Below are 57671 nucleotides of genomic sequence, written 5' to 3' on the forward strand. Positions count from 1 at the left end.
AAATATACTGCGTTTGAACCGATGACCTATAGTTTTATAGACGACAGAGTTCGTAGCAGTGTAGCGCTAAATTTTGGTGAAACAGTAAGCAATTTAGGTATTTTTGTGTCGAAAATATCAAAAATCAATAATCAAGTAATGACGATTGAAAACCAAACGGCAATCAGAGGATTAAATCCTGGATATGCATATGGTGAATTGGTGGTTGTAGATGGAAATCCTGATGAAGTTGAAGTACAAACAAACAAAATATACATATTTGAAAAACCGCCGCACGATCTAAAACCTGTTGCAGGAATTATGACGGTTTCGGAAGGTAATTTAGTGTCGCATGTACAATTATTAGCACGTAATTTAGGAATTCCAAATGCTGTTTTATCCTATGATAATTTAAAAGCATTACTAAAATATAACGGCAAAAAAGTATTCTATGCAGTTACGAGCAAAGGAAATGTGGTATTGAAACTTGAAGAAGAAATGTTGTCTAATGAAACAGCACTTTTTAGCACAAAAGAACGCAGTAAAAATGTAATTGAAGTTCCTATAAAAGACATTCGATTAGATGTTTCCAAAGTAATCAACATGCGTGATGTAAATGCTACAGATTCTGGAAAATTATGCGGACCGAAAGCAGCTAATTTAGGTGAATTGAAACAATTATTTCCCGATCAAGTTGTGGAAGGATTGATTCTACCTTTCGGTGTGTTTAAATCGCACATGAATCAAATGATGCCAAATTATAATATGAGTTATTGGACGTATTTGAACAGTACTTTTGCCGAAGCTGACCGAATGCGAAGAGAAAATATCTCAGAAGAAAAAGTAGAAGCATTTCAATTGGCTAATTTGAAAAAATTACATGACGCCATTATAAAAATGCCTTTAGATACTGCTTTTAAAGATGATTTATATGCAAGTTTTAAATCCATTTTTGGAAATACAATCGGAAATGTTCCTGTGTTTTTAAGAAGTGACACCAACATGGAAGATTTGAAAGAATTTACGGGAGCTGGTTTAAATTTGACGCTTTTCAATATCAAAGATGAAGACGAAATCATCAAAGGAATCAAGCGCGTTTGGGCGTCTGCGTATACAGAACGTAGTTTTAAATGGCGACAAAAATATTTATCAAACCCTGAAAATGTTTTTCCTTCTATTTTAATTATTCCAAGTGTGGATGTTGATTATTCTGGTGTGATGATTACGAAAGGAATCAACTCAGGAAATGACGACGATTTAACAGTTGCGTTCAGTCGTGGTGCTGGTGGCGCTGTTGATGGACAATCTGCGGAAACGCGTTTAATCACAACCACAGGAAACACATTATTAGCACCTGCAAGACAACCAGATTATATTAGATTACCAGATACTGGAGGAACAAAACACCACTACACATCTTTTGAATCTCCAATTTTAAACGAAAAAAACATAGAAGACATTAGAACAATTGCGGAAAGAGTCCGCGCAAAAATGACCGAACATACTGCATCTAGCAATCAAGCATATGATGTAGAATTTGGATTCAAAGACAACAAATTATGGTTGTTTCAAATCCGTCCATTTGTGGAAAACAAAAAAGCGAAAAGTTCTGAATATTTAGTATCCATAACTCCAAAAATAGACACCAATAAAACAATCTCTATAACAACACCTTTGTAAGATGAAAAAAATAATTTATGTAACCATAGGACTTTGCATTTTGGTATGCTACGGTTTTATTTCCTATCCCATTGACGGTTACGAACGTACAGGAATCAAGCGTTTGTATCAAATCAGACAAATGCAATTAGACAGTGTAAAATACACTCGTATTCCCGCTGGAGCGTATAAAATGTTAGATGAAATAAAGCTCAATTTAGCAGACAGAATGGAAGATAGTATCAACGATTTATTAGTTGATAATGATGAATTTATGCGCGAACTAAAACGTCTCATTCCAGGTGGCGCTTATTCTGTTGCTGTGATGGATATGACAGATTCTAAGAATTTAAAATATGCTTCACACCGAGAAAATGTTGGTTATCAACCAGGAAGTGTTGGAAAAATTGCCGTTTTAAATGCTGTTTTTACACAAATGGCAAAAGTGTGTCCTGATTCTTTTCAAGATCGTATTGATTATTTAAAAGGAATTCGTGTTTCTTCACGTTATTGGGGAACTGGCGATCATCATACTGTACCGATTTATGATATTGAAAACGATAAATTATCGAAAAGACAAGTACGCGCAAGTGATACTTTTTCTTTGTTCGAATGGCTAGATCACATGGTTTCTGTGAGTAACAATGGCGCGGCAAGCGTTATGTACAGAGAAGCAATGTTAATGGCGGCTTTTAAAGAAGAATATGTAAATTTAACGGAAGAAGAAGGTGAACTTTATTTTAAAGAAACGCCAAGAGATTCACTGACAAATTTAGCAAATATGGTGGTAAATCAGCCATTGCGAGATTTAGGAATTACGGAAGACGATTGGCGATTAGGCGGAATGTTTACACGACCTGCTGGAAAATATGTTGGTCGTAAAGGTGGAAGTATTGGAACGCCAAGAGGTTTAATGAAGTTCTTAGTGAAACTTGAACAAGGTAAAGTTATTGATAAAGAATCAAGTTTGGAAATGAAACGCTTGTTATATCTTACAGATAGACGCATACGCTATGCAAGATCGAGAAAATTAGATAGCGCGGCGGTGTATTTTAAATCTGGAAGTTATTATAAATGTGACCGAGAAAAGAACCCTGATTGTCGTAGTTATGCAGGAAATGTGTTTAATTACATGAATTCTGTGATTATTGTAGAACATCCAAATGGTATTAAATATATTGTGTGTCTGATGAGTAATGTATTGAATAAAAATTCAGCCGGCGCACATATGTACATGGCGAGTAAGATTGACAATTTAATTACGAAGAATAATGATGATAACGAAGTTTTGAATGAAAATTATAAAGATCCTGATGATGAAGGCGACGGAAATTGATTTTTAGTCTTCTAAACTCAACTGAAAATATATAGAAACAGCTAGTTAAAATCTCGATTTGACTAGCTGTTTTTAATTTGTGTTGTTTCTAGTTTTCTAGCACTTTTTTTGTTCCAAGATATGTGATGACAATTCCCATTAAAAATAAAATCCAATAGAAACTATTAAAGTGTAAACTTAATAACCATTTATCGAAAATAGAATCATATCCGTGTTGTAACGTGATCACCAGCAAATTGAATAAGAAGTGTAAAAAAATTGAGTACCCTATCTTTTTTGTTTTTATAAAAATTAAACTACTTACAATTCCAAATACAAAAGTCGGAATTAAGTTGTATGGTGTTTCAATATGAATGATGGCAAAGCATACACTTGAAATTATGATACTAACTTTTTGACTGTTTTTCTCTAATAATTTTTGCAATAAAAATTTTCGAAAGAATAATTCTTCTAAGATAGGAGCAATAATTAGCGTAATTATTAAATGATAAATAAAAGCAGCGTTGAACCCCGTAAATGAATTAAAATTAGTTTCAAATTTGCCAACACTGTAATAATCCCAAAGTCTTCCCAAGTACAAAAGAGGTCTATTTAGAAGATAAAGTCCAGAAACAATTAAAATTAAATACGGTAAAAACTTCAGTTTATATGCTTTCAAATTAAGCACCTTTTTGATATCAAAATTTAGTTTCCAAAATAACCTGAACAGTACTATGTAGGTGATAAGAAATGATACTATGATGATCATTCCTCCATGCATTTTTAGATATTCGGGTATTGCTTCAATTTTAAAGAAGAAACTTAAACCAAGTTGAACTAAAGTAAATGTGAAGATATAAAGTACTGTTAGTAAGATCGCTTTTAAAATTGTCATCTTTCAGATTGTTATAACAACTATAAATAAACGAATTATTTTAAAGCAACATTATTTAAATGTTTCAACGTTTGTGTAGCCGCGTATTTTACTTCTACACTTTTATGATTTTTCAATGTATTTACAATAGTACTGTAACGTCTGTCATTTAAGACTTTGATCAGCGCTAAGACTTCTAATTTGATGCGTTTTCCTCTGTATTTTATAAGTGAAGTTAGGCATATTTTTTCATCTGTTATTTTAGATTTCAAAAGCACATTGTGTACCGAGTCATCTTCAATAACATAATGTTCCAATAATGGAATTAGCTTAAATTTTAATTGCCCTTTTAGCAGATTATCCAAAAATTCCAACGCGTTTATTCTAGCTTCTTTTACATCACTTAACAAACCAGCATAAGCAATTTTAATGTCATCTTCGTCATAAATAATCGCTAATAACTTAAAAACTGTTCTAAGACTTATGTCCAATTGTTCTTCTAAAACCTCTACAATATTTTGTCGGGCAAGTGTTAATTCGGGCACTACAACTGTATCAATCGCTTCATCGGCATCTAGTGTGATTAGTTGATTCAGAAAAGTTTGCGCTTCCAAAGCTTGCTTGTAATGTTTGGTTTCTTTCAAGATTAAACTTTTTAATAATCTTGTATTAAAAACCAATCTTGCTTGTTTGTTGTTTAATTTTAAGAGTGAACGAGACGCTTCTAATCGAATTGTAAAATCGCGACTTTTCATTAAACCCATTAATACATTTACTGCATTTTGAGTTTTGAAAGATTCTATAATTCTTGGTACAAAACGTTTGTTTTTTGCTTTTAACGCTTCCGACTTGTCTAAATTCAGAATTGTAGTCGTAATTCCTGGACCATAATTTTTTAATGCTTTGATGGTTTTCTTTCGGTATTTTTTTTCTGAAAGACATTCAAACAACGGTTCAATGAATCGTTCTTCTTTTAAAATACCTGCGGCTTTTATAGCGTTAGATTTTATAGTATTGTTGTAACTTTTTAAGTGTTTTTCAATGAAATAGTAATGTTCTGGTAATTCGGCATACGCAACAGCAATCAATAAATCGGCAACAGCTGCAACTCGCGTGTCAACTTCTGCGCCATTAATGGCGTTTATTTTTTCTGTAATTCTATTATTCAATTCAAATTTTGAAGCCAATTCTTCGTTGCTAGAAGCTTCTTTGGCCAAACACAGCAAAGCGGCATTTGCTATGTAATCGTTTTCATTGTTTAAATATTTTTCAAAAAATTGTGTTTCTGAAGCCGAATGATGCAGTACATAATCGAGCGCGGCAACAACAAGATCATCGTCTTTTTGATGAATTAATTTGGTTACATTTTTAAGTTCAATTGCTTCATCATATATGTATAATTGTTTGATGGCTTCCGTTTTTACCTTATTGGAAGAATGATGCAATAGCTTTACCATACTATTTTTGAGCGATTTTACTTTGTAATTACTCAATCTATCTAATAAATTCAAAATGGCAACTTCATCATTTCCATTTAGAATACGGCGTGCGGCAGTAATGGTTGTTTCTGGCTTTCGTCCACCTTCTAACGAATCATCATTTTTAAGAATTGTACTTTCAATATTTTTCCTGAAAGAACTGTAATACGCTTCTCGAAGTTTGTATATGAGAAGAATCCAAACAAATACAAAAAGCAATACAATGATGGTGATATAGGAAGTATCTAAATCTAGTTTTCTAATTAAAAAAATCAACATGAAACCTGATAATCCTGTCGCAATACTATCAACTACGACATCTATGTATGATTTTGCTTGATTTTTGATATTGAGTGGAATTGGCATGATTGACAACTCAAAAGCCGCTTTGTTTACCGATTGTTTAAAACTTCCGTCAATTCCTTTAATAAGCACTAAAACCCACAATTCTGGAAACGTTAAGAAGAGTAAACATCCTAATGCAATTCCTAATGGTAAGATTAGTAATGTACTGGAAACGCCTAATTTACTCAACACACGATTGGTGAAAAAGAGTTGTAATATTAATGCCAATACATTGAATGTGGAAAACCAAAACCCAAAAAAGGCGGCTAATTCTTCAGGATTGTTGATTGCTTTGTTGGCAAAATCGCTAAACTGAAAATCGACCAATTTGGCAACAATAACACTGATTCCTGTAATGAGCGCTAAATAGGTTAAATGTTTAGATTTTGATATGATTTTTATGGAAGTTTCTTCCGTATTTGTTTCATTAAATTTACGCTGATTCCGAACATACGTATTCATTACTTTTAAACGAAGTTTCCAAACTTTTTGAAGAATAGGAATACAACATAATATGAGAATTGCGGCTAGTAATACTACCGTTTTGTTTCCAAAGGCAGAAACAACCAAACTCGTTAAATATCCTCCAAAAACACCACCTGCTATTGCTCCTGCACCAATGAAACCGAATAATCGTTTGGCTTCTCTGGAATTGTACACCATATTGGCTAATATCCAAAATTGTGAGGTTGCAATGACGGCAAATAATGAAACGCCTAGGTAGTAAACATATAAAACCCAGTCGTTAATCATTGAAAACTGCAGTAAAACGCTTAGTATAATAAACCCTAAACTGAAGAAAATTAAAGAGGAGACTGTCACTTTTATGAGTGAAAATCTCCTAATGGCTTTGTTGTAAAAATAAGAGGTAAATACTGCTACTAAGGCAACTAATAAATATCCATAAGGTAAATGCTCTGCGCCAAGTTGTGATAGAAATATTGCATTTACGGTTGGCTTTACAATTAGTAAAACCGTTATAATTAAAAAGATATATAATTGCATTAAAAAAGAGATGTATATTTCACCATCTCTTAGCCCAAATGTTTTATTCAGAAAGCCTTTCAGCATTATATTTTTCTTTTAATTTTTATCTTTTGCTGTCTTTTTAGTAAAGCATCTAAAGGTTTAACAAGTTTTCTCATAATCTGTTCTCCGGCACCATCTTCGATTAAAGCTACAATAATATAGCGACGATTTGGTCCCCAAACCATAGCTGAATCTGAATGATAATTTTTCCAAGAACCCGATTTTCTGTATACCGTTGCTTTTGGTGCAATTTGGTCTAATACGTTTACAAATTTGTGATGTAATGCAGGATCTTTCATAATGTCTAACATTTCTTTAGAACGCTGTGTAGACACCAAATTACCCATGGCTAATTGGTAGTAAAAGCTACATACTTGCCGTGTAGTTGCCGCATGACTTAAGCCTTTCATTGGATCTGGATTTCTTTTTCCGCCAGCTGCATATCGTTTTCCTACCCAAAGTCCACCTCCAACTTCTTCATCATATAGTTTGTTTTTGGGTGCACGTAAAACGGCTTCTATTTTTGCATAACCAACACGATCAATCATTCTGGTAGATGCCTGGTTATTGGATTTGCTAATCATTAAACGCATATCCTTTCTAACTTCTTTTGTGTCTTCCAGTTCGCCTTTATCAATTGCGTCCATAGCCGCTAATAGTATAGCGATCTTTGGTAAACTTGCGGCATACATCATTTCATCATCATTGATACCTGCATATTTAATGTTTGAAATATTACTCAAATCTACAATACCAATGGATAACCTTTTATTTCTTACTAAAGCTTTCCATTTTGGATTGCTATTGATTTGTGATTCTAATAATAATTGAAGTGTAGTGTCTTTTAGCTCACCTATTGGTTCTATTTCATCAATAGAGTTTATTGGTAATTTTTGTTGTTGAGAGAAAACGACAAAACTCACCAAAAAGAGTGCTACTGTTAGGAATTTAGTTATTTTAATATCCATAAAGTTGTTATATGTTTTCATACTATATATAGTGCAATTAACATACCACAATGTACTAAACTCAAACAAATTAATACCTAATTTCTATATAAATTATATTATTAAAAATAGGTGTTTTTTTACTGCTTTTTAGGCAGACATTCGTAATGAAGTTTTGCTATCTTGGTATTCTTTTGGACTACAATTGTATTTTTCTTTAAATATTTTTGAAAAGTAACTTCTACTACTAAAACCTATAGTATATACTATTTCTGAAATACTTAAATCTGATGTTTTTATTAATTTTTCTGCCAACTCTACACGTACATTTTTTATAAAGTTTGAAACAGTTCTTCCAAAGAGTGCTTTGAAACCTTCTTGTAGTTTTGCTGGCGTTATTCCTGATTTTTTACTTAAATAGTTTAAATCAAATTGGTAATCTGGATAGTTTTTAATGAATTCGCTAATGTCCTTAATTGATTCCATTTCAGTTTTGCTTAAGCCGTGTTTACGATTGGCTTCATTTTTTACGTCTTCAAAATATTGATTTACAATCATTGATAATGATACTTGCAACATTCCTTTTTTGAGTAATGCATCCGCAATACTATCGTTTGAAACAGTTTCTATTTGATCTAATCGTTCTTGTATTTTTAGGTTGTATGAGCTTGTATACGCAAATTTCCCTTGTACTTCTTTAGATTTAAATAGTTCCATTAACTGAGTTGTAAAACCATCCGTAGTTTCAGTGATTGGCTTACTTGCCAGAAAACTAATCATTGTAAATTTTTGATAACTATTTTTTTGAATATATATGTGATTTGCTTTTGTTATAGAGTTTGAAAATATTGCTGTTTGCATTTCTGAGAAAGCTGTCTTTTTTCCTGTTGCTCCGAAGCTTTGACGTAATTCTCCTTGTGAACAATAAAGATAATTGAGCGATTGCTCATTTTTTTCTTGATCGAAAACCAACACCGTGTCTTCACTAAATTTTACATCATACGTGATATATGATATATTACTATTAAAATTAAACCCTGTTATGTTTCCTGAACCGATAGTATTTTTAAATTCTAATGATCTTTCGGTTTGTGTTTCTATTAAATTACCTTGACATTCTCTTTCTAAACTATTAAAAGTAGCTTTAATGTTACTGATGTTGATTTGTATAGTTTTCATCTTTAAAGGTTTTAGAATTAATATTTGGTTTATACCTGTTTCTAAGTACATTACAAAGATGCGACGAAGAATGCCTTTACGTGTTATACAATTTTTTAAAACTGTTATATAATTTTCAAATAACGTTAAACAAAAAAGCTATTTGATACATCAAATAGCTTTAAATCAACAAATTAAACAACACTATATTACTCGTTGTCTTCTTTTACTTTAATTTTTGTTTCTCCGTCGTCTTTCTTAATCTTTACTTTCTTGTCTTCCGTCTCCATTTTCACTTTCGTTCCGTCTTCATTCGTTTTGATTTCCGCTCCGTCTTCCTTCATTTCTTCGATTAATTTTTCTTCTTTTGTCTTCTCTTCACAAGAAGTAAAAGTAGATACAGTAAACATCGATGCTACGGCAAATATTAGTAATTTTTTCATAATGCTAGTTATTGTTTATTATTCGTTATTATTGTGTTTGATATTAATTTAGTTGCTCCTATTTGTACAAGGTATCCTAAAACTGACTTAAAAAAGGAATTTGATTTCCCTATTAATATACGTTTCGAGACGTAACCTGCAGCAAGACTTATTACGGATTCTAAAACATTGTCCTTTATTTTTGGTTCTTCCTTTAAGTCTGTAAATATGCGTTTTACAACTCTTGACGGTCTTAGTTCTTGATACGAATGTGACATTTGTGATTTTAAAGCCACAAAATCATTTTCTTTTTGAGCTTTTAATTTCAATATCGATTGTTCTAATTCGTTAATATTACTTATTTCCTTCTTCATTTTTTTCTTTATTTAGAATTAGAACTTCTTCTTTATTTTTTCTAAGTAATTTTGAAATTACAAGGTTTGTAACTGGTTTTGTAATAAGTGATCCGTTAAATATGTAAAGGCATGCGCCAAGTAACAAATAAAACATAGACACGATTAAAAAACCTAAGTATGACGATTCTAATAAATCACCTATGTACAAACTAATTCCAATATTGATAAATAATAGGAATACTGCTACAGTAGAACCTAAGGCTATCCATAACACGATAGATGATACAACATCAGCTGTTTTATCTATGGCATTGAGCTTGTAAAGCGCTATACTTGTTTCCGTGTATGCTTTCGCCTTTTCGTAAATTGATTCTATGTGTGATGCAGTAGATTCCATTTATTTAGTTAATTAGTATTACTTAGTTAATTCTTCTTTCAACTCGTTTTTAGCATCTTGTGCTACACGTGCAGTTGTGTTTATTTTTTCTTTTCCTTTTGCAATCAATTCTTCCCCATCTCTTTTGAGTTCATTGAACTTCTGTGATACTTCACTCATCACTTTTTCTACGCTTTCTTTAGTAGAATTTACCAAGTCTTTCGTTCCGTCTGCAATTTCTTTTCTCGTTTCAGTTCCTTTTTTAGGTGCAAATAATACTCCTAATGCTGCTCCTACTGCTACGCTTCCTAATAATAATACTGTGTTGTTAATTTTCATCTTTTTTGTTTTTTTAAATTAATATTTATTTTATCTCAATCCTTTAGAGTGGATTAGACTCCTTTACCTCCAATTAACCTTAATAATATTGCAATTACTGCAATTACTAAAAGAATGTGGATTAATCCGCCTGCGCTGTACACAAAGAATCCGAAAACCCATCCTATGACTAATATTACGGCTATGATGTATAATAAACTTCTCATGGTTATTGTTGTTTTTATTGATTATTATTTATAGCTTTTTTAGCTATCTGTATGTATAATTTTAATTGTTTCTTCTGTTTTGTCTAAACTCTTTTCTAGAGTTGTATTTGCTGATTCTGCTAATGATTTGAAAGATCTGTTATTAGTTGTATCAGATAATTTATCTAGCAACTCTTTTTGATTCTGTATTTTAGAACTTAAAAGCTTTAAATGAATTTCTAAGGATACCGAATCATTTAGTTTTGATATTTCCTCTTGTTTAAGATTCGAATATCTTGGTATAGAAATTACATTTTCAGAAGCAACTTCATTGTATTTTTCGAGAACTGCTAATTGTTCATTTTTTATTTCTTCAACTAAATCCTTCACATCTTCATCAACCTTCTCTTCTTCGATAATATTACATAATTCGATAACATCTAAATTATATTTTGAAGCTTCTACTAATAATTTTGCTTCATCTTTTTGTAGTGATATAACTTGGTTCGATTCGGTTGCTCTTGTCGCATCTCCTTTGCTACTTTCTACAAGATATTCACAAGAATTAAGACTTGTGGCTACTAGTATTAGTATGACTAAGCTTGTCGTAATAAATATGTATCTGTTGAGTTTCATAATCTTTTCATTTTCGTCTCTGCAAAGATGCGACAGGTTCTAACTTTTTCTGTTACATCATTTTCATTGTTTGTTACACGATTCTCATTTGTGGAATTTTACTGTGTAATTTTTTACTTTTTCGTACTCTTTGTTTTGTACTATACAAATGTACTTTATAAACCTACTTTCCGTGTTACACGATTTTCAAACATCGTTATAGGATTTCTACTTTTGGTGAGTTTTAAACACAAAAAAGCCCTAAACACAAGGTTTAAGGCTTTTTTTTAAATGTTGTTTGTAATTATTTTTTGCTACACAGGAATGTACACTGAAAATGTTGCTCCAATGCCACTTTCTCCATTGGCAAAAATAAATCCTTTGTGATTGTCTACAATTTTTTTACAAATAGACAATCCTATTCCAGTTCCTGAGTATTCATCTTTGTTATGAAGTCTGTTGAATAAAACAAAGATTTTTTCGGCATATTCATTATCAAAACCAATACCATTGTCTGTAAATTGAATTTTATGGTATGCATCATTTTTTGCTTTTACAAGAAGTTTCTCATCTTCTGCCTTCACAATTTCGTGCGTAATGTTAATTTTAGGGATACGATCAGCTGCTTTATATTTTAATGAGTTTCCTATTAAATTGGCAAAGAGTTGATGTATTTGAAATGGTATTACGTTTATAACCGGAAAAGCATCTGCATTGATGACAGCGTTTTCTTGAGAAATTACTTCCGCCAAATCTTGCTTAGCGGCTTCTAACAATAAATTTATGTTTGAAACTTCAAAAACTTTATCTGCTTTGTTAGTTCTTGAAAATTGTAATAAATCATCAATAAGCAAACGCATTCTAGTAGCTGCATTTTTGATTCGTGACATGTATTTTAGACCAGATTCTGATAAATTATCTTGTTCCTTGTCTTCTAATCGTGATAAAAAGGTTTGAATTTTTCGTAATGGTTCTTGTAAATCATGACTTGCCACGTGGTTGAATGCAGAAAGTTCTTTATTATTTCTTTCCAATTCAAGATTACGTTCTTCCATTGCTCTGAAACTTTCTATTTCATCTGTAATATCTGTAGTTGTTCCGAGTAAATTACGTCTGGCTTCTCCAGTAACGACCACTTTTCCGTACGCCTTTAGGTGTTTGATGGTTCCGTTTTTGTGAATTACACGGTAATGAATGAACGGTAGATTTTCATCTTCCTTCATCTGCTCTACTTGTTCATTTAATTTTTCAACATCTTCTGGATGCACAAATTGCATGAAGTTTTCAATTGTTGGTGCAAATGACTGTGGTTCTTCTCCTAATAAACGATATAAATTATCGGAAAAACTAAAACGATCGTTTTCAATATCCCAAGCCCAATTACCATGCTTACTAACAATTTCTGATTGATTGGCAGATTCTTTGAATATTTCTAAGGATTGATTGGATCTTTTTAACTTCTTAAGATTTGACATTATTTTGTAATATGCGCCAATCATAAGTAGTAAGGACAATAACATTAAAGAATATAAAAAAACAGGCGTTACTCTTAAACTGCTATTGTATTCTTTTTGATGCCTTTCTAACTTGTGATTCTGCACATCGAGCATGACTTTTATTTTTTCTCTTATTTGGTCCATCAATCGTTTCCCTAAGGCAAACATTGGTTCAAATGATGGACTATTGATGTCGTTTTGTTCTTTTATTATAAACCGTTGTACTTGTTCTAGGTTTGCCAAGCAATTGTCTATTAAAAAACGTAGTTCTATTAAGTTTTTTCCTTGTTTGGGCTCGTCTTTAATTAATTCCTTTAATTCTGCAAAACTGTTGTTGATGTTTTCTCTGCCTAAAAAATAAGGTTCTAAATAGGTAGAATCTTTTATAATTACAAAACCACGTTGTCCCGTTTCTGCATCTTTTAAATACGATAGAATTTGTTCTAACTCGATAGAAACCTCATATTTTTCGGAAACTAACTCTGAAGCTTTAGACAAATCATTCATACTTTTATACGCAATTCCGGCAACAAAAAAGATAAGGAAAAACGATATCGTAAATACCGCCTTTACAAACCAAGGTGCTCTGTAAATGGTTTTTAGTGGCATAGCTATAGTCTTAGTAAAAAGTTGTCTTTGTTTAATCCGCTTGTATGATACTGCCAATTTATCGTAACTACTTCAGATAATGCTTTCTTTAACTTCTTAAAGTTATCTGGTTTCTTGATGTAAATATTGGCTCCGAAAACAAACGTGTTTTCAATATCTTCTTCTGAAGCCGATGTAGAATAAATGGCAATTGCCATATCTTTAAATTTATCGTTCGCTTTTATTTCTCGTAAACATTCCATTCCGTTTTTCCTTGGCATGTTTAAATCTAAAAACAACACATTAGGTATAATGGCTTCTTCACTATTTAAATAATCCATTAAATATACACCATCATTATAGGTTTGTACTTTTGTGGTCATTTTTAGTTCATCAAAAGCATCCGTAAAAAAGAGACGATCATCTTCATCATCATCTGCTAGTATTATATGTATGTAATCTTGATCCATATGTAAGTTGACTAGTTAGTTTGTTGTATTTCGCGACGTTTGGTGATAATTCGTTGAAACGCACTTGGCGTAATTCCTGTAGTATTTTTAAATTGTGTGCTTAAATGTGCGACACTGGAGTAGTTGAGTTTAAACGCTATTTCAGTTAAACTTAAATTTCCTTTGATAATTAATTATTTTGTGTATTCTATTTTTTGAAGAATAATAAAATTTTCTATAGAAGTATAAGTTACTTCTGAAAATAAATTGGACAAATACCCGTAACTGTGTTCTAAGGTATCTGCCAAATACGCTGATGTCTTTATATTTACGACAGTATCTTCATTAAAAACCATGTCTACAATAGTATCTTTGATTTTTTGAACGAGAATGCTTTTTTGATTTTCAACAATTTCAATATTGTAATCGCTTAAAGCAGTTGTAAAAGTCGTGTATTTTTCGGTGGATAATTTTTCTAGAAGCTCTACTTCCCCAAAACCGAGTATGTTATATTTAATATCTAATGCATCCAGTTTTTCTGTTAATACTTTGGTGCAGACAGCGTTAAAATCAAACTTTACGAATAATTTCATGTTGAAAATAAGTTTATTCGGTAAATTTAAACTATTTCTTTTTTAAAAACGTGCTTAATAAAAAATTTACGAAATACTAAGTTACTGACTTTTTTTGACGAAGTGCTTTCCATACTTTAAGTCGTTGCTTGGCTTTGCTCTGTAATAGTGCATCTACAGGTTCTCCCATCACAAAACCATAGGCTTCGTATCCTGGTGTATTATCAAAAATTATTTTTAGGGAAGCTGTTATTGGCAATGCTACTATCATTCCTGAAATTCCCCAAAGCATCGCAAACGCAATTAGTGAAAGAATAGCTACAAATGAATTCATGCTTACTTTTGAGCCTGTAATTTTTGGCGTGATGAAGTTTCCTTCTAAAAATTGAATAAGTCCAAAAACACCCATAACTGCAAAAGCGTACCATATTGAATCTTTAGTTGCTAAGGCTACAACTGTAGGCAACAACGCGCCTATAATGACACCTATATAGGGAATCAATAATAATATAGCTGCAAAAAAACCGAAGAAAAAAGCGTTTTCTATACCTAAAACAAGCAATGTAATGGTATTTAAAACACCAACAATTAACATCACTTTTAGTAAACCAGCTAAATAATTTTTTTGAACGTTGTAAATTTTACGAATCATCATGTTTACAAATGATTGCGATTTACTTTTGAATACTTTATAAGCAAACACCCTAAAAAAGCGTCTGTAATATAAAAAGAAGAATAAGTAAATTGGCACTAACACAAGATCGCTCATAAAAGAACCAGATTCCGTAACAAAGACTGTGACTTTTCCTAAATTTCCTCTCAATAATTTTTTCATGTTCAACTCGTTACCATTAATAACACTACTATTACTAATATTAAAAGCGTCACCTATATATGTAATTAAGTTTTCGTATAGTTCTGAAATTCTTGTGGAATAGTTTTCTCCGCTGTTGACAAATCCTTGAAGTTGAACAAATATGATGGAAAATAAAATTGCAGTGATTGAAAAGATTAAGATAATCGAAAAAATAGTAGCAAATATTCTGTTACATCTCCATCTTCTCTCAAAAAATCTTTGAACAGGAAAAATCATTACACCTAATATCATTGCAAATAACAAAGGCATAATTAAAGGTTTTAATACATATAGAGAAAAAACAATAGCAATAATAGCAAGAAGCCCTAGTGCACGATTTGGAATTGTAGTTTTAAAGGTCATTGCTATTTAAGTTTAGTATTGATGTATGTATAACTTATTTCATTGCTACGAACACGCACCAATTTATATTACAAAAGTATTTTATTAACCTTGATAATTCATTACAGAATTTTAAATGTATGTTATATAATTGCTACTACTATTTATTTCTAAAACCACTTCTTAATGTACTTTTTAATTCAATGAGCACATTTTATTTAGCTTTATGGCGTACTATTGCAATACAATTTTAAACTAATGAAAGATTTTATTACATTTTATGCAGATCTTCCAAAGCATTTTACACCTTTGAGAGATTTATTAAAAGATGAAAGTCTTTTTGCGGGCATCCCTAAAAATTGGCACATTGTCGTTACAGATATTGAAGGCTCTAGCAAAGCTGTAGAAAACGGACAACACAACGACATCAATTTAACGGCTACCGGAAGTATCATCACGGTTTTGAATGAAATTAAATCAATTGATTCTTCTATAAAAATTCCTTACTTTTTTGGAGGTGATGGAGCCACTTTTATCATTCCAGACGCTATTCTTCCCAAAATTATTTCAGCATTAAACACATATAGTGCGCACATAAAGAAAACATTGGAATTCAATTTAAGAGTTGGAAGCGTCATTCTTGATGAAGTCTATAAAAATAATGTGACAACACGTATTGCAAAACTCAGACACAATGAGTATTTAACAACACCAGTTGTGTTGGGGAATGGATTAAAATTTGCGGAAGCATATATTAAAGATAATTTTAAACCATCTGATATTACAGAAAATAACGACAATGCCATTGACTTAACAGGAATGGAATGTAGATGGGACGAAATAAAACCGAATAGTAATGACAACAGTGTTGTTTGCTTGTTGGTAAGTTGTAGTGATGAAACAAAACAAGCGCAAGTTTTTAAAAGTGTGATGGACGAAATCAATTATCTTTTTGGTAATCTTGATGAACGCCGACCAATTACTACGCTAAAACTGAAACTAAATACTTCTATTGAAAAGATTCGTAAGGAAATGATGACTAAAATTGGCAAATACGATAGAAAATATCTGATTGACAATTGGTTGATTACCGTTTTTGGCAAATATTACTTTAAATTTTTCTCACAAGGCAAACGCTACTTATATCGTGTTACACAATTAAGTGACACCATTATGTTAGATGGTTCTATTAATACTGTAATTTCTGGAAACAGCAAGCAAATAAGCAAGCTTCAGATTTTCTTAGATACTTTAGAATCTGAAAATGAAATAACCTACGGAATGCACGTTACGCATGCTTCTATAATGTCTTGTTATGTTCAAGACAGAAAAAAAAATCATATTCATTTTGTTGATGGTACCGAAGGTGGTTATACAGCCGCAGCTATTGCGTATAAGAGAAAATTAAAATTAGGATCGCGCTAATCTACCAGCGGAGTTAAATCAATATAATTGTAGCTTATATCACCAATATATTTATAAGAAGTATCCATTTCGTGTAACTTTCCCCAGCCAAAATTACGTTCAATAGTTTTGTCTTTGTATTGATCCAATATATTTTCTGACAATAGAATATACTCATCAAATGGAATTTTATTCTTTAAAAGTCTGTGCGCTATAATCACATCTTCTCCCATGAGCTTTATGTTTTTTCCAATAGGAACAGCACTGATTTGTTCGCCAAAATGTACTACAATTTTTAAACCTAACATATCTGGAATATGTACATTATCATCATTATTCTTAAACTGTGTATGTAGCAATCGTAATTGTTTGTAAAACTCTACATAAAACAATCTGCACTGTGCTATGAGTTCTTTAAATGTGGGTAAATCACCTGTTTTGTAAAACAAAATCGCATCACCTTCAATTTCAGACACTTTCAACCCTATAGTATTAGCATAAATAACCCTATTTAAAAGTGACGGAATTACCTGCGAACTCAATTCAATATTTGTTTGACTCATAAATTTTGTAAAACCGCTAATGTCAGGAATACAAATTAAAGTTGGTTTTGCTTTCATAATGATATCTGAATTGTATATGTTTAAAGGTAGTTTTAATTTTCCGTTATTAGGGCAATACGTTACATATTATAACTTTATTTTAATACCTAACATCAATAATTTCTATACATGTATATTAAGTATGCTTCCGAAAACACATGTTGACTTCGAGGCAAACTTAGGAGAATTTAACCCAAAATAAAGGATTAAAACTTCTGTACGTTCTGATGGCTACGATGTCATATAATGATAAGAAAATTATGCGTAACTAGAAGCATCAAACAGACGAATGTGTATTTATGAAATTTACAATAAATGCGGGTGATGTGTACATTTTATTTACCTTTTCAATTACTTGATTTGGCAAATCGCTTTTGTTTAGTATAAACTTTCTTGCCGCCACTACAAAAGCTTTCATTCTTCTTCTCGCACACCGATTGGCTTTTAATTCTTTCTTCTTTACAAATTTTTTAGAAAAATGACTCGAAAATAAATAGCTCAATACTTGATAATTTGAAGCAGTTTCATATGCTAAAATTTTTCCCAACTCCACACCTATCCAACCCACTAAAACGTCCTTTGGTATGTAGCTCATTTCAATTTTTTTATCTTGTAAGTGAAAATTATTACTGATTACAACAACATATGTTCTTTTAGATACATTAAGAAATAAGCTCGTTAATGAAACGCGTGTTTTCATTATACTTTTCTCCGTTTTATTGGATAATTGAAAAATGATGTGCGTATTTTGAAGTTCTGGAAAAAATGACAACGCCTTTATTACTTCAAACTTTATATATTCTGGAATCGATTTGTTTCCCTGTGTACTGAATTCTTCGTAAGTAGCTAATGGAGATTGTATCATAACGTCTAATTTTGATAAAAAATATCAACTAATTTAAAACGTTGTGCGTTTTCAGATTGATGCAAAAAAAAATAAAGTGTGCTCAAAAAATAAATAATATCAAATAACTTTAAATATTGAAAGAACTTCATACCATTACAAATGAGAAAAGACAGCTTGAGAAATTCTCAATACTGTCTTTCACACCTCATATACACTTAACAGCTATTTCAGTATCCTAAAACTAACCTTACTAAATTAAACTTACATAGCTGCCAGTGTCACTATATTAACCTATTAAACTCTTCTTCCTCTAATTATGGATAAAATAAATAGAATGATGAAAACGAAAAATAAAATTTTAGCAATGCTTGCTGCACCAGATGCGATTCCTCCAAATCCCAACACTCCAGCAATCAATGCTAATACTATAAATGTAATTGTCCAACGTAACATATCTTATGGTTTTTTGGTTCGTAAATTATTTCCCTAACTGTTTTGTAAAAATCATAAATTTTAAATTGCAAATTGGACTCATATGAATTAATTTTTATCGCTAATAATCTTTTTACGATTCGCTATTATTAAAAGTAGTATATTTATATTCAGTAATTCAAAAATATCAAATTGAGTAAAAAACTATCTGTAGGTGATTTCGAAACTAGCGATATTGTAAAAGATATGGCACATGTTTTAAATGTTGATTTCGATGAAAATCACAATGAATACTGTCTAAGAATTCCTAAAAAATTTGGTTCAGGATTTGTAAAAGCAACAAAATTTGATAGTGGTATAAGTGTCCTAGAAACGGACTATCTTCTAAAAAAAGAATTGCATTTTGAGCTTAAAAAAGGAGTTGTACATCCGTTAAAAATTATGTTTAACAGACAATCAGCTTTTGGTCATAAATTTACGGAAGATAATGACACACATACAATTAATAGGTTGGATAGCGTAATGTTGTCAAGCACACCAACCAACAATCATATCTTTAAAATTCCAGCAAACGAGGCTATTTCAATTTTTAGTGTTGAAATTAATCGGAAATTATTTGAACAAAAAATAGAATCCTTTTTGGCGGATATGGATGAAGATTTGGTAAGTGTGTTTAGAGATGCCAATGGTATCAAAAAATTTTACTACAAAGGACAATACAGTTTAGACATTGCTAAGTTTATTGAAGAATTTACAGAGTGTGAATTGGAAGGTTTTATGAAATCGGTTTTCTTAGAAGGAAAAACCTATGAAATACTTGTGCATTATTTACAACAATACTTGGACGACTTAAATACACCAGAAAAGCGTAAGATTCTTCGCAAAGCTACTGTGGAAAGTATTGAAGCAGCCGTTGAGATTATTAAAAATGAAATTGCTAGTATTGAAAATATTACGGTTTTAGCCAAGCGCGTAGGTATCAATCCAAATACGTTGCAAAATGGTTTCAAACATCTTTACAAATCATCTGTAAATGAGTACATTAAAAATCACCGTATCGAAAAAGCGAAAGAACTCTTAGAAACTTCAACTTTAAATATTACGGAGATTACTTATAAAATTGGTATCAATTCTAGAAGTTATTTCTCAAAAATATTCAAAAAACGATATGGAATTACACCAAAAGCCTACTTAAAAAAAACAAGAGGTCCTAAATCTGCCTAAAAAAATTAACTTTATTTAACAATTTACTTCCTACAATTTATTCAAAACTGCGCAATAGTGTTATTATTTGTTCCGTAAAGTGTTATTTATCGTGGCATTTGTGTTAATAAAAATTTAGTTCTTGTTTAATCTTTGCATACTAAAAGTTCCACAGAAAAGGAAAATAACGGATGCACAAGATACATGTAAAAAATACAAGCACTAAAGATGCGTTATTTCAGCTACAAGAAAACTTAGGAGGCACTCTTATAGAATCTTGGGGCGAATATACGCTTACTTTTGACAACAAACTTGGTAAAGGTGTTGTTAGAGGTATTGACTTTGATTGGGGATTATCCTTGATTGATTTTAATGTCAATTTTGTTGAAGTCTCTAAAATTACTTTTGAAAATAATAAACGAAAGTTAGTTGAATTTATATTTATTTCTGAAGGTAATTTAAAATTTAAAGAAAAAGAAGCAGCAACATTTTTAAACTTTGATCGCTATCAGAATATTATCATTTCAAACAAAATACCTTCCAAAAAAGTATTTGTCTTTCCTGAAGCAACACAGGTTAAAGTAAATATTATTCAATTAGAAACAGAAGATTATCAGAAAAAGAAAAATAACAACTTAAGCTATTTAGACAAAGTGTTACGCACGGTTTTTGAAAGTCAAAATCAAAATGTTTCATATCATCATTTAGGTAATTACAATCTTAAAATTGCTGATGAAATAAAGGAATTAGACAACGCACACGACTCAGGTATTATACGAACATTATCCATTGAAGGGCAACTAAACCTTATCATGGCAATGCAAATGTTAGAACATCAAAATTCACAGAAAAGAAATACACTTCCCGATTCTTTATCGCATGAGCATATTAAAAAAATACATGAACTTTCTGCATACATAACAAATAATGTATCCGAACATATGTCGGTAGAATCACTTTCGAAAATAGCGGGATTGAGTTCTAAAAAATTACAACTTGGATTTAAAGTTTTATATTCAAAAACAGTTAATGAATACATTAGAGACTTAAAATTAGAAATAGCGAGAGATCAATTAAAAAATTCAGACCTTACCATTTCCGAAATCGTATACAATATAGGGTTCAAAAGTAGAAGCTATTTTAGTAAAATATTCTTTGAGCGTTACGGGGTTTTACCAAAAAATTATAGAAATAATATAAAAGGTATTATTTAGCCTTCGGAACATTTCTGTAACTAACAGGTTGTAAAACAGCATCAAAATCTACACCTAAATTATGGAATTCCTTGGCTATCGTATGTGCTTGAAAAGGTAATTCAGAAGTTGTTTCAATAATGGTTTTAATCAATTTTTCACTTGTATGAGCGCTTAACCACATATTTTGATTGAATTTATCCAAAACAACTGGCATAAACGTATCAGAATTGTGTATTTCTTGAATAAAATCATTTGCCTTTGACACCATAATAGAACAGGTTACAAATCCGTCGTCCAATTCATTATAAACACCTGCAATGGCAAATGGTTTGTTGGATGGCAAATGCACATAATATGGATATAAATTTCCTTCGTGCAAATAATAGGTGAAAAATCCTGTAGCGATAATCAAACAGCGTCTTTCTTGAAGCGCATTTTGATATTTTGGATCTTCGCCAATTCCTTTTAAATCTACATTTAATGTATTTTGTACGTTCTGAAAATATTGCCAATCCTCTTGGAATGTTCTTGGTAATAATCCCCAAATTGCCAATGTAACCTCTTCCTTTTTAGACATTTTGATTATAGAAACTGACGACTCTGCTAAACCATCTATAACCGGCATTTTCGTATGAAGCTTCGGAAACCTAAATGTGGCATTAAATATACTTTCAATTTCTTCTTTACTAGCTGTATTTGATATTTTATAGCACATATCTTTACTTTTTCTACAAATTTCTTAAATATATCCGCTAATTTTTGCCTTTAAACGTTTAAATACTGACGCATTCAATTTAATTGTATCAAATACCCATATGCGATACACTTAATCGTGAAAACGGCAAGACCTTCTAAGTCATCCAGTTACTTTTATACTATTCTAAACGAGATCATTAACACTTAGAATATCCCATAAAATGTCAGTCAAAACAACACAAAAAATATCATTCTTAAATCTCGAAGAGTTGCATTCGTACTTAGGTGGAACACTGGAAGTTGTAAATGGTATCAACACACTTCAATTCGACAATGCCAATGGTACAGGTCGTATTAGACATTTGGTCATTGATGATGTTTTAGAAACAATGAATTTAGAGGTAAACCTAACTGCTAATTTAGCATTTTCGTTGGGAAACCCAGCTTCGGAAGCAATTCATTTTATCTTTTGTTTAGAAGGTCATTGCTCGCACGCTTTCAAAGATTCCTCTGTGATCAAAAAAATTGAGGAATTGCAAACAGCAGTCACAGAAAATAATGAACTTACCCAAAGCACAATTCAGATAAGACCTAAAATTAATACCATTGTAAATGTTATTTGTTTAGACAAATCAGTATACTTTAAAAAAAGAGATAATGCAAACTACTTAGCTAAAACACAATTGATCAACTTATTAGACGTTTTAAACTTAAAAGAAAAACAAATATACTTTGGTTCTTACAGTTTAAAAATTAGTGAATTTGTAAAATCTTTATTAGAAACAAACGAAGAAGATTACATGACAGAATCTATGCGTTTTCAGGGATTGAGTCACTTTATTTTAGCAAATCATATTGATCAATTATATCAAGAATCGATCAAAACAGAAAACACTTCAGCGCTTAATAGTAGAGAATTAAAAAGTATTCTATCTGTTATTGAGCTGATAAAAGAAAATCCACAAGAAGCATATTCAATAGACATGCTTTGTGGCATCACACGATTATCACCTGCAAAATTACAAGAAGGTTTTAAGTCAATTCACAAAAGAACCGTTTCAGATTATATACGGCATATAAGACTCATACAAGCGCAAAAATTAATCATGACAAGTGATTTAAATATTTCTGAAATTGTCTATTCTGTTGGTTTTACAAGTAGAAGTTACTTTTGTAAAATTTTCAGAAGAGAATATGGTTGTTCTCCACGACAATACAAAAAGAAAGTGAAATTAAAACCACAACAATAATATCAAAAATAAGTTTGAAACCATACGTATACGTTAGCAATTAAAACGGATAGCCAATTGCGAAATTGAAAATTCCATTACCAGCATCAAACGTATACTTGCTAGTTTCATTGAGCACAGGCGTATGTATTGGTGCTGCCCAATCCAATCTGAGCACAAAACTTTGAATATCTACACGCAAACCTACACCAGCTCCAATAGCAAGTTCATTGATAAAGTTTTTGGTAAATTTTCCACCTGGCAACTCTGTATTTTCATTGCGCAACCAAACATTTCCAGCATCTGCAAAAAGTGCTCCTTTAAAGTAAGAATATAAAGGAAAACGATATTCTACATTTGCTTCAAGTTTTATATCGCCCGATCGGTCAAAAAATGAATTAATACCCGAATTTTCAGGCACATACGTCCCTGGACCTACCGAACGTGTTCTAAACGCACGAAGACTATACGGTCCACCAGAGAAAAATTGTCTAGAAAAAGGAAGTACATCTGAATTTCCATACGCATATCCTAAACCACCGTAAAGTCTGGTAATTAATGTTTGTTCATTTCCAAGTTTTAAGTAAAAGCGTGCATCCATGTCAATTTTCGCATATTGAGCAAACTCTACACCTAAGATGGTTTTCTTGCCGGTAGTATCATCTCTTGTACCTAACAAACTCAATGAGTTTCCTGCAATATCAATGTTTGTTCTAAAGAAAAAAGGATTTATTTTTTTAACATCACCTAGTTCATTATACGTAAAATTATAGGTTAATCCAGAAATTAATTGTTGCTCAAAACTATTTTTTAAAAATGGATTATCATCTAAAATAGCATCAAACGCTTCTGTACTATTTGATAATCTAATATAATTTGTACTAATCGGATTAATCGCGTGATACACATATCTATTAGCATTCCATTGATATCCAAAACTCGTGTTAAAACTGCTCAAACTGTACAATTTGCTTCTGCTTAAATATTCAATACCTGCACTTATTCTCGTTTTAGGAATATTGTATTTGAATTGTGCTGACACATCCATAGGAAATATCAATCTTGGAAAAAGAATGTCAGCCGTTAAACCAAGTTGTGTACTATTCAATCCTGTTGTATTGTTTGCTTTTCCTCTCAATTGCGCTTCATAACCAAATTTTCCAGTAATTTTTATAACTTCTCCACCTTTAAAAAGGTTTCTGTTGGTGTAACTCAGCGCTAAAGTTGGTCCTGTAAAACCACTAGATTTCGCATTTGCTTGTAATTCGGCACTTAATGCGCGTTTTTTTAGAGGTGATAAATACACACTTGTGTTTAAGTATCCAATACTGTCATTTTCTGTAATTGGTTCTTCTTCAAACTGAACATTCACAAACTTGTACGTACTAATGGAAGACAAACGTCTGCTTGTGGATTTAAATTTCTTTGGATCATAGAATTGCCCTTCTTCAAACAATACAAATGGACGCAATCGTTTTGGTTTAAAAAATAGTGTATCTTGAATAAAGTTTACTCCTCTAAGTGTAGTTGTGTCCGAATGTTTGTAATCGTTATTTACCGAAGTATTTGGATATATGTTCACCGTTTTCAATTTGTACGCCAACAATGCTTTTTTAGGTGTATTTTTCTTTAAACGTAAAAACAAATCAAAACGTTTGTTTTTATATTGATTTGTGTCTATTTCAAAAATTAAAAAATCAGCATTAAAATTATAATATCCTTTTGATTTTAAGTCAGAATCAATACGTTCACGCTCTACTTTGAGTCTTGCAAGATTGTAACGTTCTCCTTTTTTAATGAACGATTGGTTTAACGTTTTTTGTATTTCTTTATGAATAGAAAGCGAATCAGTTTCCAATTGATACGTTGCCATTGTATATGGCTTTGCGAGTTTTATGGTATAAATAACTTCACTTGTTTTCTCATCTTTTTTAATTTCAGAAGTTACAGTGCTGTAGAAAAAACCTAAATTTTCAAGCCGATTTAGAATAAGATCCTCTGTGTTCTCCACATCTACATCAGACTGATATACAGGCTCTTCCCCTAGCCTTTTATCAATGAAACGATATATAAACCCTGGTTTTCCTGTTTCCACTTTATAATGTGCTAACAATCCTAATCTTGAGGAATTGGGTTGCGGTCTCAAAACAGCTTGAAGCTCATTCTTAATAGTATCATCATCCGCTACGTCTTCTTCAGAATTAATTTTAAAAGTTGCACCTTCATATAACGTTTTATTTTCTGGAATAAAACGTTTTACGCTACAAGAATAGAGTATTACAGCAAAAAATAACAGCAAAAAATAGTTCAGTTTCATTCTTTAGGTTTATCTTTTTTAGTCTTTTCGTCTTCTTTTGTTTTTGCCACTTCTTCTTTTACTGCTTTCGCAAAAAGTTCTTCAAATTTATTAAATTCTTGATTGAAGATTAATGAAATTCCTGTGAGAATCACTTGTCCATCAATCACATTTTCAAAGTCATTTCTACGATACGCTTTCAATCGCCAGCGGCCATTATCATCAAAAAGATATTGAATATTTACAGTTCCAACTAACGGCGTGGTTTGTCCTGCATTTTGAGAATTTTCTTGAATGTCTACGCCACTTCCAACTTCTACAATCAATCGATCATTAAGCAAACGTTTTCGAGCACTAATATCCAATTGCGTTCTATCGGTTGCTGAATTTCCTTGATAATCGGTATAGCTACTTAAACCAAAATCAACTTCAATTCCTGATTTACCAAATAGTTTGTTTGAAAAGTTATTCAATTGGTTTGAAAGTACATTATTGGCATTGTCTCTTGCAATAGATAATGAACCTCCAGAACTACCATCATTGGTAGCAGAAGGAAAAAATTGGTTCAATACTAACAACGAAAATACTTGTTTGTTTAGTTCATCTTCTCGTGTATTTAGTTGCTGTACTTGCGCATACACAGCGCCACCGAGTTCTCCTTGATTGTCTCTTGGAATATCAAGATTAAAGGAAATTTCGGGTTTTAACAATTGTCCTTCTAAGTTGAGATAGACAAGAAACGGAAGTTTTTGACGGTATTTACTCGTCACACTCGCACTTTCGCCCGTAAGTTGGCTAGCCATCAAGCCAGACGCAGCAGTTTCTACTTTATAAATAGCTCGTATATCCATATCAGCTTCTAACGGATTTCCGCGCCAAACTATACTACTACCTGGAGCAATATCAAAGTGTCGTCTTACCAAATTGTACAGACTTACTTCGTAATGTCCGCTCGTTACTTCATATTTTCCAGAAAGTGACATATCGCCATTTTCGGAAATACCAAAGTTAAAATCGCCCGTACCAGATACTTTTAAATTATCGCCCGTGCGTTCATCAACAATAATATTGAAAACTGCTTTGTTTGAAATGCTCAATTTTGCATCAATGTCATATCCTCTTAAAATTGCTTTTGATGAAACATCTCTTTGATTTGTTAAGATGTCATCCGGATTTTTCTTGTTTACAAAAATGACAATACCTTCTTTTTCAACCAAATTCACTTCATCTTCAGGAATTACATACGTAAAGTCTGATGTTTCATTTATCATTAAACTTCCTCTTACTTTTGGGTGTTGCAACGTTCCATCTACTGAAACATCTGCATCCAAATTCACTTTCCCGTAAAATAAATCGTTTGCTTCTTCTGTAGAGTTTAGCACTTCAATATTTTTTGCTTTTAGCGTAAGTGCAAATGATGGGTTTGTCAATGTTTTTGTAGAAATATCTCCGTCCAATACAAATGGATTTTGATTCGTATCTAACATCGTAAATTTATCAAAATAAATACCTGCCTCATCTATTTTTATAGATTCTTTCGGAAGTGTAAAAGCGGCATTAAACGCATTAACCGTTAAAGTTGCATTGTTAAATTTTAAAGCGCCTAAAAGTGTTGGCACATTTGTCGTACCCGATAATTTGAAGTCTCCTGAGATATTTCCAGCAGTTTTTGATATATATTTTGATGAAAACTCCTCAATCGCTTTTAGTTCTAAATTTTTTAAATCGATATCAAAATTAAGCGGCGCACCATTTTCGTTTGCGGTATAATCACCAATAATTGATAGGTTCAAGTTTTTTCCTGTAACATCTAAATTTAAATCATATTTAGACCTATTTAACGATTTTGCATCAAGGTTTAACGTTCCAAGTGGCACTTCCAATACTTCTAAATTTGTAATGTTGGCTTTGGCAAGAATTCCGAGATCTCCAAACGGATTTTCAGCTATGAATTCACCATTTAACTTTCCAGAAGCTAGTAATTTTTCTTGATTGAATATGCTTGTAATTGTGCTTAATTTGAAGTTTTTAAAGTTAAAACCTATGTGTGGAAGTGTTTCTCTTGGCAATGTACTACTGACAGTAATTTGTTGTTCGCCTTGGCTTAGTTCAAAATCGTTAAAACCTAAATAATCGAAAGCAAATGTTATTTTATTATTTGGAAGAATCACCCAGTTTTGTTTGTTCAAAATTAACCCTTCTGGATTGATGTGAAAGTTTGTACTGTCCTTTTCTCTAGTAATTTCAGAAGCAATTTGAATCAGTGTTTCACTCGAATCTTTCGCAATGAAATTTGTGTATAATATTTTATCTTTCAAGTTTCCATCCAAGCGTATTTTCTGAATTTCAAGTGCTCCCGTTTTAAGTGTTCCAAGCTCAAAATCAAAATCCAACGCTTGTTTTTCGGCATTTAATGAAAAATCTAAACTATCAAGTGTATTTCCATTATAAGTTATTTGTGGCGCTTTTGCTATAGCTGTGAGTGAATTGTTTTCAGCGCTAAAATCAACTGTAATTTCGATCGGATTTAGTGATTCTAACTTCGGTAAAAATAAGTCTTTCAAAATTGGTGCTTGCTTAACTGTAGCATCAAATTTCATGGTTGTATTTGATACAGTTACACTTTCCGAAGCCGTTATATTTTCCTTAAAATAATTATCAAATTGTTGTTGCAATTCATCAATTAGATTTAGAATACCTGTGTTCGAAACCAACGATGCTTTTATAGGATTGCTATCAATATCAAAAGCAGTTGTTTTATCTGTAAGTTTCCCGTTAAACATGATCTTTCCTAGCAAGTAAGGTCTGTTATTTCGAACAGAAAGTGCATCAGTAATTGTTCCGTTAAACCTTAAGTTTTCAGTAGAATTACCCACAATATCTGCTTCAAGTTTCAACTTTGCGCGTACATCTTCTTCGGCAAGTTTAAGTGTTTGAAAATTGACACCTTTTACATCTAATACTGTATGAATTTTGGAAGCAACTGTATCTAATTCAACAGTATTCACCATTTCAAAATCTAAATTTTTATCTTTGAATTGTAGGTTCAGATTTCCGTTTCCATTTGTAATTTTCCCATCAAGATTTAATTCCGAAAAATCATACCCATTGTACGATAGTTTTTTAAAATCTGTTGCCAAGGTTGCATCTAACGTATTAAGACTATTTCCTTCGCCATTTACTGTGGTTGTAAATGAATATACGCCCAATTTTTCATTGCTAAGAATTTTGCCAAGTGCTAAATTGTCAACATTAAAAGTTCCGTTGAAAGCAATTTTTTTATTGTTTTTAAAATTTCCTTTTAGTACAATATTTCCATCAGAAGTTTTTAATGTAGCATTCGTTTTCAAATTTGTCAAACCACCATTTAGTGTTCCTTTTAGTTGAAATTTTTCAGGAACTTGAACTGTTACCAAAGCTGGATCGATAAAATTAAAAGCATCTTTTTTGTTTGATACAAGGTTGAAATTTTTAAAATCGACCGTTAAATTATCAATATCAAGTGCATTTTTAATACTTCCTTGAAGATTAATTTTTGTGTTTTCTCCCCAAGTTAAGTCCGTATTTGGAATGTTTAAGTCGTTTAATGTACCATTTAGTTGTAACGAACCTGTCAATTGCTTCTTTGAAAATGCCGTTATGTAGGTGTTATTTTTTAATTCTGGAGAGAAGAAATAAGCATCTTTCGGATTGATATTTAAACTTGGAAGCGTTAGGGAAATCCTGCTTAAATTAGGATTTTGAATTAAATCATTGATAGAAGTGTAATCAACAGTAAGTGCACCATTGATACTACTATTATTTGTACGTACAGAAAGATTTTTGAGAGTTGTGGACGTATTGTCTAATTGCAATTGCGTTGCTAGGTTTTTTATTTGAAAACCACTTCGATCTATAAATGACAAGTTTTCCACAGAAGCACTTGCATTTCCTGGCTTGTATGCAACAGAATTGGCTTTTAAGTCTACATTCTTAAACTGAATATTTTCTGCATTGAAAACATTTCTAACCAAAATCGTTCTTCCTGTCTTCGCCGAAATTTCATTATTGACGAGCTCAACTTTATCAGCAGTTATCGTCCATTCTGGCCATTCAAAGTTTGTTGAACCGACAGTTGGTGCTAGTTGCTGAAATTTTATAATCGAATTTTTTAAATTTAAATCACCAACGCCAATAATTTGTTTTTCTAAATCTAATGTAGGCACTTGTGTGCGTAATTCGTCAATTGTCAAATCCAACTCAAGATATTCTGGAGCAGAAGTATACGCAATCTCCGTTTTCTTTACGTCAAGATTTTGAATCGAAATAAAAGGTAGTTTGGTTGCTTCTTCTGCAGCTACAACAGGAAATGCCTTTGTTTGATTGTATTTTATTGTTCCATCAGCTACGATTGCATTCTTTACGTCAAAACGCATTTTTACAATATCAACATCCTTTGCTTCAAGATTGAGTGTATTTAACTTCATAGCACTCTCAATTCCTAAAACAGCATCATTGTAGGTTACGTCTATATCCTTAAAATTGAGTGCGCCTAGCTTTATTTTTAGTGCTTCTTCTGTAGTTTGTGTAGTTGTATCTTGGGTGGCGAAAGCATCCAGCAAAAAATCATAATTAAATTTTGAAATACTATCTTTTCTAGAAATATTCGCTTTGAGTCCTTCTGATTCTAACCACTTTAGATGAAATGCATTTCCTCTGATAAGCGGCATTAAGGCTATTGAAGCTTCTATATTTTCAGAATATACCAACGTATCACCTTTTTTATCTTCTAAATAAAGACCTTCAAGTAGTAAATTGCCAGAGAAAGTAACATAGAATTTTTTAATTTCTACTTTCGTGTTGGTTTTGTTTGATATATAATCAGTGATTTCCGTTACAATAATATCTTGTCCCCACTGGCTTCTGATACATAATATGAGCGAAACAAAAAGTATAAGAATTACTAAAATTGTTCTTTTTACGATTTTCCAAAACAAAGATTTTTTTGTTTTCTTTTGCTGCTCCATTACTATTTGATGAAATAAATTTGACTTGTGTTTATAAAGTCTTCAATAGTATTAAAAGTCAAGCCATTGGTATGAATCGCTTCATGTCTATTGAAAACAGCAATATTTTGAACAAATGTACTTAAAAAACAAATAGTGAATTAACGCTAATGCATTTTTCATGTTAATTTCAACAAATGGGAATTATTATATGTTTGGTATATATTTTTAAGGTTTCGTGTTTTTTACACTTACTTCTACTAAAAATAGTAGGATTTTATACAGCATAAAAAAACCAGCGAAGTTTACTTCACTGGTTCAATGTAAGTTGTTTTAAAATTGTCAATCTATTTAGAACGACTCATTATCTACAAATTCCAACTGGCTGGCATGAGATTGTAGGACATCCATTTGAAGGGTTACATCCTACGTTTGTTTGATTGCAACCAATGTTATTTGTTGGACATCCGTTAGTACATCCATCTGATGGACAGCCTTGTGTCTCAGCGCAAATTCCAACTGGTTGACATGAGATACTTAAAAAAGTTCCGCCTTTTACTGTAGATTCGTTAAAGTTAGAAACCATCTTCTTGTTTAAATTTAATGATCTTAGATTCTTTTTTTTCATGATATAAAATTTTAGTTATACCATAAATATAAAGGTTTCAATTTTTTAATAAAATGAAAGGTTCTCGGTATTTATAAATTGTAAGTAATATAAAACAGAAATGATTTTACATTCTTAATTAGGAAATTTATAATCACAAATCATGTCCGATTTTCATAATACGTTATAAAACAGGTATGTTTTTTAAGATATTCACAAAATTTCTGTAAAAAGCACCATTCAATGTATAACATAAAGCTATAATTTGTAGGTTTGTACCAATGAATACTCAAAATAAAATATACAATAGAAAACCCAGTTTGCGCTTGCGCAACCGACGCCGCTAATTCTACAATCTAGCAGTACACTCTATTCAATAATTTTATTTTTCTATTTCTTGCATTATTTAATACACATATCATCTTTTCAAAATGTAGTTATTTCTCAAAATAACAGCATTCCTGCACGCCGCTTTTTTCCACGCCGCCCGTAAGGGTCATTTCTATTTGGGAACTTTGGCGCGTCCGGTTCTTCTTTTCAACATACATCAAACAAAATTTTAATCATTTTAATTTAACACAATGGAAATTGTCATTGCTAACAATTCACATAGCGTGCACGCTGAAGTTATTTGCGAAACTATTTTACAAGCCGCTCAATTAAGAGGAACAGGAATAGCCAAACGAAAGCCCGAATACATTATTTCAAAAATGGAACAAGGAAATGCGGTCATTGCTTTAGATGGTGATGAATTTGTTGGCTTTTGCTATATAGAAGCTTGGAGTCATGGGAAATTTGTCGCAAACTCAGGATTAATAGTTCATCCAAATTACAGAGGAAAAGGCATAGCAAAACAAATCAAGAAAAAAGTTTTTGAACACTCCAGAACCAAATTTCCCAATGCAAAAATATTCAGTATTACCACAGGATTAGCTGTCATGAAACTCAACAATGAGTTAGGTTACAAACCTGTAACATTTTCTGAATTGACCGAAGACCAATCTTTCTGGAATGGTTGCCAAACGTGTAAAAATTTTGATGTACTAAAACGTACAGAACAAAAAATGTGCTTGTGTACAGGCATGTTGTACGATCCAAATTCAAGCGATTTAACTCAAAAAACGAAAGTAAAAGAAACAGTTTTTAACAGATTGAAAAGTATCAAACAAACCTTGTTTCTAAAAAAAGATAAAAAATGAAAACTCCAAAAAAATTAGTACTTGCGTATAGTGGCGGTTTAGATACGTCGTATTGCGCCATTCATTTAACGAAAGAGCAGCATTTTGAAGTACATGCTGTAAGTGTCAACACAGGCGGATTTACGCAAAAAGAAATAAACACAATTGAAGAAAATGCTTATAAAATGGGCATTTCAACCTATAAAAACATCAATGCGATTACAACTTTCTATCAAAAAGTAGTCAAATATTTAATTTTTGGAAACGTATTAAAAAATAACACCTATCCATTGTCTGTAAGTGCTGAACGTATTGTGCAAGCTATCGAAATTATTGAATATGCAAAAAGTATCAATGCTTCATACATTGCGCACGGAAGTACGGGCGCTGGAAATGATCAAGTGCGTTTTGATATGATTTTTCAAACGTTGGCTCCTGAAATTGAAATCATTACACCAATTAGAGATCAGAAACTAACACGTGAAGCAGAAATCAGTTATTTAAAAGATAATGGTGTCGATTTATCTTGGGAGAAAGCAAAATACTCCATTAACAAAGGACTTTGGGGAACAAGTGTTGGCGGTGAAGAAACGTTAACTTCTCACAAAGCATTACCCGAAAAAGCATATCCTTCACAGTTACAAAAGCAAGAAGCTGAAAAACTACAACTCACTTTTTCAAAGGGAGAATTAGTCGCTGTAAATGGTGAACAAAATAACCCAGAAATCAACATAGAAATATTGAATACATTGGCTTCAAATTTTGCTATTGGAAGAGATATTCATGTCGGAGATACAATTGTTGGTATAAAAGGAAGAGTCGGATTTGAAGCCGCCGCTGCAATTATTTGTATCAAAGCGCATCATTTATTAGAAAAACATACACTTACCAAATGGCAATTGCAACACAAAGAATACTTAGCTAATTTTTACGGAATGCATCTGCATGAAGGACAATACTTAGATCCTGTAATGCGTGACATTGAAAGCTATTTAGAGAGCAGTCAAGCAAAAGTTTCTGGTGATGTTTTTATTACGTTAAAACCGTACCATTTTACTTTAGATGGAATCCAGTCAAAACACGATTTGATGAACGCAGAATTTGGTAGTTATGGCGAAATGAACTCTGGTTGGACAGCTGATGAAGCGAAAGGGTTCATCAAAATTATTGGGAATCAAAACAAAATATATCAACAAGTAAACTCAGCAAAATGATACAAGTCGGAATTATCGGTGGCGCAGGTTACACGGCAGGAGAACTGATTAGATTGCTCGTACATCATACAAAAGTGAACATCAATTTTGTATACAGTACTTCAAATGCTGGCAACAACATTAGTGATGTACATCAAGATTTGGTCGGAACTATTGATCAGTCTTTTTCAAATGCAATACAAACTGATGTAGATGTTGTGTTTTTATGTTTGGGACATGGAAATTCGAAAGCATTTCTAGCAAAAAACACCTTTTTAAAAAATACAAAAATTATTGATTTAAGTACTGATTTTAGATTGAACGATGATCAAAAATTTGGAGATTCTTCTTTTGTATACGGATTGCCAGAATTACAAAAAGAAGTCATCAAAAAAGCACATTTTATAGCCAATCCAGGTTGTTTTGCTACCGCAATTCAATTGGCATTATTACCATTAGCACATCACGGATTGTTACAAAACGATGTACATATCAATGCGGTAACAGGCGCAACAGGTGCTGGAACTTCATTGTCAAAAACGACACATTTTGCGTGGAGAGATAATAATTTTTCATACTACAAACCGTTCACGCATCAACATTTAGGAGAAATCCATCAAACCGTGCAACTATTGCAAAATGATTTTGATGCTGAAATTAATTTCATACCAACTAGAGGAAACTTTAGCAGAGGTATTTTCGCAACAGCGTACACAAAATTTAAAGGTGATGTTGAAGAAGCTGAAATACTATACAAAAGCTTTTACAAAGATGCCGCTTTTACTTTTTTAAGTGACAATCAAGTGCATTTAAAACAAGTTGTAAACACAAATAAATGCTTGGTACATCTTCACAAACACGAAAATAAATTATTAATCACAAGTAGTATTGACAATCTTTTAAAAGGTGCTTCTGGTCAAGCAGTTCAGAATATGAATTTAATGTTTGACTTTGAAGAAACGGAAGGATTACAGCTAAAAGCCAACTTTTTTTAAACACAAATAATTATGAGTCTATTTAATGTATATCCATTATTCAATATAGTTCCCGTAGCTGCAAAAGATGTATTTGTGTACGATGAAAATAACACAAAATACCTTGATTTGTACGGTGGACATGCTGTAATTTCTATCGGACATTCACATCCAACATATGTAGCTGCGATTTCAAATCAACTGCAAAAAATAGGGTTTTATAGCAATTCTGTTCAAAATCCGTTACAAGAAAAATTAGCACAGCAACTAACAAGTATATCAAACTGTAAAGGATATGAATTATTTCTATGCAATTCTGGTGCAGAAGCGAATGAAAACGCATTAAAACTAGCATCATTTTACACACGTAAAACAAATATATTAGCTTTTGAAAATTCGTTTCACGGACGAACTTCAGCCGCAGTTGCCGCAACCGATAATGCAAAAATTGTAGCGCCTTTAAACGCACAGCAAAAAGTAACTTTTGTAAACTTAGGAGCTTTGAAAGCTGTTGAAAATGTGCTAAAAGAAAATAAAACCTGCGCCGTAATTATAGAATGTATTCAAGGTGTTGGCGGCTTGGACGAAAGTACTACAGCATTTTATCAAGGATTGGAAATTCTCTGTAAAAAATACAACACGTTATTAATTGCGGATGAAGTACAAGCTGGTTTTGGACGAACTGGCGATTTCTTTTCGTTTCAAAAACATCTTATTACACCAGATATTATTTCTATGGCAAAAGGCATGGGAAATGGCTTTCCAATTGGCGGAATTTTAATTCATCCAAAAATCAAAGCTTCTTACGGTTTGTTAGGAACAACTTTTGGCGGAAATCACTTGGCATGTAGCGCCTCTTTAGCTGTATTAAATGTAATAGAGGAAGAAAAATTGATGCAAAACGCTACTGAAATTTCCAAGTACTTTCTAGCGGAAGCGAAAAAAATTCCCCTAATTAAAAACACAAAAGGGAGAGGATTGATGCTGGGATTGGAATTTGACTTTCCAGTGGCAGAATTGCGTAAAAAGCTGATTTATAAACATCACATATTTACCGGAAGTGCCGCCAATCCGAATGTTTTAAGAATACTTCCGCCATTGACAATTACGAAACAACATATACATACATTTTTTGAAGCTCTAAAAAAGGTATTAGCATGAAAAAATATACTACTATTTACGATTTAGCACATATTCCCAAGACGATTCAGGAAGCAATTCAGTTAAAAGAAAATCCTTTTGCATATGAAGACTTAGGAACACATAAAACATTGGTAATGTTATTCTTTAATGCAAGTTTGCGAACGCGATTGAGTACTGAAAAAGCGGCGAAAAATTTAGGAATGAACGTCATGATTTTAAACATAAACAATGCTTGGAATTTAGAATTTGAAGAAGGTACAATCATGAATTTGAATTCATCTGAACATGTGAAAGAAGCCGCACAAGTTATTTCGCAATATGCTGATATTATTGCTATCAGAGCATTTCCGAGTTTAGAAGATAAAGAAAAAGATAGTTCTGAATGGATTTTGAACAGTTTTGTAAAATATGCAACTGTTCCAATTGTCAATATGGAAAGCGCGACCATGCATCCGTTGCAAGCGTTGGCTGATGCAATTACGATTGAAGAGTTAAAAACGAAACAAAAGCCAAAAGTAGTTTTATCATGGGCGCCACATCCAAAAGCGTTGCCGCAAGCTGTCGCAAATTCGTTTGTGAAAATGATGCAACAGCTAGATATTGATTTTAGCATTACGCATCCAAAAGGCTATGAACTCAATTCGAAAATTACTAAAAATGTTCCGATTCATTACAAGCAAGAAGAGGCTTTGAAAGATGCCGATTTTGTGTACGTAAAAAACTGGAGCAGTTACGAATCGTATGGAAAAGTGTTGCATAAAAATCCTAATTGGATGCTTACGGAAGCGAAACTAAAAGAAGCAAAATTTATGCATTGTTTACCTGTGAGAAGAAATGTTGTGGTAGAAGATGCGGTGTTGGATAGTGAAAATTCTATTGTCATTCAACAATCGCTCAACAGAGTGTATTCGGCGCAAATTGTCTTGAAAAAAATCTTAGAAAATATATAGCTATGGAAACACTGAAAATTGTAAAAATTGGCGGACAGCTTATTGATAATGATGTAGCTTTAAATTCTTTTTTGGATGATTTTGCTCAGTTAGATACGCCTAAAATTTTAGTGCATGGTGGTGGAAAATCTGCTACAAAACTTGCGCAACAAATGAACATTGGAGTACAAATGATTAACGGAAGACGTATTACAAATGCTGCAACTTTAGACATTATTACGATGATGTATGCAGGAAAAATTAATACAAAAATTGTTGCAAAATTACAAGCTAAAAACACCAATGCGATTGGATTTTCTGGAGCTGATGGCAATAGTATAATTTCTGTAAAACGTCCCGTAAAAACTATTGATTATGGTTTTGTGGGCGATATTAAAAAAGTAAACATTCAACACTTACAAATACTTATTAATCATGGAATTACACCTGTTTTTTGCGCAATTACACATGATAAAAAAGGTCAGTTATTAAACACGAATGCTGATGCCGTAGCTTCCGAATTGGCAATTGCTTTTACAGAAAATTATACAACGGAATTGTATTATTGTTTTGAGAAAAATGGCGTCTTAGAAGATATAACTAATGACGATTCTGTGATTGAAACGATTGATGCTGAAAATTATCAAACGTTACTTGAAAACAAGATTATTGCGGATGGAATGTTGCCAAAACTCTCCAATTGTTTTCATGCGATTGATCATCAAGTGGAAAAAGTCCATATTGGGAAATCGACTATGCTGTTACATAAAAACACGAAACACACAACAATTCAAAAATGAACATTAAAGAATTAACACGCGAAGCAATTGTATTGCTAAAAAAGCTCATAGAAACGCAATCTTTTTCCTCTGAAGAAGAAGGAACTGCAAAGCATATAGAAAATTGGTTTCAGCACTATCAAATTCCTTTTAAACGAACGAATAATAATATTTGGGCGACTAATTTACATTTTGATGAAAACAAACCAACATTGTTGCTCAATTCGCATCACGACACCGTAAAACCGAATAATGGATATACAAAGAATCCGTTTGAAGCTATTGTTGAAAATGGAAAATTATATGGTTTGGGAAGTAATGATGCTGGCGGATGTTTGGTTTCACTCATAGCAACATTTACCGATTTTTATGCACAAGCTGATTTACAATACAACCTTGTCATTGTCGCGTCCGCAGAAGAAGAAAGTAGCGGAGAAAACGGATTGAATAGTATGCTTTCCGTCATTCCAAAAGTAGATGTTGCCATTGTTGGTGAACCTACGTTGATGCAATTGGCTATTGCCGAAAAAGGATTGGTGGTTTTTGACGCTGTAGTAAAAGGAACGCCAAGTCATGCCGCACATCCAAATACGGACAACGCTATTTACAATACCATTGATGTTTTAAAATGGTTTCAAGAATTCACGTTTGAGAAAACGTCTGCTGTTTTGGGTGATGTAAAAATGACCGTAACGCAGATTAATGCAGGAAAACAACACAATGCGGTTCCTGCAAACGTAAAATTAGTCGTAGATGTTCGTGTGAATGATGCCTACTCCAATAAAGAGATTGTTGAAATACTGAAGAAAGAATCTCCTTGTACAGAAATTATTCCGAGAAGTTTACGGCTAAACTCCTCTTCTATTCCGAAAACACATGCATTGGTACAAGCTGGAATTGCGTTAGGTAGAGAAACCTATGGTTCGCCAACGTTGTCGGATCAAGCAGTATTATCATGTCCGTCTTTAAAATTAGGGCCTGGCGATAGTACACGTTCGCATACGGCTGATGAATTTATCTATGTACATGAAATAGAAGAAGGCATTGATTTATATATTAAAATAGTAAAAGAAATAGTATGAAGGTAGTATTGAGCTGTGAGATATTAGTATTGAGATTTTTCATAGAACGTTTCTCAATATTCAATACTAACTACTAAAATTAAAAAAAACAGCTTCCTGACTTCATTTCGGATTCGCTCAATATGACACGCAGGAATGACAAAATAAGACTTATGAAACTCTGGGATAAAGGAATTACTATAGATAAAAAGATTGAAGGATTTACTGTTGGAAACGACAGGGAAATTGATTTACATATTGCTAAATACGATATACAAGCATCGTTAGCACATGCCAAGATGTTGGAAACGATTGATATTATTTCTACCGAAGAATTGCAACAACTTTCCGAAGGATTACACGAATTACAGTCGCAAGTAACACATGGAACTTTTGTGATTGAATCGAAATTTGAAGATGTACATTCAAAAATTGAATTCGAGCTGACTCAAAAATATGGTGATGTTGGAAAGAAGATTCATACCGCACGTTCTCGAAACGATCAAGTTTTGGTGGCATTACAATTATTCTACAAAGACAATTTAAACAATATTAAAAATCAGACACGTACATTGTTTGATACACTTTTAGAACTTGCAGAAACGCATAAAGAAGCATTATTACCCGGTTATACACATTTGCAAGTTGCTATGCCTTCTTCTTTTGGATTGTGGTTTTCCGCGTATGCAGAATTGTTAATTGACGATATATATGTGTTGGATGCGGCTGTAAAAACCGTAGATCAAAATCCGTTAGGTTCAGCGGCAGGATATGGAAGTTCATTTCCGATAGATAGAAATTTCACAACACAAGAATTAGGTTTTAATACGTTGAAATATAACGTTGTTGCCGCGCAAATGAGCAGAGGAAAAAGTGAACGAACTGTTTCAATGGCTTTAGGCAGCTTGTCTAATACTTTGACACGATTTGCCATGGATATTTGCTTGTATATGAGTCAGAATTTTGATTTTATTTCTTTTCCTGATGCGTTAACGACGGGAAGTAGCATTATGCCGCATAAGAAAAACCCTGATGTTTTTGAATTGATTCGTGGAAAATGCAATAAGATTCAAGCGTTGTATACCGAAATGCTTTTACTTACGAATAACTTACCTAGTGGTTATCACAGAGATTTTCAACTGTTGAAAGAACACATGATTACAGCTTTTGAAGACTTGAAAAATGTGTTGGAGATATTCAATCATTCCATTCAACAAATTACCGTGAAGAAAATCGATTTGAATGATGAAAAATACCAATACCTTTTTACAGTAGATAGTATTAATAATTTGGTCATGGATGGAATTTCTTTTAGAGAAGCGTATCAGCAAATCGGAAAACAAGTTCAAAAAGGAACTTATTCGGCAGCAACTTCTAAAAAACATTCACATATTGGAAGTATTCATAATTTGTGTTTGGATGCGATACGAGATAAGTTTCCTGATTAACTTGAAAAATTGAACATCAATAAATAAGAAAGCCTTACTGAAAATAGTAAGGCTTTTGTTTTTCTAATCTCGAACCTTTGAAGTTCGAACTTTTTGATTCGGTATTTGAAAAATATAAGTCTGATTGGTCAAAAAAATGTTCCGAAGTAATCTGTATGTGATATCGTAATGGATAGTACATTTTTCATACTTGTTTCTAATTTTATTGCAATAATTTTATCATTTCAACAGCAACTCCACTAGCAGATGCTGGATTTTGACCTGTTATCAAATTCCCGTCGGTAACAACAAACGGATCAAAAGGTGTCGTATTCGAGAATAGCGCACCTTGTTTTATTAATTCATCATCCAACATAAATGGAATTACATCTCCTAATAAATGCTTATCCATAGCTTCTTCTGCTTTTGTAAACGAATTAATTCTTTTTCCTTTTAATAAGTTACGACCATCTGATAAAATGACATTTAGCAACGCACTTGGCCCGTGACATACAGCACCAATAATTTTATTGCTTTCATATGCATTTTTTATGATTTCTTTTAGCAACGGATTATTGACCATATCCGTCATTAAACCTAAACCTCCTGGAAAGAATATAGCGTCATAAGCTTCCATATTTACGTCGCTTAGTTTGTGACTAAAGTTTAAGCGTTTGAATCCGTTACTTTCTATGAAATTTTTACTGTTTTTTTCGGATGCATTATAACCCACATATGGTGGAGCACCGCCAAGTATGCTGGTGAAATCTACTGTGAAACCTTTGTTGATAAATTCAAAATAAGGAGTTGCTATTTCCGAAAATTCATAACCTGCTGGATGTTTGCCTGTTCCTGTAACACTGGTACTTGTGACTATAAATAAGATATGTTTCATCGATTTGTGTATTGATTAGTTAAAACCAAAGGAAGCTACTGTACCTTCCTTTGGTTTGATTGAATTTTAAGCTATTACCGATTTCCAGAAATACCTACTTTATGCAATGCAGCAGCCAATTGTTTTGGTGCCGTTTCTAAAGGTACATGTCCGTATGCTAACGTTACTGATTCAGTAATACCCAACATTTTTTGTCCATGTCTTTGTGCTTTTAGTGTGATTACTCTATCTAAAGTCGTTTCAATGTACGCCTTTGGAACTTTTCCAAAATTTTCTTCTGTTGTGATTACTTTTTCAAAAAATGGAGCTGTTGCTTGTGCGACAAGATTAGGAAGTACAGCATCAATTTGCGCATCTGTAGCACCTGTAAATACAATGTTTTTTATTGTTTCTCTAGTCATCGTTACCGTACTTTTATCTTCCGAAAAAAGTAGGTTTTCAAGGAACTCACTTCCTTCGTCTTCTTCAAAAACCTCAACAGCCGTTTTCCCTTCGTAAGGTACTGCTGAAGCTATGAATACTAGTTTTTCAATTTTTTCTGGCATTTCTTCAGCTACTTTAGAAATTATGAATCCTCCAAAGCTGTGTCCAACTAGTATAACTTGACCCTCAGTTTTTGTTAGTTCGTCTTTGACACGATTCGCATAAAGCGCTATATTGATTGTAGCTGTTGGTGTTTTATCGTTACCATGTCCTGGCAAATCGATTGCATTTACGGTATGCCCATTTTTCTCTAAATAAGCTGTCGTTTCTTTCCATGACCAAGCACCTTCCCATGCGCCATGAATTAATAAAAATGTTTTATTTGAATTTTTCATTGTGTTCATTTTTAAAGTTTTGTTTTTTTATAAATGGATATCGTGATGTTGATGTCCATTTACGGTTATTCTAATCGTAGTGAATAGTATTTATTCCACTACTTGATAATTTAGCACTCACTACATTAAATATGTACTGATGCAAAGTTGAGCTCACTTTGAAGTTTAGACGTTGTCATATGACACCATTTTCAATTTGAAGTTTTTTTGAAATTGTGTAAAGATTCAGTGTGTTTTAAGGAACGTGTCCATAAATCTATTTGTTCAATGGCTTTCGTTAGTGCTAAAATTTGCTTGTTGCTAAAATGTGGCTTTAGAAGCATGCAAACTTGCTCATAGTTTTTACTTGTATTCGCGCTAAGTATGTAATCTGTTAAAGCAAAAAGTGCACATTCTTTTTCTGAAAAATTTGGAACAAAATTCCACACAGAAACTAAGGTCAATCTAACATCTGTCTCTCCAAAATTTTTAAGCTCTTTTAAGTGAAGATTGATAGAATAGTTACACTTATTTAGATAACCAATTCTGAGTCTGACGAATTCTAAATGACGAATTTCTATGATAGAATTCATGTTTTTAGTAGTTGTGTAAAGAACTACTTCGATTTCGGTTCGAAGTAGTTCAGACTTGTTCTTTTTTTACCCTTCAGAAATTGCGGCTCCTAATTCGTCATTCGTCATGGCAATTCCGTCAAGATTCCATCCACCATTTACGGCATGTACAACATTTACATAGATATTGTCTTTGGGTTGTTTTCCACCAGCTAGTTTGTAAATAATTTCGGTAACTTCCATAAAATGTTGTTTGACAATTGAATGGTCAGCTAATGCAAACGAAGGAACTTTCCATTCTGCCCAAGCACCTGAAAATTCTTCTCCTCCAGAAAAAGATAATCCTTTTGGTATTATATGAACATTGGCGGTGATGTTTGGTGTCATTACTGTATTACCCGTTAAACCATGATTTTTTAAGAAGGAGTTTGTAATTTGAACTACGGCTTCTTTTATTTTTTCTGAAGGCAAAACACCTTCTGTAACTGTTAATGTAAGTGGCATGCTGTATATACTTTTAAAATTGTGAACTTTAGTGCTCATCAACAGTACAAAGATGCCACCGATTGGAAGTTTAAAAGTTGTCATATGACAATGTTTTCAATGAAATAAAATTGAGTTACGAATGAAAATAAGAGTTTTTGATTGGAAGATTTTTGTAATTATATGTACGCATGTAAAATGTCATAAAACGATAAAGTGATTCAGTAACTATTTGACAAAAATTTGAAATTAAAATTCATTTTATTGTTTAGATTGATTTTATAGGTTTCTTACGTAAATTGGTTTTCATTATTAACATTCCAGAAATAATTAATAGTGCACTTATAAAATGATACATACATAGTTGTTCATTAAAAAATACTGCGAATAACGCGGTAAATAAAGGCACCATGTTCATAAATATTCCTGCTTGGTCTGCTCCTGCTTTTTGAACTCCATGATTCCAAAAGTAAAAGACAATACCCGTTCCAACTATTCCTAATCCACAAATAGCAAACCAAAACTGAATAGTGTGTGAAGTTATATTTTGCAGTTCACTGAAGGGTAAAAAGAATACGATACCAATCAACGTACATACAACAGCTAAAAAGGTGAAGCTTGTATTTTCTATTTCAGTAGCATATTTTTTTACCCAAACATGATGCAATGCAAAGAAGATATTCGCAATTAGTATGAAACCATCATTGTAGCTAAAACTTATATTTTGAAAATCGGTGATATTTCCTCTTAAGATAAGGTATAAAACGCCTAGGAATGAAATTACAATTCCTATGAAGTGTTTTGTTTTTAATGAGGTTTTCAATATGATACTTGAAAACAGAATTGTTAGTGCAGGATTAAGTCCAATAATAAGCGCCGCATTGATAGCTGTACTATTCTTTAAACCAAGAAATAAAAATAGATTGAATCCTAATAAACCGACACCGCCCACAAGAAATGCACCTTTAATGTTTGAACGATTTAAGCGTAATGATTTTAAGTTTTTATATGCCAATAAGAATAGCGTGATGCTTGCGAAAGTGAAACGCCAAGCAATGGTTTCTATGAAGCTTATTTCTGCCAATACAATTTTGGAAAGGTGAAAGTTTAGTCCAAAAAATAACGCGGCAATTATAAAATAAATGTTGGCTTTCATGTATTGTGAAATTTTAGATTTTGTGAATACATCAAAGTTTGGAAGAAGTAAAAAAGTAAAAATGGTCTTATGAAAACAATTTGCGCAGTGGATTTTTAATTTTTAAAGTTGCGCACGTAATTTACTCAATGTAGAGTTTGTCATTCCTAAATAAGATGCCACAGCTTTGCTTGAAATTCTGGATAATAATTTAGGTTCATGTTCCATCACCCAGCGCAATTTGTCAATACCTTCCATTCCTAAGAAACTATAAATTCGCATTTGAGAGTGAATAAAAGAAAATTCCATAAATTTAGTATATACATCTCTAAATTCAGGAACGGTTTCTACAAGTTTAAAAAAACTATCTCTACTGATCACAAGCAATTCCGAAGGTTCAAAAGAGACTAAGAAATCTCTGGATGGTTTTTGCAAAACAAAACTGGTAATCGCTGCAATTATTTGATCTTCCAACGCAAAATATGCTGTTGCCTCATTTCCTTTATTGTCAACTTCATACATTCGAAGACAACCTTTGTTTATGAAGTAGAAATTTTTACACACTTGCCCAACGGAACATAAAACTTCATTCCGTTTTGTTTTTAGCGGTTTGAAATGTGGTACAACTTTTTGAATGGATTCACTATTAATAGTTGAATGATCTTTAAGGTATTGTTCTAATTGCGTATACATTTTTTCATTTTAACTCACGATTACTTGTCGTAAAATATAGCTACTTCTTTTAAATTTTATTTGATTTTTTTAGAAAGATAAAGCCTCTATTACGTTTACATGATGCTGTATTTCGTGTTTTTTTTTACACTTGTCTGTCTTTTTCTTCTATTTCAAGATCATTGATACTTGCGTACCTTTTTTCCATGAGACCATTTTTGTCAAATTCCCAGTTTTCATTTCCGTATGCTCTGAGCCATTTTCCATGTTTATTTTTATATTCATATTCAAATCTGACCGCTATTCTATTGTCTGAATGTGCCCAATATTCTTTCTTTAGTTTGTAGTTTAATTCGTTTTTCCATTTTTCTGTTAAAAAGGATACAATTTCATTTCTCCCATTAATGAATGTGTTTCTATTTCGCCATTCGCTATCAACAGTATATGCCAAACTTACTTTTTCTGGATTTTGTGAATTCCAGGCATCTTCAGCTAGTTGAATTTTTTGTTTTGCAGTTGCCAACGTAAATGGTGGAAGCGGATGTTTTTGTTCCATAATTCAAGTATTTATAATAAATTTTCTATTCTATTTTTTAATTTCTCCCTGATTTACGCTTATTAAATCAAAATCAGAAATGTCAAGCACATTCCCAATTTTTAAAGGGCTTTCAGATTGTTTTTTGTCATTATCACATGAGATTATAAGAAAGCTGACTAAAATTAGTATCAAGATTTGTTTAGGCATAAGTATTTTCTATATTTCCAGTTTTTATATGCTTTAAAAATTTAATTTACTTTTTCAAAAACGAGTCCTACACCAGAGTTATCTTCTCCTCCATGTGTAAAAATCATTTTTTCTTCTGTTAGAAAAATACATTTTGCTATAAAAAACTCATAGTAAGCGTCTTGGCTGGAATAACCTCCTCTAGAAAAGTTTAAATAAAGTTCTTGGAATTCAGAGTTATAATTGTAAGATGCAGAACTTGCTTCATTAGGGAAATTGTTATAGCAAACCTCACTTCCAAATTCTGTATCGCTATTTGTGTCATTAACATAAAACGTATATATGTCATCACTCACACAATCAGTAAATTCTATATTAAGCTCCAAATCCTTGTAGGATGAATAATAGCTGGTTATCTGCCATCTTTTAGTATTGTTATCATGCAAATAAATCAACGATTCTTCCGTAATAATTGTTGGATCACCAATGTCATCGTCGTTTGAGCAGTTTGTTAAAATCAGTAATATAATGAGGCTTCTAAAGATTAAAGAGGCATTTTTCATTGTTTTTTAGTTTTAATGTTTACAAGGCAAAGTTGTGTTTTTAATCATTTTATTTAGAATATACACGCAGCGTAAAATATATATGTGTTCGAAACTAATTCAGAAGCAATAAATCAAACCCGTTCGTACATAGTGAACTGTCTATATTAATTAGTTAATTCCATAATCATTTTCCGTCCTTGCATATCAACTTCATGTCTAATTACTTGTCTCGTATTAGCATCTATGTAATAAGTACTCATAGCTTTATTACCTGATATATCATCTGTTACGTTCACGATCCAAACTGTTTTATTCCTATTTTCTGGCATTTTGCCTTTTTCAACATTTTTAATAAATGCTTTTAGTTTTCCTGTTTTAGCGCTTGGATTGTAATCAAAAATTGAAATCGTTTTTTGATACCCTTTTTTTAATGGAAGCCACCTAATCAATTGTGGATAGATATTACTATCAAAATAACTACCTGAAGTAGTTTCAGATATTTCGCTTTTGATATTTGTTTTTTTGTCAAAATAATAACCCGTTACTTTTTCATCAAAATTAAGTACCATATCTCTTTGCTGATTGTATGAAGAATGGTAAATGGGTTTAAGACTATTTATAGTAGCAATAGTACTATCAACCCATTTAGTTTGCGTATGCTTCATTTCAACAGCAGTAATAATTAACACGTTATTTTTAACTTTTTTTATCTCCGTTTTAATTTTTCCTATCTCTATTTTGGAAGTGTCTTGTTGGACAAACCAAGTCATTTCGTAACTCTCATTTTTGATAAATTCTGAATCAAAAGAATTGTTTACTGGTGTCATTGTGGACTCTTGCCCAAATGAACTCATGGAGATAATTACCAATAGGACTGTTAATAGGATATTTTTCATAAATTATTTTTTAAATATTGTGTTAACTAGATGTAGATACGATTTAATTGTCTCTATTTGCATTGCCCATAACGCAGTTCACATTATTGACAATTATTACTTTTAGTTAGAACAATTATTATTTATTAAGTCATCTAAAGTCGGATTATAGCTATTTAACTCTGGAAAAAACAAAAGTGTTGGATTAGCTTGTGCAAGTTGGACTAAGGAACAATAATCTGTCAATGATTCATTCAAACTGATTCCTATGTGATTAGAAAAAGTAATTCCATCTAAGCCATCAATAGTTTCTAAATTATCGTTACCAAGAATTAAAACCTGAGGGACTGATTGTAAATTTTCTAACCCATTTAAGTTAGTTAATGTTAAATTAAAAAATAAAGAAAATTGATTACCAATAGTCGTTAGGTTGTTTAAGGAGCTTAAAGTTTCCAAGCTATCATTATTTTCAATTGATAAAGTATCTGAAATGCTCGCTAAATTATCAATACCAACTAAAGAAATAAGTTCAGGATTATCTTTAATTACTAAAAGATTTAATTCTGTAATATTTTCTAACCCTTGTAAAGACTTTAAATTGTCATTGTTTAAAATATAGAGTCTACCATTAATTGCTTCCAAGTTTTCAAAGGCTCTTAGGTCTTCAATGTCATCTGTGTTTCTGATAATTAAATTACCATTAATTGTTTTGTATCCTTGAATAGCCGGATCCTCTAAGTCAGCCAGCGAGTTGATTTCTAAGTTCCCATCAAAATGAGTTATTAAATCCATTGTTACTGTGTCATCGTCTGAAGAGCAAGAGATTGTTAAACACACTAGCATGATAATTGCTAGTAATTGTTTTTTTATCATAATTCCTATTTTTTCGTTTATTTTTAATTCAATTTTTTTGTGAAAGCATTTTTTCTTCCTTTCATTTAGACACTGTGATTGTCAAAATGTTTTTTTAATTATTCAGAAGTAAATACCGTTAGATTTCATGATATATTGGCAACTAACTTTCCATTGCGATTTGATATGCCTTAAAATTTATATCCTAACGAAAATTGAAATACACTGTTTCTAATATCTGGGTTTTCTCCAATTGTTGTAATACCATGATTATAGCGCATTTGCGCAAATAAATGAGAACCGAAATTATATCCAACACCAACATTAAGTCCAAAATCAAAAGTTGAGGCATCTGTATCAAGAATAGGAATTGAGGTATTCTTAAATTCTGCCTCGTCATATATCAAAAATGACGCTTGCGGCCCTGCTTCTATACTAAATTTTTCAAATAGGTAATATTTTATCATAAAAGGAATTGCTATATAATCTACTTTTACTTCAACAAAATCGTTCTCTGAACCTTGTGTGGAATACAATAATTCTGATTGAAGTGAAAATTTTTCGTTCAACTTAATTTCGGCAAATACACCAATATGAAAACCCAATACATTATTCATGGCTGTCTCACCTCCCGTAAAGTTTGAAATGTTAAGACCTGTTTTAAGTCCATAATCAACATTTTGAGCTGTAATTGAATTTGATAATCCTAAAATGGCAATAATTGATACTAGCAAAATTTTTTTCATAATTAATCTTTTCATAGTTTATTTTTAATTGAAATGTTACTGTAATAGCTTTTTTTTAGTTTACTTTTATTTTTCGTTTAGATATAAGAAATTCCAAAATATTCTAGATAATTGTTTTTATTGTTTTTATATTTTTCTCAGCTCAACTCTTCTGTTTTTAGCCTTTCCTTTTTCGGTTGAATTGTCCTCTATAGGTTTGGTTTGCCCAAAACCTTCACTTTTTAGTCTCGCTTCATCAATATCTTCATCAGTAAGTGCCATAAGAACAGATTTTGCTCTATTTTTAGATAGCTTCATATTAGCTACTTCATTTCCAACATTATCAGTATGACCTTCTATACTAATTTTTAAATCGGTATTTGCGTTCATCATTTTTGCTATTTCATTTATAACAGTATAAGAATCGGCTTTGATTCTCGATTTACCAGTGTCGAAATTAATATGTAGCGTTGCATATCCTTTGTTATTTATTTCATCTAAAATATCAACAGCTGTAATTTTCTCTATCGTTTGTTTAAAATTTTCATCTTCTACAATTCCTATAGTTCTTGATTTTGAAGAAACTTGAAAGCCTATTTTTTTAGTTGAAGTTTTAAGAACATACATACGAATTGGACTATTAACAACATCTCCAGCATAAAATTCATGCATGTGCCTATATATCGCATTTGGATTGTCTCCCCATTTTTGAGTGAATTCATCTGGAATTTTACCTTCAAAAATTAATTTCGCACCTATTGATTTTAAATATTCTGATACGCTTTTGTCAAATAAATAGTGTTGCCACTCTTTGTCTCCGTCCATCATTAGTTGCATTCTTTGCACTTTACCATCAAGCACAAAAAATGTATTCCCATCAAACATTTCTAACTTATCAAATTCATAGGATTTAGATTCGTTTTTATCGATAATCATGCCTTTTGGCGGCGTAATGTATGGGTAAGCTCCTATATCAACTTTTGATTCAGGAATATGTTCCCAAGAGAAATCTTTTGTTTCTTTTTCATTCGAGAATTCTTTAACTGGCATATCTTTATTAGTAGAAGAAACTTCTTTTTCTTCCGTTTTTTGAGCAGTATTTTCTCCTTTACTATTTTTACAGGAACATAAAATAGCCATTAGTAACAGACTAATTAGGTGCGTTTTTTTCATATTTTAAAATTAAGGATCAAAGCTACTTAATAGAGTCGCGAGTATAATTGATTTAAATCAAATAATCATTTTTTGTTCTTTTGCTTTATCATAGTTGAGCATAACGCTTTGGCTTGAGAATAGTTATAGGTTTCATGAGTGCATTCTTTATTTTGATTAAATTCTATATCCAATTCTTAGGTGTAAATTCACATCAATTTCACTTTCGTCTTCAAGAAATCCAGCTTGTTTTGCAAAGGTGTATCTGTATCCAATTCCTAATCCAGTTTCATGGTTGAAATGTTTTCCAATATTTCGTCTAATTCCCCAAGTTGGTATGATTGAAATGTCACTAACTATACGTATGTTTTCAGTGTTTGAAATCACAAACCAATCTGGATGGTAACTTGTTTTTAATGAAATAAAGTTTCCACTATTTCCGTCAATTCTATGTGATTTCTTTGCTCTTTTATTGAGGTTGTAATAAAATCTTGGTTCCATCGTAAGTACAAGTGTCAATAAAAATCCTGTTCCATCGTAAAAATCTTCTCCCCAAATTCCGCTGTTAAATCCAATTTCAGAACGCAATGCTATTGAATTTGATAACTTCATTTCATTATGTGCCCAGATTCCTAAAAATCCAGTTTGAATACCAAAGATTGATTTTTCAACGCTTGCGTTTTGTGATTTTGCAACTAAAATAAGTCAGCAGAAGAGCAAGGTTACTATGATTTTTTTCATTTAGTTTTGTTTTATTTTGTGTTTTTTATTTAGATAAAAAGAATACTACAAAGTTACTTATTAGGCATGGGTGAAATTTGTATAAATCGGTCGTTTTCGTTTTATGATAGATTTTTCAGAATTTAGCTAGTTTGAAATCAATAAAAGAAAGATTAATCATCGGTAAATTTTAAGATTTTTCCGAATATATATATATATATATATATATATATATATATAGAACTAGCAATCGTTTTTTAGTTATAAAGTGTATTATTCTAATTTGCCTATTAATCCCCAACCATTTGCTTTGTCTATCACAACGCAATGAAATGTGTTTTCACCTTTGTTTAGGTTTAAATATAATTTGTTCGCATCAATATCTAAATGTCCTTGGTATTGCATTCCTTTAGATCTAAACGCATTGTTTCCTTTAAAAATTTCTTTTCCATTTAAATACACAATTATTTTATCGCTGTAATCAAATGAAAATATCTTTACTTGATCAATAGTTGATACAATACTATTTGAAGCCACGGCATAGACTTCCTTGTTTTTTTCGAAATTCCCAGCAGATGGCTTTTGTATGTATTTAGAGAATGGAAGCAAACCAGATTTTTCAGTAGTTACCATTCTATATTTCTCTTTTGAAAAATTGTTAAAGTTTAGTTTTCCTTCAACATAAGGGAATGCTTCTGTTATGTTCCATCGTGAAATAAAATTGAGTTCTGTATTGGGCTGCGCATCCGTTTTTGATATGTTAACAGCTTCTTTGTGTGTTACTTTAAAGTTCGAAAAACGATTTTTAAACAACGAAAAAAGTCCTATTTCTCCTGTACTATGTGTTGTTCTAAGATTGTCAATAGTCAGTACTTTTTTATCATTAACAAAAATAACCGCATTGTTTTTGTTTATTTCAATTCGCAACTTATTCCAACCTTTATTTTTAAAGGTAACATTGGCTTGGTATTCTTTGTATAATTGCCATGTAAGTTCTTCGTTGTACGTTGGTGAGTATTGTATAGCATCAACTTGATTGGATTTGTGAAGTCGCATATACACTTCTTCCATTGTTTTTTGTTGCTTTCTGAAAATAATTCCTGCAAAACTTCTGGATGTGTTGGCATATACGTCAACTGAGATCGTTCCGTTTGAGAAGTTTTTATTTTTTAGAATTACTTTTCCATTTAAAACAAGTGTTTCTTTGTTATCAAATGTTTCAAAAGTAGATGTGCCTTTGTGAGCTTCCCAATTTGAAGCATTCATAGGTATACTAATCGTATTATTTTGTGCAGTTGCTAGTTGCAAACTCAGCAAAATAATAACGAAATTGAAATAGTATAGATTTTTCATAGTGTTAGTAAATTTTTACTGATAGCAAAGATTGAATTTTATTTTTGCAGCGTAAATATCGTTTTATGAGGAATATCTATCATTTTGGTAATATTGACGATATGAACTAGGTGTAACATTTTCATGTCTATTGAAAAAGCGTGTCATATTATTGGCTTCGCTGAAGCTTAGTTCATTTGCAATTTCAGCAACCGTTTTATTGGAATAGCGTAATTCCATTTTAATCTCTTGTAGTAATCTGAAATGAATAATTTCTATAGAAGTACTCCCGAAATGTATTTTTACAATTTCGTTTAATTGATGCCTAGAAACGTTCAAAATGTTGCAATACGCTTCTACTGAATGAAATTTTCGAATATGTATTTCTAATGCTTCTTTAAATTTATAAAGTACTGAATTTGCTTGTGTTTCTGATGAAAGATCATACTCTTTGCAATAGAGTCTGTTCAATTTTGACAACGAAAAATACAAAAGAGATCGGATGATATGAAGGCTATCATTTTGAAAATTATTTATTTCTGATATTATTTCATTGAGTATAAATTGAATTTTATCATATGCTTCTTTTTCCAGTTGTAAATATTGAGGATGCTTTGAATTGTAAAAATATTGAAGTCTGTATACAAAAAGTTTATCATCGAAAAAATCGGATAAGAAATCATTCTGAAAAACCAAGTGAAAACCTTTAACTTCAGTGATATCTATTTCACAACTCTTTTTTTGGTACGGAGAAATAAAAAATAACGTGTTTTTTCCAATAGTAAATGTATTTCCATTTAACTCAATTTCACCTTTCGCTTTTTCAAAAATAAAAATTTCAAAAAAGTCAGTTGTATGCGGTTTGGGCTCAAAGAAAATAGTAGGATTTGTTTCGAATTTATGTAAATCCATTAGCAATTCAAATCCATATTTCTCTTTTTCAAAATGGAAGGTTCGCATTTTTTGATTCTTTTAGTTGAATAAATTATTCGTTAAGATAGGTACTATCATTTTGGACAGCTCATTAAGTGATGACTTTAATTTCTTTTAAAAATTGCTTTGCGTTTTTCGGTGGCTTTATGTTAAGAAGTTCCGCAATAGTTGGCGTTACATCTAAAGTGATTATTGTATCAATTTTTCTTGTTGGAATATTGGAGCCAAAAAACCAGAGGTTGCTTTAGGTAATTTTTCTCAGTATTTTTTTTAAACAGCTAATCATTATTCCGTTTGCACTTTTTACAAAAGAAAAATCTTCGTTATCATCGTTATCTATTGATACTTGCCCAATAACTTTCCTAGTATAAATTATTTCTAAAGTATTTAGATCATAAACTTCTAAAATGGCTTCAGCAACATTCTTTTTTTCACTGTATGTCTGCCCAATTTTTAATGCGCCTATTTCGTTTTCTGAAATACTAGTTTTGATGTTAATTAAATAGTCAAATCCAGATTCTTTTTTAATTCTTTTTAAATGATTTTTTCCTGGATTAATCGGAATATAAGACAAGGAAATAGTTGTTAAATCTTCTGCTTTTTTTAGTCTATCACCCAATTTTTTTTGAAAATTATCATACGCTATTTTAGTAAGCTTTGGTTGTATACTCTTTGGAGATTCTATTTCATTTAACAACCATTTTCCTTCCTTAAAATCTATTCCATAAGGAGTAGATTCAATATCGTGCATGTATGAAGCAGTATGACAAGAGGTTAATAAAATGATACAAATAAGTAGAATAGATTTTTTCATCATTGGTGTTTAGTGTATGCAAGTGATTGATTTCAACGTAGTAAGTTTTTAATTCGACACGAACAAAAAGTACTATTTTTTTACTATTATTTCGTGTGATTTAGTATGTTGCTTATGTTATTTTGAATCATCTTACCTTAATTAATTACCTTTAAAATGTTTTGCGATAAGATTTAGTGATGGTTTCCCTTCAATGGTGAAATTGGTATTGTTACCGTCAGATTCGCCACGACCTTGCCATTCCCAAATATGAATACCATGAAACCAAGGTTCTTTCCAAATGGTATTGAAAAATGCTTGGTAACATAAGAGTTGTTCTCCTTTTGAAATTTTTGAGTACAAACTATGGATACCATTCCATTCCCATGGTTTTTTTGAAGTCCCTTGAATAGATTTGTATCCTAATTCTGTAAAAAGTATAGGTTTATTAAATTTTGAACTAACCAACGCGATTTCTTCTGTATGTTTTTTCCAATAATTTTCTAACGCTTCAAGTGTTGGATCGTCTTTTTCACTTAACGGAAAGTAAGCTTGAATTCCTATGTAATCTAACTCATCCCAAAAAGGCACTTTTTTGTATTCAGCATTCCAATTGGCCGCATACGTTAGTTTTCCTTTGTAGACTGCTTTAACTTTTTGTATTAAGGCTTTCCATTGCTCAGGTTTTTCGTAAATAGTCGTTTCTAATTCGGTTCCGATACAGAATTGTTCTAGTTGTAATTCTTCAGCAAGTGTTGCATATTTTAGGATGATTTGATTGTAATTTTTAAACCAAGTATTCCAATCTTGTTCAGTTTCCATGTTGATATCAGATCGCCATTTTCCATTTTTCGTTTTGGAGAGCCAAATGTGAGGTTTTAGCATTATTTTTATTCCATATACATCACATTCCGCCTTTATGGCTTTGTAGTGTTTTAGTATATTTTTATAACGATCTTCAGAGATTACCCGTAACGATGGTTTGTTATAATCACCTTGACTTATGAATGGTGTTAGCGTAATCCATTCAAAATTATTCGTCTTTAATTTTTCAATATCTTCTGAATTTCCACTTATATTGAAGACATGAATGCCTCTTTGTTTTTTATCGATATTACCATAATTATTTACGCTGTTGGAATTATTTTCTACAGTAGTATCCCACGTATAGTCTGAGACTTCAGATACTCGATAGCTTTGTAGCATCAAGTTTCCAATGTAGAGAATCGCAATAAAAATAGCTGCTTTTAGCAAAGAACCTGTTAATAGACCCTTGATTTTATTTCGTTTGTAATCGGAAATAATCCTTTTTATCAGTAAAAAAATTAGATACGGAAGTATGGCTATGATATGAAAAAAAATGCTGGTCAACATTCTACCTACCACATCTAAAAAAAATACAGTAGTAGTATGTACTGAATAGTCGTTTTTATGTAGAATTAGAAGGAACGCTAACATGAGTAAAATAAACGCTGTACATCCGTAAAACCAAAGAAAAAGTTTTAAAGCTGCTATTTTTATCTTCATGTTATAGATTTTTTTTCAAATGTTGGTTGACGTTTTAGTCGAATTAAAATTAAAAATCACCCAACAAAACTGTGTTTTTTTCGATTTAATTTATAATTATCTGATATTTAATATTTTACGTAACTTTTTTCTATTTTCAAAAAGTTAATATATACATGCAAACATGGTTATACTTTTTTGAGAATATTACAACCGTTGCGATGTTATCGTTTTCGTTATTTCAGATGTAACATCACCTGTATGTAACGTTGTCTTATTCTCAATAAGCATTATTTGACATTCTTTCAAAGATGAAACCCTATGTGTTGTATTTTTTTTAACGATAAAAAGGTCACCTTTGTTCATTGTAAAACTAGATTTTCCTTCTATTTCAAAGAGCAAGCTTCCTTTAATGATATAAAATAGTTCGTCTTCATTTTTGTGATTGTGCCAAGGAATTTTATCGCCTTTTATTTTAACAAGTTTTACAAATACATCATTTACTTCTCCAATTATTTTTGGTGAAAAATACTCCTTTATGCCTTTAAATGTATTCTTTATATTCATCTTCTACTATTTTTAAAGTTAACAAATCAATTTAATCTCCTGCAATCACTGGAAATAGGCTCATTATAAATCCGATACTATTCCAACACATATGTAATCCTAACGAATACTTAAATCCATAATGCATTCTAATGTATCCGTAGGTCATGGCAGATACTAATTTGGGTAACGTAATTAATGGTAATAGCAGTAGGTGTTTTAAGTTTATTTCGTAATTAAAAATATGAATCCAAGCAAATGTGATACAAAAAAAGTAGAAAATCCATGTAAATCTTGTTTTCCAAAAAATATTCAATTGCTTTTTAATTTTCGGTTGAGATACAATTACATAGGCTACAAGTATTGCTAAAATACTAATGATAATTCTGGTTCCAAAATGATTGTCAATATTACTTAATTGAGTTTGGTAAATAAGCTTTGAAAACACATAGTACATAAAAACGCCAAATGTGAGTGTTATGTATACAGTTTTAAACCGTAATGAGAGTCTAAATGCGACTTCTTCAAGCAATGGAAGGATGATAATACTTAATAAAAATATGGTACTTGTGGAATATATTTCAGTCCATCGTGCTGTGGTTTGATTTACCGGATTAATGAGTGTTGTTATTAAAACACCAAGAATAATGTAAAGTATTGTTTTAAGTACGAACATACTCCAAGTTCCTTTCATATTTTGAAGAACCGAATTCGTATTTGAATCTACAAGAGTTGGTTTTAGAATGTATTTTATAAATTTCAGAAATTCTATATAATAGTGTTTAGGATGTAGTACGAGTAACTTCATTTTAGGGTATTTTATTTCATGCTAAATAACATACATTGTGAATATATCTGCAGGTATTTCATAACAAACTCTGACGGAATTATGATTTCAACAGTGTTTACAAATCAATGAGTGCTGTTACGCAACTAGAAATGTGGAATTCTTATAAGTCAATGTTCGTATACCAAGAATTAATTTTGTATCTGCTATACATGTAACATTTTATGAGTACAATCGTTTTATATATAACTCAACTTCTTGTATGAATACGATCAATATACTTCTTATTATTATTTGTGGTGCTGGATTGATTCACGGTTTGACCTTAGCTGTATATTTTGGGTTTATCAAGACTAAAAGAACAAATTCAGCTATTTTTTTAGCGATTCTATTATTCCTGATGGCATTAAGAGTTGGTAAATCTATCATATTTCAATTCAATACCAATCTTGAATTTCTATTTATCTTTTTAGGTGTATCAATATTATTAATTATTGGCCCGTTACTTAGTTGGTATGTGAAATCATTAATTGTTTCAAATTTTAAATTACCAAAGCTGTATTACCTTCAAATAATTCCGTTTGTGTTTATTTTAGGCGTAAGTCCATTTGTATCAGAACAATGGTTCATAACGAATGGAAAACATTGGTCATATATACTTCTCGTTGGTATATACGTACACTTCGCATTTTATATTTTTATTTCATTTAGACTAGTATATAATTTCAACAAGTCATTTTTGAATACGCAAAAAACGAAATCTCAAGAACGCATTTTGAAGTGGTTACAATTGATAATCATCGGTTTTTCGCTAATTTGGTTTTCTTATGTTTTAAATATTTTCGAAAAACAAGTGCCATATATTATAGGTCCTATAATTTATACGATTTGCATATACGCACTTACTTATGTAGCGTACAGATTAAAAATTAATGAATTAAATGCTAAATCATTTGAACCATTAGACGATAGTTCACATATTTATTTGCAGGTAGTAGATCTTATAAAAAATAGTGAATTATACCTGTCATCTGATATATCATTACAGAAATTAAGTGAATTAACAGGTTTTAGTAGCCATAAAATCTCATCAAGTATCAATGAATATTCTAAGATGAATTTCAATAATTTTATCAATCAATATAGAATTAAAAAAGCAAAAAACATGCTACAGAATGAAGGCTTCAATAAATTTACAATTGCATCAATTGCTTATGACGCTGGTTTTAGCAGTCTGTCCTCATTTAATACATCATTCAAAAAATTTGAAAAAATTACTCCTTCAACTTATCGTAATTCACTAAAAACTGGTTAAATTATAATTTCATCAGATCAATCTATCATTTCTACTTAAATTCATTGTGATCTTGTATTCTTTTGCCTTCAACAAAATAATAACTATACAATGAAAACTCTATTTACAGTAGTATTAACACTGCTCACTTTAGGTACGATACAAGGTCAAAACCCTGTTTTTGATGCGGATCGTCTCAGCGAAATTAATAAATGGATTGAAAAAGATGTTAAAAATGGCGAACTGCAAGGCGCTATTGTAATGATTTCCGATAAAAACAACATATTATATTCTTTTGTTGGTGGCACTTCCGATATTGAAACCAAAAGGAAATTACAAAAAAATGATTTTTTTAAAATAGCTTCCATGACAAAAGTCATTACTACAGTAGCTATTTTACAACTTTATGAAAAAGGTTTGTTTGATTTAAGTGATCCGATTTCTAAATATTTACCTGAATTTAAGGATGTGAAAGTGCTTCGTTCAGAAGAAAATAAAACCGACACATTGGTAAATGCAAACAGCGAAGTAACCATTAAACAACTGCTAAATCAGACAGCTGGGTATGCGTATGGTGGTCCAAAAATTTCAAAACGCTACAAAGAAAATAATATACGTTTTTTTAATCCAGAAGGCAGTAATTTAGAAGAGTTCATGCAACAATTTAGTAAAATGCCATTAACTGCGCAACCTGGAGAAAAATTCACCTATGGACCCTCAACAGATATTCTTGGATATCTTATAGAAAAACTTACGAATAAAGACCTTGAGA

General features: G+C 31.6%; 55 protein-coding genes and 1 pseudogene (2 of these 56 running past the window's edge). 16 read left to right on the forward strand and 40 right to left on the reverse strand.

The features are described from left to right. A protein-coding gene (locus ACQ654_RS05570; RefSeq protein ID WP_430409337.1) for a PEP/pyruvate-binding domain-containing protein crosses the window boundary here: on the forward strand, positions 1–1659 show its 3' portion. It extends 1251 nt beyond the left edge of the window; only the last 1659 of its 2910 coding nucleotides appear in the window; its start codon lies off the left edge, out of view; the stop codon is at positions 1657–1659. Between the two features lies 1 nt (position 1660). Further along, entirely contained in the window at positions 1661–2974 is a 1314-nt protein-coding gene (locus tag ACQ654_RS05575) for a serine hydrolase (protein ID WP_430409338.1), read from the forward strand. Positions 2975–3062: 88 nt separating this feature from the next. Here the strand turns inward: ACQ654_RS05575 and ACQ654_RS05580 are convergent, their stop codons facing one another. From ACQ654_RS05580 to ACQ654_RS05645, 14 genes and pseudogenes are all read right to left on the reverse strand, one after another. Beyond that, on the reverse strand, positions 3063–3848 hold the full coding sequence (locus ACQ654_RS05580) for a CPBP family intramembrane glutamic endopeptidase (RefSeq protein ID WP_430409339.1): 786 nt from the start codon (positions 3846–3848) through the stop codon (positions 3063–3065). Between the two features lie 35 nt (positions 3849–3883). Next, positions 3884–6721: an Npt1/Npt2 family nucleotide transporter gene (locus ACQ654_RS05585; protein WP_430409340.1), complete on the reverse strand. Its 2838-nt coding sequence runs from the start codon at positions 6719–6721 to the stop codon at positions 3884–3886. Next, complete coding sequence (locus tag ACQ654_RS05590; RefSeq protein WP_430409341.1) at positions 6721–7668, reverse strand: serine hydrolase; 948 nt, start codon at positions 7666–7668, stop codon at positions 6721–6723. Before ACQ654_RS05590 ends, ACQ654_RS05585 begins: the two co-directional genes overlap by 1 nt. A gap of 108 nt (positions 7669–7776) precedes the next feature. Further along, positions 7777–8805 carry a helix-turn-helix domain-containing protein gene (locus ACQ654_RS05595; protein ID WP_430409342.1) on the reverse strand — a complete coding sequence of 343 codons (1029 nt, stop codon included), beginning with the start codon at positions 8803–8805 and terminating at the stop codon, positions 7777–7779. Positions 8806–8993: 188 nt separating this feature from the next. Then, a complete protein-coding gene (locus tag ACQ654_RS05600; protein WP_430409343.1) occupies positions 8994–9227 on the reverse strand; it encodes a hypothetical protein in 234 nt (77 codons plus the stop codon). 8 nt (positions 9228–9235) lie between these two features. After that, the gene (locus ACQ654_RS05605) at positions 9236–9580 is read right to left on the reverse strand and encodes a hypothetical protein (RefSeq protein ID WP_430409344.1); all 345 of its coding nucleotides are present in this window, start codon (positions 9578–9580) and stop codon (positions 9236–9238) included. Next, on the reverse strand, positions 9561–9959 hold the full coding sequence (locus ACQ654_RS05610; protein ID WP_430409345.1) for a hypothetical protein: 399 nt from the start codon (positions 9957–9959) through the stop codon (positions 9561–9563). The genes ACQ654_RS05605 and ACQ654_RS05610 overlap by 20 nt, the downstream gene beginning before the upstream one ends. A gap of 18 nt (positions 9960–9977) precedes the next feature. Beyond that, on the reverse strand, positions 9978–10277 hold the full coding sequence (locus ACQ654_RS05615; protein WP_430409346.1) for a YtxH domain-containing protein: 300 nt from the start codon (positions 10275–10277) through the stop codon (positions 9978–9980). 53 nt (positions 10278–10330) lie between these two features. Further along, complete coding sequence (locus tag ACQ654_RS05620; RefSeq protein WP_430409347.1) at positions 10331–10483, reverse strand: lmo0937 family membrane protein; 153 nt, start codon at positions 10481–10483, stop codon at positions 10331–10333. A gap of 39 nt (positions 10484–10522) precedes the next feature. After that, positions 10523–11098: a hypothetical protein gene (locus ACQ654_RS05625; protein WP_430409348.1), complete on the reverse strand. Its 576-nt coding sequence runs from the start codon at positions 11096–11098 to the stop codon at positions 10523–10525. Positions 11099–11391: 293 nt separating this feature from the next. Continuing rightward, positions 11392–13182, reverse strand: a complete 1791-nt coding sequence (locus ACQ654_RS05630) for a sensor histidine kinase (protein ID WP_430409349.1) — start codon at positions 13180–13182, stop codon at positions 11392–11394. 2 nt (positions 13183–13184) lie between these two features. Next, positions 13185–13631 (reverse strand): response regulator, encoded by a 447-nt coding sequence (locus ACQ654_RS05635; protein ID WP_430409350.1) that lies wholly within the window; start codon positions 13629–13631, stop codon positions 13185–13187. 11 nt (positions 13632–13642) lie between these two features. Then, positions 13643–14203: pseudogene (locus ACQ654_RS05640) on the reverse strand (helix-turn-helix domain-containing protein). A 76-nt stretch (positions 14204–14279) separates the two neighbouring features. Continuing rightward, complete coding sequence (locus tag ACQ654_RS05645) at positions 14280–15401, reverse strand: AI-2E family transporter (RefSeq protein WP_430409351.1); 1122 nt, start codon at positions 15399–15401, stop codon at positions 14280–14282. Positions 15402–15638: 237 nt separating this feature from the next. On the opposite strand from ACQ654_RS05645, the gene ACQ654_RS05650 reads away from it, so the two are divergent. After that, entirely contained in the window at positions 15639–16805 is a 1167-nt protein-coding gene (locus ACQ654_RS05650) for a DUF3095 domain-containing protein (RefSeq protein ID WP_430409352.1), read from the forward strand. Here the strand turns inward: ACQ654_RS05650 and ACQ654_RS05655 are convergent. The 3 genes from ACQ654_RS05655 to ACQ654_RS05665 form a co-directional block, all read right to left on the reverse strand. Further along, positions 16802–17404: a DUF2652 domain-containing protein gene (locus ACQ654_RS05655; protein ID WP_430409353.1), complete on the reverse strand. Its 603-nt coding sequence runs from the start codon at positions 17402–17404 to the stop codon at positions 16802–16804. The two genes, ACQ654_RS05650 and ACQ654_RS05655, sit on opposite strands and share 4 nt — an antisense overlap. A 259-nt stretch (positions 17405–17663) precedes the next feature. Beyond that, the gene (locus ACQ654_RS05660) at positions 17664–18251 is read right to left on the reverse strand and encodes a hypothetical protein (protein ID WP_430409354.1); all 588 of its coding nucleotides are present in this window, start codon (positions 18249–18251) and stop codon (positions 17664–17666) included. A gap of 276 nt (positions 18252–18527) precedes the next feature. Next, positions 18528–18686: a DUF1328 domain-containing protein gene (locus ACQ654_RS05665; protein ID WP_430409355.1), complete on the reverse strand. Its 159-nt coding sequence runs from the start codon at positions 18684–18686 to the stop codon at positions 18528–18530. A gap of 171 nt (positions 18687–18857) precedes the next feature. Between ACQ654_RS05665 and ACQ654_RS05670 the strand changes: the two genes are divergently transcribed. Both ACQ654_RS05670 and ACQ654_RS05675 read left to right on the forward strand, forming a co-directional pair. Then, a complete protein-coding gene (locus ACQ654_RS05670) occupies positions 18858–19889 on the forward strand; it encodes a helix-turn-helix domain-containing protein (RefSeq protein ID WP_430409356.1) in 1032 nt (343 codons plus the stop codon). Positions 19890–20059: 170 nt separating this feature from the next. Continuing rightward, positions 20060–21082 carry a helix-turn-helix domain-containing protein gene (locus ACQ654_RS05675; protein WP_430409357.1) on the forward strand — a complete coding sequence of 341 codons (1023 nt, stop codon included), beginning with the start codon at positions 20060–20062 and terminating at the stop codon, positions 21080–21082. Here the strand turns inward: ACQ654_RS05675 and ACQ654_RS05680 are convergent. After that, positions 21075–21779, reverse strand: coding sequence for an SOS response-associated peptidase (locus tag ACQ654_RS05680; protein WP_430409358.1), 705 nt, complete (start codon positions 21777–21779; stop codon positions 21075–21077). The genes ACQ654_RS05675 and ACQ654_RS05680 overlap by 8 nt on opposite strands. A gap of 202 nt (positions 21780–21981) precedes the next feature. On the opposite strand from ACQ654_RS05680, the gene ACQ654_RS05685 reads away from it, so the two are divergent. Beyond that, positions 21982–23010, forward strand: a complete 1029-nt coding sequence (locus ACQ654_RS05685) for a helix-turn-helix domain-containing protein (RefSeq protein WP_430409359.1) — start codon at positions 21982–21984, stop codon at positions 23008–23010. Positions 23011–23050: 40 nt separating this feature from the next. Here ACQ654_RS05685 and ACQ654_RS05690 read toward each other — a convergent pair whose 3' ends face one another. The 3 genes from ACQ654_RS05690 to ACQ654_RS05700 form a co-directional block, all read right to left on the reverse strand. Then, positions 23051–25306: a BamA/TamA family outer membrane protein gene (locus ACQ654_RS05690; RefSeq protein ID WP_430409360.1), complete on the reverse strand. Its 2256-nt coding sequence runs from the start codon at positions 25304–25306 to the stop codon at positions 23051–23053. Beyond that, entirely contained in the window at positions 25303–30261 is a 4959-nt protein-coding gene (locus tag ACQ654_RS05695) for a translocation/assembly module TamB domain-containing protein (protein ID WP_430409361.1), read from the reverse strand. Before ACQ654_RS05695 ends, ACQ654_RS05690 begins: the two co-directional genes overlap by 4 nt. Positions 30262–30634: 373 nt before the next feature. Beyond that, positions 30635–30898, reverse strand: a complete 264-nt coding sequence (locus ACQ654_RS05700; RefSeq protein WP_430409362.1) for a hypothetical protein — start codon at positions 30896–30898, stop codon at positions 30635–30637. Between the two features lie 560 nt (positions 30899–31458). On the opposite strand from ACQ654_RS05700, the gene ACQ654_RS05705 reads away from it, so the two are divergent. The 8 genes from ACQ654_RS05705 to argH all read left to right on the forward strand — a co-directional run bounded on the left by ACQ654_RS05705 (position 31459) and on the right by argH (position 39582). Beyond that, entirely contained in the window at positions 31459–32076 is a 618-nt protein-coding gene (locus ACQ654_RS05705) for a GNAT family N-acetyltransferase (RefSeq protein ID WP_430409363.1), read from the forward strand. After that, the gene (locus tag ACQ654_RS05710) at positions 32073–33269 is read left to right on the forward strand and encodes an argininosuccinate synthase (protein ID WP_430409364.1); all 1197 of its coding nucleotides are present in this window, start codon (positions 32073–32075) and stop codon (positions 33267–33269) included. Before ACQ654_RS05705 ends, ACQ654_RS05710 begins: the two co-directional genes overlap by 4 nt. Then, positions 33266–34243, forward strand: a complete 978-nt coding sequence (gene argC / locus ACQ654_RS05715; protein ID WP_430409365.1) for an N-acetyl-gamma-glutamyl-phosphate reductase — start codon at positions 33266–33268, stop codon at positions 34241–34243. The genes ACQ654_RS05710 and argC overlap by 4 nt, the downstream gene beginning before the upstream one ends. Before the next feature lie 12 nt (positions 34244–34255). Continuing rightward, complete coding sequence (locus ACQ654_RS05720; protein ID WP_430409366.1) at positions 34256–35383, forward strand: aspartate aminotransferase family protein; 1128 nt, start codon at positions 34256–34258, stop codon at positions 35381–35383. After that, positions 35380–36315: an acetylornithine carbamoyltransferase gene (locus tag ACQ654_RS05725; protein WP_430409367.1), complete on the forward strand. Its 936-nt coding sequence runs from the start codon at positions 35380–35382 to the stop codon at positions 36313–36315. Before ACQ654_RS05720 ends, ACQ654_RS05725 begins: the two co-directional genes overlap by 4 nt. 2 nt (positions 36316–36317) lie before the next feature. After that, positions 36318–37094 carry an acetylglutamate kinase gene (gene argB / locus ACQ654_RS05730; RefSeq protein WP_430409368.1) on the forward strand — a complete coding sequence of 259 codons (777 nt, stop codon included), beginning with the start codon at positions 36318–36320 and terminating at the stop codon, positions 37092–37094. Beyond that, the gene (locus ACQ654_RS05735) at positions 37091–38155 is read left to right on the forward strand and encodes a M20 family metallo-hydrolase (protein ID WP_430409369.1); all 1065 of its coding nucleotides are present in this window, start codon (positions 37091–37093) and stop codon (positions 38153–38155) included. The genes argB and ACQ654_RS05735 overlap by 4 nt, the downstream gene beginning before the upstream one ends. Positions 38156–38307: 152 nt before the next feature. Next, positions 38308–39582 carry an argininosuccinate lyase gene (gene argH / locus ACQ654_RS05740; RefSeq protein ID WP_430409370.1) on the forward strand — a complete coding sequence of 425 codons (1275 nt, stop codon included), beginning with the start codon at positions 38308–38310 and terminating at the stop codon, positions 39580–39582. Positions 39583–39784: 202 nt separating this feature from the next. On the opposite strand, the gene ACQ654_RS05745 is transcribed toward argH, so the two are convergent. From ACQ654_RS05745 to ACQ654_RS05835, 19 genes are all read right to left on the reverse strand, one after another. Further along, a complete protein-coding gene (locus tag ACQ654_RS05745; RefSeq protein ID WP_430409371.1) occupies positions 39785–40456 on the reverse strand; it encodes a type 1 glutamine amidotransferase domain-containing protein in 672 nt (223 codons plus the stop codon). 74 nt (positions 40457–40530) lie between these two features. Further along, on the reverse strand, positions 40531–41274 hold the full coding sequence (locus tag ACQ654_RS05750; RefSeq protein ID WP_430409372.1) for an alpha/beta fold hydrolase: 744 nt from the start codon (positions 41272–41274) through the stop codon (positions 40531–40533). A 191-nt stretch (positions 41275–41465) separates the two neighbouring features. Continuing rightward, on the reverse strand, positions 41466–41846 hold the full coding sequence (locus ACQ654_RS05755; RefSeq protein WP_430409373.1) for a carboxymuconolactone decarboxylase family protein: 381 nt from the start codon (positions 41844–41846) through the stop codon (positions 41466–41468). 66 nt (positions 41847–41912) lie between these two features. After that, complete coding sequence (locus tag ACQ654_RS05760; RefSeq protein ID WP_430409374.1) at positions 41913–42413, reverse strand: hypothetical protein; 501 nt, start codon at positions 42411–42413, stop codon at positions 41913–41915. A 163-nt stretch (positions 42414–42576) separates the two neighbouring features. Continuing rightward, positions 42577–43464, reverse strand: coding sequence for a DMT family transporter (locus ACQ654_RS05765; RefSeq protein ID WP_430409375.1), 888 nt, complete (start codon positions 43462–43464; stop codon positions 42577–42579). A 102-nt stretch (positions 43465–43566) separates the two neighbouring features. Continuing rightward, positions 43567–44136 carry a Crp/Fnr family transcriptional regulator gene (locus tag ACQ654_RS05770; protein ID WP_430409376.1) on the reverse strand — a complete coding sequence of 190 codons (570 nt, stop codon included), beginning with the start codon at positions 44134–44136 and terminating at the stop codon, positions 43567–43569. Between the two features lie 124 nt (positions 44137–44260). After that, a complete protein-coding gene (locus ACQ654_RS05775; RefSeq protein ID WP_430409377.1) occupies positions 44261–44671 on the reverse strand; it encodes a DUF1348 family protein in 411 nt (136 codons plus the stop codon). A gap of 230 nt (positions 44672–44901) precedes the next feature. Next, complete coding sequence (locus ACQ654_RS05780; RefSeq protein WP_430409378.1) at positions 44902–45402, reverse strand: hypothetical protein; 501 nt, start codon at positions 45400–45402, stop codon at positions 44902–44904. 146 nt (positions 45403–45548) lie between these two features. Further along, positions 45549–46280, reverse strand: coding sequence for a hypothetical protein (locus ACQ654_RS05785; protein ID WP_430409379.1), 732 nt, complete (start codon positions 46278–46280; stop codon positions 45549–45551). Between the two features lie 102 nt (positions 46281–46382). Then, positions 46383–47132: a hypothetical protein gene (locus ACQ654_RS05790; RefSeq protein ID WP_430409380.1), complete on the reverse strand. Its 750-nt coding sequence runs from the start codon at positions 47130–47132 to the stop codon at positions 46383–46385. Positions 47133–47302: 170 nt separating this feature from the next. After that, a complete protein-coding gene (locus ACQ654_RS05795; protein WP_430409381.1) occupies positions 47303–47857 on the reverse strand; it encodes a porin family protein in 555 nt (184 codons plus the stop codon). 126 nt (positions 47858–47983) lie between these two features. Beyond that, the gene (locus tag ACQ654_RS05800; protein WP_430409382.1) at positions 47984–49009 is read right to left on the reverse strand and encodes an OmpA family protein; all 1026 of its coding nucleotides are present in this window, start codon (positions 49007–49009) and stop codon (positions 47984–47986) included. A gap of 156 nt (positions 49010–49165) precedes the next feature. Continuing rightward, positions 49166–49600, reverse strand: coding sequence for a hypothetical protein (locus tag ACQ654_RS05805; protein ID WP_430409383.1), 435 nt, complete (start codon positions 49598–49600; stop codon positions 49166–49168). Positions 49601–49981: 381 nt separating this feature from the next. Next, positions 49982–51061, reverse strand: coding sequence for a family 16 glycoside hydrolase (locus tag ACQ654_RS05810; protein WP_430409384.1), 1080 nt, complete (start codon positions 51059–51061; stop codon positions 49982–49984). Between the two features lie 63 nt (positions 51062–51124). After that, complete coding sequence (locus ACQ654_RS05815) at positions 51125–52000, reverse strand: helix-turn-helix domain-containing protein (protein ID WP_430409385.1); 876 nt, start codon at positions 51998–52000, stop codon at positions 51125–51127. Between the two features lie 217 nt (positions 52001–52217). After that, positions 52218–52787 carry a hypothetical protein gene (locus tag ACQ654_RS05820; protein WP_430409386.1) on the reverse strand — a complete coding sequence of 190 codons (570 nt, stop codon included), beginning with the start codon at positions 52785–52787 and terminating at the stop codon, positions 52218–52220. A 141-nt stretch (positions 52788–52928) separates the two neighbouring features. Next, entirely contained in the window at positions 52929–54293 is a 1365-nt protein-coding gene (locus tag ACQ654_RS05825; protein WP_430409387.1) for a glycoside hydrolase family 113, read from the reverse strand. Between the two features lie 186 nt (positions 54294–54479). Then, on the reverse strand, positions 54480–54839 hold the full coding sequence (locus ACQ654_RS05830; RefSeq protein WP_430409388.1) for a cupin domain-containing protein: 360 nt from the start codon (positions 54837–54839) through the stop codon (positions 54480–54482). Between the two features lie 31 nt (positions 54840–54870). Next, a complete protein-coding gene (locus tag ACQ654_RS05835; protein WP_430409389.1) occupies positions 54871–55626 on the reverse strand; it encodes a hypothetical protein in 756 nt (251 codons plus the stop codon). A 241-nt stretch (positions 55627–55867) separates the two neighbouring features. Here ACQ654_RS05835 and ACQ654_RS05840 point away from each other — a divergent pair, with 241 nt between their 5' ends. Together ACQ654_RS05840 and ACQ654_RS05845 are read left to right on the forward strand one after the other, a co-directional pair. Beyond that, positions 55868–56920 (forward strand): helix-turn-helix domain-containing protein, encoded by a 1053-nt coding sequence (locus ACQ654_RS05840; RefSeq protein ID WP_430409390.1) that lies wholly within the window; start codon positions 55868–55870, stop codon positions 56918–56920. Positions 56921–57010: 90 nt separating this feature from the next. Continuing rightward, on the forward strand, positions 57011–57671 hold the 5' portion of the coding sequence (locus ACQ654_RS05845; RefSeq protein WP_430409391.1) for a serine hydrolase domain-containing protein. Its footprint extends 575 nt past the window's final position; only the first 661 of its 1236 coding nucleotides appear in the window; it begins with the start codon at positions 57011–57013; the stop codon falls past the right edge of the window.

The organism is Kordia sp. (genome assembly GCF_965283645.1).
Taxonomy (GTDB): domain Bacteria; phylum Bacteroidota; class Bacteroidia; order Flavobacteriales; family Flavobacteriaceae; genus Kordia.

What these genes read in the sequence shown, in the direction of transcription:
- ACQ654_RS05575 (WP_430409338.1), top strand. Translation starts at nt 1,661, where the DNA reads ATGAAAAAAATAATTTATGTAACCATAGGACTTTGCATTTTGGTATGC.
- ACQ654_RS05580 (WP_430409339.1), bottom strand. Translation starts at nt 3,848, where the DNA reads ATGACAATTTTAAAAGCGATCTTACTAACAGTACTTTATATCTTCACA.
- ACQ654_RS05585 (WP_430409340.1), bottom strand. Translation starts at nt 6,721, where the DNA reads ATGCTGAAAGGCTTTCTGAATAAAACATTTGGGCTAAGAGATGGTGAA.
- ACQ654_RS05590 (WP_430409341.1), bottom strand. Translation starts at nt 7,668, where the DNA reads ATGAAAACATATAACAACTTTATGGATATTAAAATAACTAAATTCCTA.
- ACQ654_RS05595 (WP_430409342.1), bottom strand. Translation starts at nt 8,805, where the DNA reads ATGAAAACTATACAAATCAACATCAGTAACATTAAAGCTACTTTTAAT.
- ACQ654_RS05600 (WP_430409343.1), bottom strand. Translation starts at nt 9,227, where the DNA reads ATGAAAAAATTACTAATATTTGCCGTAGCATCGATGTTTACTGTATCT.
- ACQ654_RS05605 (WP_430409344.1), bottom strand. Translation starts at nt 9,580, where the DNA reads ATGAAGAAGGAAATAAGTAATATTAACGAATTAGAACAATCGATATTG.
- ACQ654_RS05610 (WP_430409345.1), bottom strand. Translation starts at nt 9,959, where the DNA reads ATGGAATCTACTGCATCACACATAGAATCAATTTACGAAAAGGCGAAA.
- ACQ654_RS05615 (WP_430409346.1), bottom strand. Translation starts at nt 10,277, where the DNA reads ATGAAAATTAACAACACAGTATTATTATTAGGAAGCGTAGCAGTAGGA.
- ACQ654_RS05620 (WP_430409347.1), bottom strand. Translation starts at nt 10,483, where the DNA reads ATGAGAAGTTTATTATACATCATAGCCGTAATATTAGTCATAGGATGG.
- ACQ654_RS05625 (WP_430409348.1), bottom strand. Translation starts at nt 11,098, where the DNA reads ATGAAACTCAACAGATACATATTTATTACGACAAGCTTAGTCATACTA.
- ACQ654_RS05630 (WP_430409349.1), bottom strand. Translation starts at nt 13,182, where the DNA reads ATGCCACTAAAAACCATTTACAGAGCACCTTGGTTTGTAAAGGCGGTA.
- ACQ654_RS05635 (WP_430409350.1), bottom strand. Translation starts at nt 13,631, where the DNA reads ATGGATCAAGATTACATACATATAATACTAGCAGATGATGATGAAGAT.
- ACQ654_RS05645 (WP_430409351.1), bottom strand. Translation starts at nt 15,401, where the DNA reads ATGACCTTTAAAACTACAATTCCAAATCGTGCACTAGGGCTTCTTGCT.
- ACQ654_RS05650 (WP_430409352.1), top strand. Translation starts at nt 15,639, where the DNA reads ATGAAAGATTTTATTACATTTTATGCAGATCTTCCAAAGCATTTTACA.
- ACQ654_RS05655 (WP_430409353.1), bottom strand. Translation starts at nt 17,404, where the DNA reads ATGAAAGCAAAACCAACTTTAATTTGTATTCCTGACATTAGCGGTTTT.
- ACQ654_RS05660 (WP_430409354.1), bottom strand. Translation starts at nt 18,251, where the DNA reads ATGATACAATCTCCATTAGCTACTTACGAAGAATTCAGTACACAGGGA.
- ACQ654_RS05665 (WP_430409355.1), bottom strand. Translation starts at nt 18,686, where the DNA reads ATGTTACGTTGGACAATTACATTTATAGTATTAGCATTGATTGCTGGA.
- ACQ654_RS05675 (WP_430409357.1), top strand. Translation starts at nt 20,060, where the DNA reads ATGCACAAGATACATGTAAAAAATACAAGCACTAAAGATGCGTTATTT.
- ACQ654_RS05680 (WP_430409358.1), bottom strand. Translation starts at nt 21,779, where the DNA reads ATGTGCTATAAAATATCAAATACAGCTAGTAAAGAAGAAATTGAAAGT.
- ACQ654_RS05685 (WP_430409359.1), top strand. Translation starts at nt 21,982, where the DNA reads ATGTCAGTCAAAACAACACAAAAAATATCATTCTTAAATCTCGAAGAG.
- ACQ654_RS05690 (WP_430409360.1), bottom strand. Translation starts at nt 25,306, where the DNA reads ATGAAACTGAACTATTTTTTGCTGTTATTTTTTGCTGTAATACTCTAT.
- ACQ654_RS05700 (WP_430409362.1), bottom strand. Translation starts at nt 30,898, where the DNA reads ATGAAAAAAAAGAATCTAAGATCATTAAATTTAAACAAGAAGATGGTT.
- ACQ654_RS05705 (WP_430409363.1), top strand. Translation starts at nt 31,459, where the DNA reads ATGGAAATTGTCATTGCTAACAATTCACATAGCGTGCACGCTGAAGTT.
- ACQ654_RS05710 (WP_430409364.1), top strand. Translation starts at nt 32,073, where the DNA reads ATGAAAACTCCAAAAAAATTAGTACTTGCGTATAGTGGCGGTTTAGAT.
- argC (WP_430409365.1), top strand. Translation starts at nt 33,266, where the DNA reads ATGATACAAGTCGGAATTATCGGTGGCGCAGGTTACACGGCAGGAGAA.
- ACQ654_RS05720 (WP_430409366.1), top strand. Translation starts at nt 34,256, where the DNA reads ATGAGTCTATTTAATGTATATCCATTATTCAATATAGTTCCCGTAGCT.
- ACQ654_RS05725 (WP_430409367.1), top strand. Translation starts at nt 35,380, where the DNA reads ATGAAAAAATATACTACTATTTACGATTTAGCACATATTCCCAAGACG.
- argB (WP_430409368.1), top strand. Translation starts at nt 36,318, where the DNA reads ATGGAAACACTGAAAATTGTAAAAATTGGCGGACAGCTTATTGATAAT.
- ACQ654_RS05735 (WP_430409369.1), top strand. Translation starts at nt 37,091, where the DNA reads ATGAACATTAAAGAATTAACACGCGAAGCAATTGTATTGCTAAAAAAG.
- argH (WP_430409370.1), top strand. Translation starts at nt 38,308, where the DNA reads ATGAAACTCTGGGATAAAGGAATTACTATAGATAAAAAGATTGAAGGA.
- ACQ654_RS05745 (WP_430409371.1), bottom strand. Translation starts at nt 40,456, where the DNA reads ATGAAACATATCTTATTTATAGTCACAAGTACCAGTGTTACAGGAACA.
- ACQ654_RS05750 (WP_430409372.1), bottom strand. Translation starts at nt 41,274, where the DNA reads ATGAAAAATTCAAATAAAACATTTTTATTAATTCATGGCGCATGGGAA.
- ACQ654_RS05755 (WP_430409373.1), bottom strand. Translation starts at nt 41,846, where the DNA reads ATGAATTCTATCATAGAAATTCGTCATTTAGAATTCGTCAGACTCAGA.
- ACQ654_RS05760 (WP_430409374.1), bottom strand. Translation starts at nt 42,413, where the DNA reads ATGACAACTTTTAAACTTCCAATCGGTGGCATCTTTGTACTGTTGATG.
- ACQ654_RS05765 (WP_430409375.1), bottom strand. Translation starts at nt 43,464, where the DNA reads ATGAAAGCCAACATTTATTTTATAATTGCCGCGTTATTTTTTGGACTA.
- ACQ654_RS05770 (WP_430409376.1), bottom strand. Translation starts at nt 44,136, where the DNA reads ATGTATACGCAATTAGAACAATACCTTAAAGATCATTCAACTATTAAT.
- ACQ654_RS05775 (WP_430409377.1), bottom strand. Translation starts at nt 44,671, where the DNA reads ATGGAACAAAAACATCCGCTTCCACCATTTACGTTGGCAACTGCAAAA.
- ACQ654_RS05780 (WP_430409378.1), bottom strand. Translation starts at nt 45,402, where the DNA reads ATGAAAAATGCCTCTTTAATCTTTAGAAGCCTCATTATATTACTGATT.
- ACQ654_RS05785 (WP_430409379.1), bottom strand. Translation starts at nt 46,280, where the DNA reads ATGAAAAATATCCTATTAACAGTCCTATTGGTAATTATCTCCATGAGT.
- ACQ654_RS05790 (WP_430409380.1), bottom strand. Translation starts at nt 47,132, where the DNA reads ATGATAAAAAAACAATTACTAGCAATTATCATGCTAGTGTGTTTAACA.
- ACQ654_RS05795 (WP_430409381.1), bottom strand. Translation starts at nt 47,857, where the DNA reads ATGAAAAAAATTTTGCTAGTATCAATTATTGCCATTTTAGGATTATCA.
- ACQ654_RS05800 (WP_430409382.1), bottom strand. Translation starts at nt 49,009, where the DNA reads ATGAAAAAAACGCACCTAATTAGTCTGTTACTAATGGCTATTTTATGT.
- ACQ654_RS05805 (WP_430409383.1), bottom strand. Translation starts at nt 49,600, where the DNA reads ATGAAGTTATCAAATTCAATAGCATTGCGTTCTGAAATTGGATTTAAC.
- ACQ654_RS05810 (WP_430409384.1), bottom strand. Translation starts at nt 51,061, where the DNA reads ATGAAAAATCTATACTATTTCAATTTCGTTATTATTTTGCTGAGTTTG.
- ACQ654_RS05815 (WP_430409385.1), bottom strand. Translation starts at nt 52,000, where the DNA reads ATGCGAACCTTCCATTTTGAAAAAGAGAAATATGGATTTGAATTGCTA.
- ACQ654_RS05820 (WP_430409386.1), bottom strand. Translation starts at nt 52,787, where the DNA reads ATGAAAAAATCTATTCTACTTATTTGTATCATTTTATTAACCTCTTGT.
- ACQ654_RS05825 (WP_430409387.1), bottom strand. Translation starts at nt 54,293, where the DNA reads ATGAAGATAAAAATAGCAGCTTTAAAACTTTTTCTTTGGTTTTACGGA.
- ACQ654_RS05830 (WP_430409388.1), bottom strand. Translation starts at nt 54,839, where the DNA reads ATGAATATAAAGAATACATTTAAAGGCATAAAGGAGTATTTTTCACCA.
- ACQ654_RS05835 (WP_430409389.1), bottom strand. Translation starts at nt 55,626, where the DNA reads ATGAAGTTACTCGTACTACATCCTAAACACTATTATATAGAATTTCTG.
- ACQ654_RS05840 (WP_430409390.1), top strand. Translation starts at nt 55,868, where the DNA reads ATGAATACGATCAATATACTTCTTATTATTATTTGTGGTGCTGGATTG.